The sequence below is a fragment of the Rhizobium sp. GCM10022189 genome, assembly GCF_042656325.1.
GTDB lineage: Bacteria > Pseudomonadota > Alphaproteobacteria > Rhizobiales > Rhizobiaceae > Rhizobium.
Window position 1 is genome coordinate 518263 of sequence record NZ_JBHSOR010000002.1, and the last position, 56973, is coordinate 575235.

Sequence of the window (56973 nt, forward strand, 5' to 3'; positions counted from 1 at the left end):
CCTACGATCGCCAGTCTGCATTTGGAAAGCTCGACAAGGCGCTCGACGAAGCCGGACGCCGCAACTGGCTCGTCGTCGACATGAAGAGCGACTGGAAGAAAATCTTCGCCTTAGAATAGTCGAACCTACGGAGACGCGGCTCGCGCTCTGCGGATCAGAAATGAAATACCGCGCCAATCATCGGCCCGTGTTCCACGATATCTTCCGTAAGGCTGTCGTCGCTGTAGTTCACGCCCAGCGCTCTGTAGCCGGCCATCGCAGAAATCCTGTCGCTGAACTTGTAGCCGATGCCGGCCATGACATCCCAATCGATGTCGGCACCGCCCGCTCCGATCAGGCCCCAGCCCGTCAGATACACCTCCGGAGTGATCGAGTATACGCCCCTGATCCCGGCCATGGCATCGACCCACGTCGCATCGTCCCGTCTTGACACGCCTCCCAGGGGGCCGCCGCTGAAGGAAATGGTGGTCTCGACGGACCAAAGCTTCGCTCCCCCGATGACGTCAAGGCGGCCCTGAGGGCTTTCGAGAACGGAGTAGCCGACGCCGAGCATTGCGGCGAAGGTCTCGGATTTCAGGTCGACCGCATCTGCCAGCACGCCGCGCGGTGTCGCCGAATCCGTCGTGATCCTTGCATAGGTGATGTCGGTCACTACGCTGAACTTTCCATAGCGGGCTTCGCCGGCGCCCATGAAACCGAAATCGATGTCCTTAAGGATGTCTCCAAAGCTCTGGTGCGTCTCGACCGTGGGCAGGCCGAACACGGCCGTTTCGCCGTCGATCCCGGCGGCCCAGATATATGGCGCGAACGAAAATTCCCACTTGTCGGCATTGGCGGGCTCAGGTTGTGGCGCCATTGCCGGCGCCAGGTCTGCGGCCTCTGACATCACAGGAGCGGAAAGCATCATTGCCGACAACAGCAGCGTGGTGGTTCGCATCAGTGGATTTCCTTTCATGGCGCAGGCGATCGACCGAGATTGTAGGTCGAAACCGATTGGACATGATTCTGCTTCGCAAGGAAGTACGTTACCGTAAACGGCATCGTAAATGTGCGCATTCCGATCCTCTTCCTGAAGTGCGGGCGGCGGTGATAACCGTCACACCGCGACTGTTCCAACTGTCGCCGATGACCGGTCCTCATCACCTGCGGAATCTCGCTCCGCCACCTCCGTGGAAACCGCCGAATTCGCGGCCACCGAATTGCGGCCGGTTGAACTCGCCGATGTCGCCGCGGCCAAAATCACGGCCGAGTTCGCGCATGTTGCCGGCCTCGCGCCCTGCCCTGTCGATCGCGAGATGGTCGGGTGCATACCCGCTCGCATTGCTACCCCGCGGGATGCGTTCCGAGACGTTGTTCTGGATCCGCTTTGCAGTATCCGGATGCGCGGTCGCAAAATTCTGTCCCTGCTGCTTGAGGCCCTCCGCATTCGGCCGATTGATGTCCTGCCAGCCATTGTCCGTGTGCTTCTGCCACTGACCATCGTCCTTGCGATAGACATTACCGTCGCGGCCAGCGTAGATGTCGCCGCCCTGCCTTCCGGCTACGAAGCCGCGATTTCCGGCTGAAGTGTGCCAGTTCACCGCTCCGCCGTTGGCGGTCTGGCCGCCCGACATGCGGGCGAAGTCGCCGCCGTGGCGCACGCCGGCCGTCCCCCATCTTCCGTAGATGTTCGAGCCGCCGCGGGCGAAGGCTGCGTTGCCCGTGCGTGGATTGTAGGCCGTGATGAACCCTGCCTGACCGTTCGGTCCCGCGATCGCACCACCTCGGATGTACGTTCCGGTCGCAGGATTGTAGGCGGCTCCCCCGGCGATCCCCCGGTACGGGCCATAGGCGTAGCCATATCGTCCGAACGTTCCGTAGGCCGGATTGTAGAAGGCACCCACGCCATAAGTGACCGGGCGCGGATAATAGGGCCAGTAGCCGCCGGCCCAGCCGAAGTCCCAATAGGGCCGATAAGCCCAGCCCGTGCCGTAGACGAAGGTGTCCCAGGCGAGATAGGCTCCGAGATAGCCCATGGTATAGCCGAACCAGACGGCGTCCGGTTCCGTCTGATAGACACGGACGTAGGTAGCGTTATAGACGGGCGAAGACGGCGGGATCTTGTAGATTTCGTCCGGCACGGCCTTGGCCACGGTCCAGGGACCGTTCGGAGAATTGGCGGTGAACCAGACGCCGTCCTTCAGCATGAAATAGGCGTCGCCGACCTTGATCACCTCTTCGTTCGAATTGACGGCATAGGTGAGGCTGGTGCCGTCGATAGGCTCGAATTTCGGTTCGCCGCTATAGGCGACATCGGCCGTGACGCTGCCGTCGACGGAAACTCGCGCTACTTGCGGGATGCTGGCCTTCAGACGTGCCTCGGCGCTCTCCGACGTGCCAGGCACCGACGCCCTCACCTGATAATAGGGTGCGTCTTCCGGTATGTTCTGAAAGTCGGCTGGCAATGTCGGCGTCGCGAACGTCCAGGGGCCGTCGAGGCTCTTGGAGGAAAACCAGCGGCCGGAAAGCAGGATGTACCAATGCCGGTCCGCATCGCGATAGAAGACGTCGCTCGTCGTGTTCGATGCCCATTTCAGGCCCGTGCCGGGCACGGTCTCCAGCTTCGGCTGACCGTCGAACAGCAGCATTTCGGTCGGCACGTCGGAATGGACGACCTTCGGCAGCTTGTCGTCGGCGAAAGGCGCAGGCGGCATCGCCGCCTTGGCATCCTTCCAGTTGTCGTCGTCGGGCAGCTTGGCGAACGTGTCCGGCAAGGTGGCCACTTGGCTCCAGACTCCATCCAACGTCTTGGCGGTCAACCAGCTCTTGTCATCCCTCAGGTAATAGGCTGCATCCGGATCGGTGGTCTTGAAGACATCCCAGTTTGTGTTGACGATGAATTGCAGTCCCTCCACACCCTTCATCGGCGACAAGACTTCCTTGCCGTCGGTCTGCACGAGAATGGCGGGATCGGTACTCACGACGATCAGGGGCGGATCGGACTTGATGCCGTTCACATCGTTCAGGCGCTTGTAGTCGGCAAGGCTCGCGGTCAGCCGCTCCTGGGAGACGGTGATCGGATCGGTCGGCATGAGCTTGCCGACGTCGAGCGCTAGATTGGCGAGTTCCTTGCGCCCAAGCGTCGAGAAATCGATCTGCGTCGCCTGCACATCAGTGATGAGGACGTTATCGCCGTCATCGTCGGCTACAGTCTTCCCCTGGACGCCGATGACACCATAGATTGGCTTGGAGCCGTCCTTCGCCGTGAGCTCCGCAGCAATCAGCGCGTCAATCTCGGTGAAGTTCCGCCAGTCGGTGATCTGCGGCTGGAAAAGAGTCAAGGTTGCGCCGCTATTCGTCGTAAAACTACGCGGCCATGACGGCTTTTCGGACTCGGTGCGGCTGATATACCTGCCGCTAACGAAGCCATTCCGGCCCGAAAATTTGACGGCGCACCAGGCCCCGCTCGCGTCGCATTCCCCGAGATCGACCTCGCTCCCTTCCTTCAGCGTCGCGACGCTTCCATAACTGCTTCCCGGTCCGGACCGGAGCGTCACGGTAGCTGTGACCGATGCAGGGCTGGCAGAAACCACCGTAGCAGCCATCGACGTCGAGACGACCAACGCCACGAGCCTTTTCATTCCGTCCTCCGTCGTCGCTCCAAACCTTTCATCATCGGAGCCTTGCAGAGACAGGTGTCGGAACAAGTACGTTACGGTAAATGGGCTCCGCCGAGCGTAAATTTACGCTAGCGGGCGCTCGCGAGGCTGCCCGTGGTATCGAGGTTAGCGCCCGCCTTTGCCAGCCCGTCTTCCAGCGAGGCGGCGATGGCCGGCTGGTATCGTCGTGACGCCATCATTTCGTGAAACATTCGGATGAACTCAGGATCGTGTTGCGCCATGACCGCAAGCCGCGACGCCGCCTGGTTCGAGTCGAGTTGGGCAAGGGCGGCGATTTTCAGCACCTTGATCACATAGTCTCCGCCATGCACCTGCTCGGCCAATAGCGAAGCCTCCGACCAGTCGGATCGACGGTAAGCGTCCAGAGCAAGAACAACGACGGCATCTCCGGGTGCTTTATCCACGTTTCGCTGTGCGTCCCGCGCTAGCGAGACGCTGGCATCGAAATAGCCGGCCGAAAAAAGGACTGCGGCTAGCTTGGCGCTGATTTCCGGATTATTCGGATTAATGGACATTGCCCTGTTGCCGGTATCGATCGCGGCTTTGATCCACCCGGCTGCGAATTGCGCCGTCATCAGAGCGACCTGCGCCCGGTCGGAGCGCGGTGCAAGCGACACGGAGCGGCTAGCAAGCTCATACGACCTGGTCAAAGTCCCCTGGTCGACCGCACCAACCTTTTCTGCCAGCAAGATTCTGGCGAGAGTCGCTCCTGCGTCCGCGTCGCCCGGATGATTCGCCGTCGTCCGCTCCAAACAGTCAGCGGACTTCGAAATGGCGATTGCGTCTCCATCGTCGAGCGCGCGCTCCGCACGTAGCACGCAGACGTTTCCGAGCGAGGGCGAGGCGCTCTCCTGGATCTCAGCTTCATTGACCACGCTGCCGCTGGAGGCGAAACGCCTAGCCAGGGAGGCGGCAAGCGCCATGCTGACCGCCGTGGAACTCCTGCCGGCCGCGTCCTCCCTCTCGACTCCGGACCGGAGCACCTCTCCCGTCGCCATCTTCGCAATCTGCCACCACACGCTCCGGTCGTCGCCATCGCCATAGTACTTCATCTCGATCCGATAGGCGTTGGTATCGTAGGCGCGGCGGGCTGAAAATTGAGTGCTGTTCGTTGACGAAGCTCCCATCACAGTCAGCGTCCGAAACTGGGTCAATGCCGTCAGCAGCATGCTGCGCGTGGCATCAGCCTCCCCGCTCCAGGCGGGATCTGCCGCCGTCATCTCGACCGAGGCTGTTGGACGCATGGTCAAGGGCACATTGTATTCGAACAATGCCCATACGGCAGCCGTCGCGGCGAAACAGACTACCGCTATTGCCATCCACGCCCGTCGCCCCGCAACCGGGAAAGTTCTTCCGGTCGATGGCGCGACGGGATCGCCATTCGCCGCCCGTTCGTCGATCCCTGCAGGCTCCGTCCCCACTTCACCGCCCATTTCGCAATCGGGCGACGAAGATACCGAAAAAACGGTGACATAGCGCCCTTTCGGCAAGTCGATCACGATGCCGCCCGGAGCGCGATACGCTTCGTAGTATTGGCCAAGCGCGGTGCGAAGGCGGCCCACCTCGATGCGCACTATAGGATCGAGAGAGCCGTCGAAATTGCTGGGCCGCCCGAGCACGTCGATTGCGATAGAGTAGGCTTTGACACCTTGTGAGTGTCCACGGAATCCTTGTTCGGAAATATATCGCAGAATCGCCCTCGCCCGCTCCGTCGCGTGGAATCGCGGATCGGATAGCAGCCGGTCCAACTCGGCTCTGGCGTCCACCTCTGAAACTTCGCAAGCCCTCGTGTCGCGTTCTTCAGCGTCCATGGCCGCCCCGCACGTGCTGATCTGTCTAAAGTAGAACGGACGCATTTATCGCCTAGAAAACAATAAGTTGCAATATGGGGCGTCGACAAAACCAAGGCGTGACTGATTTTTCGCCAAATTCAACGGAATCCCGGATCACTCCGGCATATTCGAGCCGTGCTCGACACAGTACCGTATGACCTCGGATTCGATTTCCTCGCAGATGGTCCTGTACTCGTCGATCATTGGCGACCTGCCGGTGGCAGTTTCCTTGAGAAGCCGGTCGAGGGTGGCGCAGGCTTCGTCGTAAGCTTCAAACAACTCTCCGAAGGAGGAAGGCTTGGCCGCAAGAATCTGAAGCCGGCCCCGGACAGCGGGCAGCTTCAACATCAGCCGCCAGATGCCTCGTTCCCTCGTACCCGTCTGGGCTCTTCCGCTGCCGTACCCCTTGTTCATCAGACCATCCCGGCCACCTGTCGGCATCAATCACGTAAGTATGCGCCCATACCGGCTTTCGGAAAGTACGTTACAGTAACAGCGATCCCTAAATGCCTTTGGCGTCGTCGTTACGCTCAACGTTTGCGGGTGCTTGGCCTCCTCGAGAGAGACTCATCGCAATCGAGGCAATCAGCAAGGGATGCATTGTGCAGGAGCTAGGCATCGCTCGCCGTCATGGCAGTCTGGTGCGGTCTAAACTCTTGATCGCAACCGCCGCATAGGCCGTGGAAGTGTAAACCTCCTGAGTGGAGCCGCACCACCCCTGGGGGATGGACGGCGACGGGCCTTCCCTCGCAAACATCTGGTGCCTGGTTGTCGGCAGTACCGTCTGCTGGTTCTTGATCGCAAAGCCGCGATCGGCGAAGCGGCCGATTTACGCCAAGTTACGGTAACGTACTTATGCACCGGCGCCATTCGGGCAAGGAATTGGCGGTTCTTCCAAGGTGCCCCGGGGGGTGCAAGGCTGAAAGTGGATCGTAGAACCGACGTTCTCTGCCTGTGCGAAGGCAATGGCGGAGGGGTTAGCACGCCATCGCAAGCCTGCGTCTCCTGTGTCCCTCAGATGCGAAGGTGACATCATGAGCGTGCTCGATATGTTCGCGTGGATTGTCCTGGTCGTGCTCGTTCTGAGCACTGTCGCGGTTGTCGTTTTCCTGGCCATGCTGCCAGGCATGATCGCCACGCAGCGCCATCATCCCTGGGCACAGGCTATCGCCGTGGCCGGTTGGATAACGCTGTTTCTCGGCTTTGCCCTCTGGCCAATCGTATTGATCTGGGCCTATGTCGACGTGCCGCGCGTCACCAGCCGGGAGAGTGCGCTATGATCGTCGTACTTCTGAACGTCTATCTCGTCATTCTCTTTTGCCTGGTCAAGTTCCGCATTGTACCCTTCAACCTATTCTGGAAGGTGTCGCCGGTCCTGGTCCTGCTCCTGCTGTTGATCGGCCTCTTCATTCCGATGAACTGGGGAGCGCCGCAAGGAAAGGCGCTGGTGGTCCGCAATTCGGTTGCCATCGTTCCCGATGTTTCGGGCGAGGTGACGGAAGTCGCGGCAACAGCGAACACGCCGCTGAAAGCAAGCGATGTTCTGTTCAAGATCGATCCATTGCCATTCAAGGCAAAGGTCGATGCGCTGCAAGCGCAACTCGACCTCAATCAACTGCGCCTGTCCGAAACCACGAGACTGCAAACAAGCGGGGCCGGCCGCGCGTTCGATGTCGAGCAGCGCCAATCGGAAGTCGAGCAGCTTCAGGCACAACTGGCCGGTGCGAAGTGGGACCTGGAAAAAACAGTGGTGCGTGCTCCTGCCGATGGTTACGTCACCAATCTGGCTCTTCGCCAGGGCGCTCGCGTCAGCAGCCTGCCGCTATCTCCGGTGATGGCCTTTATAGACACGTCGGAAACTATCATTGGCATCGAGGTGCCGCAGATCGATGCGCGCTATATCCAACCCGGCCAGCCGGTCGAGGCGACCTTCAAGTTCATGCCTGGCAAGGTTTACTCCGGAAGGGTCGAAAGTGTTTTACAGGCAGTGGCGACCGGGCAAGCGAGGGTGTCGGGGACGGCGGTCACGCCCGAGGCGATTCAGAGTGTTCCATTTGTTGTCAGGATCGCACTCGACGATGCCGCGTTTGCATCCAAGCTTCCGGCTGGGAGCACCGGCACCGCCGCCATTTTCACGGATCATGTCAGAGCAGCGCATCTGATCCGTAAGGTGCTGCTCCGGCAGGTCGCGATCATGAACTACGTCAATCCATTCTGATCCACGTAATTCCGCCCAACGGCCGGGAGTCCGCGATGCTCCAGACCGCAACGGCCCGATGTCGATTGCAGCGATGAAGGCCCATTCCTCCACGGTCGCGGCCATTCAGAAATATTGCCGCGACCGCACATCTTCCACGCAAGAGATCGTTGAAATCGTAGACGCTAGATGATCTATAATTCCTGGAATTCGATGCCACCGCCGTCGTTGCCTTCTTCCGCGGCCTGATCGATCTAAGGGAATTATCGCGCATGTACGATCAGAGATGGGAGCGTTCCGTCAGGGTTGAACTCCAATCTCATGGCACAAGGATCATCAGCACGACGAGAGAGGCGGCGGACTGCCTGATTGATTTATGGCCCAAGGATCACAGCAAGGAGTTCGACGAAGCGCTGCGCATCTGCCTCGATGTGTATGAAGGAAACGAGACACCCTCTGCTGCGCGGAAGGCGTTCATCGCAGCAGCGATCCGGGCAGCGGTTCCTGTGGAGTATTAGAGCAGATGGACCTTAAATCGACCGAAAGACTCCTGACTGACGGCGTGACACGCTGGTGTACTCCGGGGTCGCGGACATCTTCATAGCAGGTGAAATCGGTGGAAGACCAACCGTTGCTCGTCTCGACGCTGCCGCCAAGCCGAGCTCATAAGCGCCTCGCACTGGTCATCGTCATGCTGATGGTCGCGGTTTACATTGGAACGGCACCGCTCCTGCATTTACGCCTTTCCGGCCTCCCAATATTCGTCCCCCTGCTGGACGTCGCATTGTTCATCATAGATCTTGCCACGGCAGCCCTGCTCTACGCGCATGTTTCCATTCTCGGTTCGCGCTCGCTTCTGGCCTTGGCAAGCGGATACATGTTCACGGCGCTCATCATCGTTCCGCACGCTTTGACCTTTCCAGGCGCCTTCAGCCCTACTGGCCTGCTGGGGGCAGAAATCCAGACGAGCAACTACCTACAAATATTTTGGCGCGCCGGATTGCCTTCTGCGGCCATCGCCTACGCTCTGCTGAAGAACCGCGAAGCCAGGGGCCAGTTGGCTGACCGCAAGACGCCGGGCCGCATCTTTGCCAGCATCGGCATCGTCGCGTTGATCGTGTGCAGCCTGACGTGGCTTACGACCGGCGGCGTCGCCCTACTGCCCGACATCATGATAGACGCGGAACATCGAAGATGGGCGGTGGATGCTCCAGTCATCATCCCGATCGAAATCGCCGCGCTCGTGCTCGTTTGGAAACGACGGGAATCCGTGCTCGATCTCTGGCTCCTTGTCGTATTATGCGCGTGGTTGATCGCAAGCCTCCTTGTCAGCTCCACCACCTACCGCTTCAGCTTCGTCTGGTACGAAAGCCGTTTTTATGGACTGCTGGCTTCCTCGTTCGTGCTGTTGGGGCTGCTGACGGAGATGACAACCCTCTATGGTCGGCTTGCCGTGTCGCTGCTAACGCGGCGCCACGAGCGCGAAACCCGGCTCATGCAGGTCGATGCGACGTTGGCCGTGGTCTCGCATGAGATCAACCAGCCGCTGGCAGCCATCGCCATGAACGGCAGCGCCGGCCTGCACGAACTGGCCAAGGAGAAACCTGATCAGGATGTCCTTTCGGAGATCCTCAAGGATATCGCCAGAGATGGCCACCGCGCCGGCGGGATCATCGACGGCATCCGTGGCATGTTCAACCGCGACGGCCAGGCAATGGAGGAACTTGATCTCAACCAGCTCGTCAACGACACGCTCGTCTTCGTCAGCCGAGACCTGCACGAACGCGGGATTGCCATCGAACTCCTGCTTCACCCGCAGCCTGCAATCCTCAGGGGCAACCGGACGCAGCTCCAGCAGGTCCTGCTGAACCTGATGTCGAACGCCATGGAGGCGATCGAATCCAGTCCGGGGCGTTTGCGGCAATTGCGTATCGTGACCGGCCGTAGCGGGAATGACATCATGCTGAAGGTCGAAGATTCCGGCCCTGGAATCGATCCTGACGTGAGTGACATGATCTTCGAGCCGTTCGTCACCACCAAGGCCAAGGGAACGGGACTAGGCCTGTCGATCTGCCGGACGATCGTGGAACGGCACGGAGGGCGAATCCAGGCCATGCGCAACGATTACGGAGGAGCAACCGTCCTGACCTCCGTTCCGGCATCTCCGGGAAAGGGCCGGTCGGCATCATGAATCCCATCGTTTTCCTGATCGATGACGATCCGTCGATCCTGTCGGCATTGTCCCGACTTTTGGCCGTCAGGGGATTCGAGACACGTGCGTTTTCGTCCCCGACCGAGTTCCTTGCCGCTCATGACCCGGATGTGCCGGGCTGCGCTGTCGTGGACGTCTCCATGCCGGGCCTGAATGGACTGGATCTGCAGATCGCGCTGAAGGACTCGGAGGGAAGGTCCCGCCCTGTCGTCTTCATTACCGGGCGCGGTGACATCCCCACCAGCGTGCGCGCCATGAAGGAAGGAGCCGTCGACTTCCTGACGAAGCCGATCGACGAAGACGCGCTGTTCACCGCCATCAGTTCGGCAATCGGCAAGGACCTCTCATCGCGCAATGCCAGATTGGAGCTCGATGACGCCACCAGCCGCTATCGGCTGCTGACGGCGCGTGAGCGCGAAGTCCTTTCCTACGTCATCGCAGGCCTGCTCAACAAGCAGATCGCCGCGGACATCGGCATTGCCGAAAAGACCGTCAAGCTCCATCGAGGACGCGTCATGGCAAAGATGAAGGTGCGTTCGCTTGCCGAACTCGTTCGCCTGGCGGATCGCCTCGGCCTGCAGCCGTCGCAGCGTCCCTAGCGGCTGGGGCGACTGCGGGATGCCCTTCCCACGTCACCTCATCCTGCTCCCGGAGCGCCGGTCGACTGGACCAAAGACCAGCTACAAAAGAACACGTAACAGCCATAACATCGCGCGGAGATCGAGGAGTAAATTGTTTGAAGGTCGCGATCGTCGATGATGACCAGCATTTCGGAAGGGCGCTCGCGCGCGTTCTCGCCGCAGAGCAGTGTGAGACATCGTTATTTGGCTCCGGCGCCGATTTCCTGCGATCCCTGCATGCCCAGGTTCCCGATTGCCTGCTGCTCGATGTGCGCATGCCGGGCATGGACGGATTCAGTGTGCAGGAAACCCTCAAGGCGGGTGGGTTTGCCATACCCATCATTGCCATCAGCAGCGCCGCTTCCGACGTCGCGAAGCGGATGGCGGACGGCGGCGCCGTGACTTGCCTGGCAAAGCCAGTCGACGTCGGTTTGCTGATGGATGCCGTTCGGCAGGCCATCGCCATCGCATCGCCAACCGCGACCCCTTCCTAATCCACCTCCTGCAGCTCCGATCCCGGATGAACATCCTTTCAGTAGGTGGACCAAGGTCCAACTAGGCTGTTGCATCTCCGTGATTCATGAATGATCCGGCGGTGGGACCTCCGTTCCGCCTGAGCGAAATGCTGAACAGACGCGGAAAACGAGGTTTGCCTATGGACGCGGACAAGATCTTGGGAGATTCGGTCGCCGATGGTCTCATCAAGGTTTCCGGAGCACGCGCGGAACTGGAGCGCCTGCTTTCCGACCCCCGGCTCCGGTGTACCGATCCCCAGAGGCGCTTCCTGCGCTTCGTTTCTGAAGAGTTGTTCCGCGGTCGGCATGCGGAGTTAACGCCGCATGCGATAGCCGTGCGGATATTCAACAGGACGCCGAGCTTTGACCCGGCAACAGATCCAATCGTACGCATTGAGGCCGCGCGCCTCAGAATGTCCTTGTCGCGTTTCTACGAACTCCACGGCCGGAGCCACGAGATACAAATCGACCTGCCTTCGGGAAGCTACTTTCCCCGCTTCACGAAGGTCGCGGTGGAATAGTCGAGCCTGGTAGGTTCCGGACAGGACGCACCGGAATCCGCCATCAGTTCACCTTCCTGGCCGGCGGCGGCGTCCAGGAGCCATCCAGTGCCGCGCGCTGCGGCGAATAGAGCCGCAGGGCGAGATTGAACTCGTCCTTCGGAGCCGGCAGCCAGTTGGCTTCCTTGTCAGATCCGGGGCTTTCGTTCTGGATATAGATGTCCAGCGAGCCGTCGCCGTTGAATGTGAGCTTGTCGCGGTCGCCGAGCGCAAATCGGTTCAGCGCGTTAGGAGCCTGGAAGCCATCCTTGTCGTAAAGGGTGATCGACCAGAACGCATTAGCGGGCGGGAGCTTGCCCTTGTCGAGGTGCAGCACATAGCGGTTGGCGCCGCTGTAAGGTTTGCCGTCGCCGTCCACGAAGGAGGCCGGATAGACCGCATCTTCGGGCAGGTTCACGCAGGCCAATGAGGGTGCCCATGCCGCGCAATTTATAGGCGGTTCCATAGGTGCCGACCGTGCTGGTCTGATAGAACCAGCCGTTGACGTGAAGGCCGATGCCGGCGCCACTCTTTCCGGATTGTTCGAGGTCCGCCAGCGCATCCTTGGCGGCGGCGTTGATCGTCTTGACAAGTGCCGGATCGAGCTTCGCAGCATCGAAGGGCTTGCCCGGTTCGAGCCCGATCTGTCGCACGCGAAACAGGATCGGATAATCGTTGGGATGTGGCGGATATTTCGCCATCAGTTTGGCAAGCTGGCCAAGCATGGCGACGCCATCGAGCTTATTGACTTGAACCAGCGGCGGCGTCTTGTTGTCGATGGCCGGATCGGTTGACACCTTCGCGGGCGGCGCGTAACTCTTGCCCCAACGGCTGAGGGGCGTCAGCTTGTAGCCATCCTGAACCGTGTGAACCGCGTCGTAGTCCGAGGGACCGTTGGTCTGCGTGCGGCCGAGAATCCAGATGGTCGATGTCGGCGCTTCGATCTTGGTCACGCCGGTCGGCAGCTTTCCCTTCCAGCCTGGCGCCACGAGGGCGAAATTCCCCGCTTTGGCACCGGTCGTGCGCAAGCCCACGACACTGAAGACGTCAGTCCACATGTCGAGCATCGGCAACAGATAGTAGCGTCCGCCTGTATCGGGAACCGACAGGATGATCGGCTCCCCGCGCGAGGTCGAGCCAGACGGGCGAATAGAGCGTATCGAAATTGTAGCGCACGACGTCCCTGTCCTCGGCGCGAGGGTAGGTGCGCGCATGCGCGAACTGGTTGACCGGAGCCCGCAGCGGGATCGTGTTCGCATCCGGCACGTTCGTCGACTGATGCATAGACACATCCATGGTCACAATCGGATAGGCATAGACATAGGCATCCCGGGCTATCTCGTAGGCTTCTTGGTCGGAGACGCCCTGGCCTGACGCAGCCAGACTGAACGTTGAGATCATTGTCATGGTTATTGATAAGAGCAACGGTTTGAACATGACTTCTCCTCGGCAACGATAGGCGCCGTATCGGGGCGCGCAGTAGCCGCCAAGACAAGTACGTTGCGGTAACCAGAGCAGGCGTTTTACGGTAACAACGACCACCGTCCCTCGCGCTTGAAACTGAATCCGCCAATCAACGGCATTTGAACGAATGCTTTCCTGCGCCTTTAACGCCTGTGCCGCTACGACACACCAACAGGTCGAGTCGAGTTGGCAGGGCACTATGAATTCGAAAGCGGAGGCACTATCGGCGGCAAAGCGTCGGATCACGGAGCTGCAGAAGCAGATAGCGGCACGGATACTTGAGATGGCCGCAGAGGTCGAAACGCTCACAAAAGTGACGACGGGATACGAAGCACGCGAATTCTTGCGCGTCACATGCAACATGCCTGCGTCCGAGTTGTCGACGTACGTCCGCTTCGGCAGCACCTTGCGTGGCCGCGAGGAGCTGCTCGAGAGGCACCGAATTTCATTCCCCGTGCTCAAAGCACTTGTCGGAGCTGACGAAGAGACCAGGTCTGAAGTGCTCGAAAGAATGGAAGTCGGCGCAAGGATCGATCTCAAAAGTATTTCGACCATCCGCAAGCATGTGCGGGAGGCAAAGCTGACGCCTGAAGCAGTCATGGCCGACCAGGGGCGGAAAATCGCGACGGCGGCGGCGCGCAAGCGAGTTCAGGATTCATCGGCGATCTTCCTAGATCGCCTTCATTTTTTCGTATCACGCATCATCGATCAGCGGGACCCTGCCGAACTCGCGGCGGACGACGTCCGCTACGAGGCCAGTGAGCTGCGGATTGGGTTCGAAAATCTGTTTGGTTCGGACCATCATGCTCCCGAGGAACTCACACCGCGTTCGGCGGCATACGAATTGTCGGTGGCCTACCGCGCATTGATACATCTCGAAGACGGCACGCTCCCTTTGGCGGGCGGCGTCGGCGAAATTGATCCGGGGCAGCCGCATCCTTGGCTGCGGTCACTCAATTCGCTGACAGGGCGAGCGCTGGCAGGGAATAGAGAGGATAAGGCAATCCTTCGAGAACTTCCTCAGGGTGACAGGCTGACGGTCGTCGAGATCTGCGCAGGAGCCGGCGGGATGTCGATAGGTCTTGAGCGCGCTGGCTTCGAACACGTTGCGCTCGTCGAATACGACAATCACGCTGCCGCCACGCTCCGTCGCAACGGCAGGGACTGGACAGTCATCAAGGAAGACGTGCGAACGATGGATTTCAGACTCTATCGTCAGCTCGATATCGATCTCGTGAGCGGGGGCCCGCCATGCCAGCCGTACTCGTCCGATGGCTACGGACTGGGGAAGGAAGACCCGCGCGACCTGCTGCCGGAATGCGTTCGTATCGTCGATGAAATTCGGCCGAAAGCATTTTTGTTTGAGAACGTGGATGGGCTGCTCCAGGCAAGACATTCCGATCACGTCGCGGACGTCCTCCGCGGGTTCAAGCGTGCTGGCTACGATGTCGACATTCATCGCATCCAAGCTAAAGACTACGGGCTGGCGCAGGAACGAAGCCGCGTCCTATTCATCGGAATCCGAAAAGATCTCGCACTGTCATTCCGCATGCCGCCGAAATTCCCGCAGCGACGCACCAATATTGGCGATGTCCTCGTTGACCTGATGGCGGCGAACGGCTGGGAAGGAGCCTATCAATGGGCCCGAGAGCGCCGGGAAAACAACGATGTCGCGTCGACCATCGTCACACGTCGTGGCAAGCCTCGCGCCAAGGAGGCAGCCCGCTGGGCCTCCAAGGGCGTTGATATCGCAGGCCTACCGGACACTGCTCCAACAAAAGAGCAGGCGTCGAAGCCGGGTTTCAAGCCCGCCCTGACTGCAAGAATGCGCGCCCGGTTGCAAGGATTTCCGGACGATTGGGTATTCGTCGGGGGCAAACAGGCGACTGCCGATCAGATTGGCAACGCGGTGCCTCCGCGGATGGCGCAGGCGCTGGGCCTTGCGATTCGCGCGGCGCTCAAGGCCAAGCATTGGGATTGGGAGGCGATGCTCTGGCCGGAGTCTCAGAAAGAAAGGATCTTCGTTGCAGCCCCTTCCCTGGAACCTGGGGAGATAGACGCGCGCAACCTCGTGTCGAACGGCTGAGCGCTAGAATGGTCAGCCGAGGACATGGAGATTGGATCGCCCTCCGATGATAACTGCTCACGCGGGAGGAGAGCCTTTGAGTTGCCTCAGGAACGCAGATCGACATCCACGTGGGACGCTTCCTAAACCCAGGATGTTTGCTTCACACACTGAAGGCATTCCGCCCGCAATAGCCGCCATCTAACGGCAAAGCCCGCAGGATAGTGCTCTGCGCCCTCAAGGCTGGGGGCACGGTGGTCACGCCGCGATCGATGCCTGGCCACTGGTCAGCAGCTTTAGCAGATGCTGAGCGCCTGCTGTGGAGGATGCTGGATTCTGTCCTGTGATGAGACGACCGTCGGTAATCGCGAAGCTCTCCCAGTTTCCTCTCTTTTCGTAGAGGCCGCCGAGCCGCTTGAGTTCGTCCTCCACGAGGAAGGGAACGACGTTGGTGAGCTGAACTTCTTCCTCCTCTGTATTAGTGAAGCCCGTCACACGCTTGCCCTTCACGATAGGAGCGCCTTTGTAAGTCACCCGATGCAGAACCCCAGGTGCATGACACACCGCAGCGACAGGCTTTCCGGCATTGTAGAAGTCCTCGATCAGCTTGATCGAATCCTGATCTTCTGCCAGATCCCACATCGGGCCGTGGCCGCCTGGATAGAATATGGCGTCGAAGTCCTCCGACCGCATGTCCTTTAGCAGCTTTGTGTGGGCAAAGGCTTTTTGCGCATCGGGATCCTTCTTGAAGCGGGCCATCGCAGGTGTCTGGTTCTCCGCGAGATCGCTCTTTGGATCGACAGGTGGCTGTCCTCCTTTGGGTGACGCAAGAGTAAGTTCGATGCCGGCGTCACGGAAAACGTAGTAAGGAGCCGCGCCCTCCTCGAGCCAGAAGCCGGTCTTGCGCCCCGTATTGCCGAGGGTGTCATGAGAGGTGAAAACCATTAGTATCTTCATCGGAGTATCTCCTTCCAGGTTATGCAGCCGAAAGAGACCGCGGCGGGGACTATGCTCTCGATGGTTGGATGGCGCAGTTGGACGTTAGTATCGGCGATACCAAAGTATCGAAGTGCAGCTCACTGCCAGAGATGATTACGATCCGAATGGTGAGGATCCGAGTTCGGAAACTTCCGATAGGCAAGCGACGCTTGGCGTACTGAAGCTGACAGATCCGATCTTCGCTTTGATGACAGGCGGCTTCGAATTCGTCCATTGGACCAAGGCGTCTCTATGCCGGCCGCCATCGGCTGCTGCCCGGAGCCACGCTTTGGGCAATACCATAGTATGATGTGCTTGGTGCCAGTTTGCGGTAAGCTCACCTTCACACGGTCGGGGCATCGGGCAAGATGAAGGACGTGATGCATCAGTGCCGGGGCGTTTTGGTATAGATCGACAACGTCCGTCGGTTCGGACGGGACTGACCAGATTTTGACGGGAAAATGAACGGGGGCAGTTTGAAGTGTCATCGGTCTCTCCGCTGGGTGGTCGCATACGGATTGTTCGGCGTGCCACGTTCCGGAGCGTCGATCGCCTTTGCTATGGCAGCTATTTCGATCACTGGTAATGCAGCGGGCGGCGCTACAGCCCTCGCTGCTATGACCGCTGCACAACTGGCAGGGGCCATACCCGTTGCCCGGCTGGGACGCGGATCAAACTCGATCACGTATTTCAAAATCCTCATTGTCATCAGGACCATGGCCCTGTTTGGCTGCGCCGTAGCGTGCAGCGCGAGTGCGCCCTACTGGGTTTTCATTGTTGCGGCAGTAGCGTCCGGCGTGGTGCAAGGTGCAGCCTTCGGTCACTTGCGTAACGCAGCGAACTACTTGGTCGCACCGACCCAAATGACCAGATTCCTTTCATTCGGAGCCTTCGCAACCGAACTTACTTTTCTAGTCACGCCGATTTTGGCGGCGGCGTTGGGGACCGTCTCCGCATCATTGGCGATAGCCGCTATCGCGGCTCTAGGTGCGCTTCCTGCCCTCATCTTGCCGTCAGCACCGACCGCCGACGCGAGGGTCGAGGAGGCGGAGAAGAGAAGAGCGATATCTCCAGATGTCCTTATTTGGTTAGCGTGCGCTTGCGCCAGTTCTGCCGCAATCAGTGCGATCGAGGTTGGCGCGGTATTGCTTGCTATGGGATTTGGGCTTCAAGCGGGGTATGGAGCAGTGTTCACTGGAACCTTGTGTGCGGCTTCCCTGATTGGCGCCATTGGAAATAGCTTCCTTAACCGAGCTTTTTCGAGGCACCAGGTCGCCGGAATGCTGACGGCAATCCTCATTGGTATCGCGCTCGTACTTCAAAATTCCTTTGGGTTGTCGATCATCGGCTGCGCGTTGGTGGGACTATTTGCCCCGTCACTCGGTATTCACTACTCTCTGCAGATCAATAGATTGGCAAGGCCCGAAATGAGGGCCGAAACCTTCTCGGTGCTGAAGGTATCCACCTCGGTTGGGACGATATTGGCGTCATCGATGCTTGGCTGGACATCTGTCTCTCTAACACTGACCGCAGCGATATGGTTGCTCCTTTTTGTGCTGGGAATGATTTCAGTGCAGGACTTGATCGTCGGGCGGCGCATGTCCGCCGCGCGCCCGCAGAGCGTACCAGATTAGCCAAGACGCCAATGCCCGGCGAGCGCGGGCAAAGAAGGTAACGGGACGTCCGGATGTCCATTTCACTCAATGAGGAGGCAACCCCGATTGAGCCCGATGCGGCGGTGATCCTGGACCACCTGCCGGGTCTGGTCTGGACGACAGACGAAACGGGCGCAATCTCATACTGCAACTCCCGTTTTGGAGAATATGCTGGTATAGATTTCGGCTTGAGCCGCCCATCACACTGGGTGAGTGTTTTGCATCCGGATGATGCAGTCTTCGCGGTCGGGTACTGGCAAAACGTGCGGCGGACCGAAGGGCACAGGGTGATCAATGCCCGCTTGCGACGAAAAGATGGAGATTTCAGTTGGTTCGAGCTTGCTGGGTCGCCGCTAGCGGATGATGGAAAGATCTGTTGGCTCGCGACAGAACGCCACGAGAGCGCTAACGACCGAACCCAAGAGGAAATTGAAGGCGGGTTCCGGCGCTTCCTAAATTCCTTGTCGCTTTCAGCGCTGCTGATCACCCCTGATTTGGAACTAGAGTTTGCCAATCAAGCAGCGCTGCGTTGGTATGGCTTTCTGCCTGAGAGGACGGAGCAAGAGGCTTCGGCCGACATGGAGCCGAGGAAACTCGACGATATCCTGCTTCCGCTCAAGGCATACATGGAAGGAGAGCAGACACCGGTCTTCTCGTACCAAGCACAGCATGCCGACGGCACACTGCGGTGGCTTGAGGCGCAAGTCGTGCCGATTGTCGGGAAGTCAGGCGAACTTACGAGCTACTGCCTACTTCAGAACGACGTTCAGGACTCCCGCGATGCCGCCTACCTGCTCGGGAAGGAAATGGAGATGCTCGATATGGTGGCTCGGGGGACGCCATCAGCAAGCGTCCTCCAAAAGCTCTGCAATGTCGTCGAAGATCTGATCCCGGATCTCTTTTGCTGTTTTCTCGAGCTGTCGCTCGATCGCAAATTCTTTCGAATGGGCGCGGCTCCGCGCTTGCCAAGCGAATTCCGAGAGATCTTCGACCAAAAGAGCGTGGCGTTGGACAAGAATGCGTGCTCATTCGCAGCACTCACAAAAAAGGCTGTTGAAATCCAAAACCTCCTCGAAAGCGATTATCGCCACACGTCGATGGGCCAGTTCATGTTAGCGAACAGGCTCAATTACTGCCACGCAATTCCTATTCTCTCGCCCTATGGGAACACGGCGGGGATCTTTGCCATCCTTCGTCATCAACATACCGAACTTCAACCTCGCGAACGGCAGATTGTCGACCGAGCAGCGCATATCGCAGGGATTTCCATAGACAGGACCCGCCATGAAGAAGCGTTAGTAAAGCGTGAGACCCAGTTCAAGCGGAGCCAGGCACAGCTCGTCGCAGCGCAGCGGATCAGTTCGACAGGTAGCTTCACATCGGACATCCAGCGGGACGAGAATATCTGGTCTGAGGAATTTTATCGAATATTCGATCTCGATCCTGAGGTCGAGCCAAGCATCGATGCGGTCAGGGAGCGGATCCATCCGGAAGACCTGGAACTTTTCGACGTCGAGATGCGAAAGGGGCTGGCCGGCGAAGACGCCGATTTTGTCTTTCGGATCATCAGGACGGACGGTTCCGTCAGGTTCATTCGCGGTCTCGCCAGAGTAACGGATTACATCGGTGATCACCCGGTTTTCATGGGGACTGTACAGGACATCACCGAGACGAAACGCGCGGAAGATGCTATCCGGCGGGGTGAGGAAGCTCTATTGAAAGCGCGAGAAGAACTTGCCTACATTTCACGCGCGATGACTATAAGTGCCTTGACGACATCCATTGCGCACGAGGTGAGCCAACCGTTATCGGGTATTCTCGCCAATGCCAACGCCTGTGTTCGCCTACTCGCGCTCGATCCACCGGACATCGCCTCCGCGACAGACACCGCGCGGAGAACGATCCGGGACACCATGCGTGCAACCGAAGTCGTCAAGCGCCTTCGGGCCATGTTTAACCGTCAGTCTCCGACTATGGAGGAGATAGATCTCAATGAAATAGCTCGAGAGGTGATCGCGTTATCAGCGCGCGACATGCGGGAGAAATCTATCGTCCTCGATGCCAGCCTGGTGCCTGGACTGTCGTCCGTCAGGGGCGATCGTATCCAGCTCCAGCAGGTCATTTTGAACTTGGTACTGAACGGGATCGAAGCTATGGCAGAAACCGAGGGACGGCCCCGCCGTCTGTTCGTGCGGACATCGCTAGCTGAGGACATGCTCACATTGTCAATCTCGGATGCGGGAGTCGGCAGCGCGGCTGACTCTACGGACAAGATGTTTGAACCGTTTTTCACAACGAAACTTAACGGAATGGGGATCGGACTTTCCATCAGCCGATCGATCGTCGAAACCCATGGAGGCCGCATGTGGGCGATGCCTAATGACGGGCCAGGCATGACGGTGGCCTTTTCGATACCGAGAACGCCTTCCTTAGCCCAGAGCGTTCAACTGTCCCAGTAAGCCATATGCCGCGATCTGGTCTTCGCCTGACACCACGACATCTGTGCAGTCCGAGACAACGACATCGCCCTGAAGGACCTCTGCGACAGCATCCTCCCTTTCCGGATGGAACGGCTGTCAGTTATTCTGTACGCAAAACTGGCAGCGTTCACCTATTCGCTCCAATCTATTCTCTCAATCCTGGATATGCCGATCGTCCAAGATATGAGCCCGACTGTCGAAACGGCTGCCGCTACGAGGAATGCTGCCTGATACGTACCTGTGAGATCAACGATTACACCCGTGATCACAGGGGCCACAATCCCCGCAATGTTCCCAATGCAGTTTTGAAGACCGATCCACTTCGCCGTGCCAGCGGGTCCCGCAAGGGTTTGGCCGATCGCATAGAGGTTGAAACCTCCCATGCCTTGGCCGATTGAGGATATGAGCAGCCCTGCTATGGCGAGGCTCGGGTTGCCGGTGGCGCACAAAAGCATACACATTATAGCGATCGCGCAAGCGCTACCGATGAAGAATTTGCGAACTCGATTGGAGCTCGCACCGAAACTCATCCACCGGTCCGCTATCCAGCCGCAAGTCAGAGAGAAGAAAGCCGCGGCAATATAAACAACCCCTCCCATTCGAGCCATTTCGGCCAAGGTAAAACCTTGCACCTTCACTAGATAGAGAGGTAGCCAAGTAAGGATGGTATAGAACGTGTAGTTGTTCGAAAAATGCCCAATGGCCGCGCCCCACAATTCACGTCTTCGGAGCATCTTCCGAAAACTCGGCTGCTCCACCGATCTAACCTCGAGGAGCTTTGCAGCGGCCCACGACCGGGTCACAGCCAGCCAGGGAACGAGCCAGAGCAGTGACACCAGCCCAAACAAAACGAAAAGCATACGCCATCCGTATTGGGCCATCACCAAACCTCCGACGAAGGTCCCAACGGCAGGTCCCAAGATGATACCGGTGCTGACCAGAGCGTTCGCAAAACCGAGCTTCTCAACGGGAAGGTTCTGCGCGAGCAGCTTGGAAGTCGCCGGAAAGCTTGCGCTTTCTCCGAGCCCCAATACCACGCGTAAAACCAACAGGCTGAAGAAGCCCCCGGCTAGCCCGGTAAGAACAGTAGCGACCGACCAGACTAGCAACCCGCCGACGAGAGCCCGATACGCACCGAACTTCGTCACGAACCAAGCTGCAATAAGTTGGAATGGCACATAGATCCAAAAGAACGCAGAGATGAGGACGCCGAACTCCGTATTCGTGATCCGCAGCTCATCCTTGATAAGCGGCGCGGCTGTGGCGAGGTTTCCTCGGTCGACGTAGTTGATGAACATCGCGAGCGCGAGCAGGATGCCTATCGTGCTAACGAAAGAGGTCGTTTGCTCCGGCCTGGACGCAGCCACGTCGGCCGTCCGTCCGAACAGGTTGATCTTTCGATCCCAGAATTTCATCGCTCGTCACCCGATGATGTGGACGCCTCCTGAGGGAGGACTGGAATGTGGAAGCTGAATGAAGTTCCAACTCCCTTTCTCGAATCTACCCAAAGTTGGCCGCCAAGGCTTGCAAGTATTGATCGGCAGATCGACAGACCTACGCCCAGGCCATTCGCTTTGGTGGTGAAAAAGGGCTCGAACAGCCTATCAATAATCTGGTCGTCAATGCCGGGACCGGTATCCTTGACGTCGAGCCGCACTCCGCCGTCAACATGGACGCTGGTTTGAATAGTTATATTCCTTGGACCGTCATATCCGGTCAGAGCCTCTGCGGAGTTCATGAGAAGGTTCAATATCACTTGCTGCAATTGCACGCGGTCAGCTCGAACGAGCTGTAGACCGTCGAAATAATCGGTGGCTATGCTCGCGCCCGCCTTCAGGATCTCACTGCTCGTCAAGGAGACGACCTCCTTGGCCAGTTCGTTGAGATCGACGAGCTCGATGGCAGGCGCCTGCTTCTGGAACATTGCACGCAGACGGGCGATGACGTCGGATGCGCGGTTCGCATCCCGCATCGTCCGTTTTATGGTCTCCCTTGCTCCTACTAGATCTGGCGGATCCGATGAGAGGAATCTCATCCCTGTACTTGCGTTGGTGATTATCCCGGAGAGGGGCTGATTGACTTCATGCGCGATCGATGCAGTCATGGCATTGAGTGTCGTCACCCTCGCGACATGCGCAAGGTTGGTTGTAACTTCACGAAGAGCCTCTTCGTTCGCAACCTTCTCCGTGACATCTCGAATAGAGCCCACAAAATCCAGGTTTTCATTACGAACCGATCTGCCAATGGTTTGAACATGTTTGACCCGGCCATCCGGCATCTGTAGCCGGTAGTCGCTATCGAAATCATTGCCCCTCTCGATGGCTTGCTCCAGCAGTTTTGTAACCCGAGGGCGATCCCCTGGATGCACTCGCGTCAATACCAGTTCGGGAGATGCCTTCATGTCGGGTTCGTACTCGAGGATTTGGTAGAGCTCCCGCGACCAGAAAAACTCGCGAGTTGCCTCGCTCCACCCGAAGCTCCCGGTATTACTAACAGTTTGTCCCTGAAGGAGGAAAGTCTCGCTACGCTGTAGATCTCTGTATAGCCGCGCGTTTTCCAGCGAGATTGCTGCCTGCGATGAGAGCAGATCCAGTACGCTCAAGCGTTCCTTCGTAAAGGCTCCAGGCGTGAGGTTATTCTCCAAGTAGAGCACACCTACGTATCGGCCTTGGCCACCGATGTGCATGCAAAGGATGGATCGACAACGGTTTTCGCGAACGTACGCATCATTCGAGTGGACACTATCGAGACAAGCGTCCTCGAGGATGACGGGGCGCCCTGTTCGTATCGCATACTGCAGGACGGTTTGTGGCAGGAGTCCGCCATCAACCGTCGCTTCGATGGTGTCGACCTGTATCGCACCTCCGACGACACGCGCCTCCGCGACGGGAAGCGGCACGTTATCCTTAAGAAGCATGAGCAATCCATGCTCTGCCCCGGCATGCGCTATCACCAGGCGCATAACCCGATCAATCAGCTCGGGAAGCCTTATTTCGCGGGAAATTGCTTGAGATGCCCTGACGATCGCGGCGACATCTAACTGCGTATCCAGTGAGAGCGTCTGCGACAAGGGGCTGGCACGAGCGTCACCAGAATGGTACTCCCCTAGTCTTTGAAGTATACGGTTTGCCCCCCACTTGCGGTACGCCACTTTCGCTCTGTTGATATAGAGGTCGTGTATCTCCTCAAGTCCTCTGCCGCGGTACGATCGAGCCGCCACTTCACATGCGAGCGCTTCGATTTGAAGGAAACCATTGGCTTGCGCCGATCTTATGGCCTTCTCGTATAAAGTGTCCGCCTCGATCTGACGACCTTCAATCCGAGCGATCTCGGCCTCAACCAGCGCAGCCCGGCACATGAGGTTTTTCGGCGATTTTTTTGCGAATGCTTCCAGTCTGTCTGCGTGCTCCCGCACACGATCCCTGTGATCTACAAAACGAGGAGCTTCCTTGCTGGCGTCGGCGAGGAGCGCTGCATAGGCAATGGCAGAGTAAAAGTGAAACTCGGCGCCCTCTATGTTAGGCCAAGGGGAGACGAGTATCGTCTCGCACTTGCGCGCCGCCTCGATTGCCAATTCGTACTCGCCCAGAAAGACGTGGCCCTGTAGGCGTCTACTCCAGTAGATGTCCTGAACCGTCCTTGGGTGGTCTCCTCGGATCAAAGATTGCTCGACCTCCTCAACGTCGACGCCGATCTCTTCAAGGCCGTCGAGGTAGCCCCCGAACCTCATCATCGAGCCAACTAGCCTAAGCTGCCCTACGACGAACGCGAGCGCGATCTTGAAGTCGAAAGCGATGGAATTCAGTGAATCGGTTGCCATCTGGTAGACGGCGGGAAGACTCTCTCCGGAAGAGATCGCGTTTCCGATGAGATTGCTTCGGCAATAGGCTTCGTAAAGCAGGTCGCCGTTCCGTCGTGCGGTTTCGAGTGCTGCTTCTATATAGGACCTACCAACCGAGAGGTGCTCTGACCACGAGCTAATACCGGTTCCATAGTTGAAATACACTCGGGCCTTGAAGGTCGACAAACCTTTGCCGACGAGCGCAAGCGAAAGCTCTCCAAAACGGCGGCCCGCGACAACGTCGCCGAATTCGGTGATAAGCTGTCGACCAAACAGCACGTAGCCCAGGACCGAGGCCGCATTGTTGCCGTGCTCGATGCTGAACTGGACGATCAGGATTATGAGCAATTGATGGAGAGTGGGGTTTTCGTATAAGGCTGAGAGGATCATCCTGTTCAAGACAGCCAAAGTAGCGTCGGCGTCCGCCGAGCTCGTCATCGGCAAATCAACCAAGTCCTCCACCATCCTACCTTCCAAGAGCTTCCAAACCCGGCTGTAGGCAGTGGCGACATCATCGCGTGAAGGGGGAAGGCATACGTCGAGTCCTGCTTCGGCGAGAAATTCGATGCCCAATTTCACGGCTCGGTCTGGAAGCGCCATAAAAACGTAGAGGTCGATCCGCTGACAGGCGACGGCCGCACGGGAAGTAATGTCGGAGGCGCGTCGGTGTAGGTCGAGAAGACGCCTCTCAGCGTCCGACGTGTGGCCACATACGAATTCACTCTGTGCAAGAGCCAGATCGCACTCGAACAACATTTGAGGCTCGGCGAACCCGGAACCGGACGCCAATAGCTCCTCTGCTCGTCGGAGGTATGTTAGTGCGTCCTCATATGCACCCGCGGCTTTCGACGCCATCCCAGCTTCGAAGTTCAGGCGTCCGATATGAAGGTGATCGGCGGGGGTCTCGATCGTCCTGAACCCGCGATTGAACTGATCGACAACCTCGAAGATTCCGACGTCCAAATCCTGTAGGGTTCGAGCGCGCTCAAGAATACGTCCTATCCGCTCGTGTCGTCGGGCCTTCTCTTCCGGCGGAAGCATGGAATAGGCCGCATCTCGCACCTTGTCGTGTACGAACGCGTAGTTATCGTCGAAGCAGGCTATGAACCCCGATCTAGCACACCGATTGAGCAGTCCCTGCATTTCCTCGACGGCCATTTCGGTCGCTTCGGCGAGCAGTCGGCTGCTGCTCGCCATAGAAAAGCAAGCGAGCCAGCGAAGGACATCCAGGACCGGACGAGGGAGCTTGGCAAGATCAGCGACCATCATATCAACCACGTTGTCGCTATGCTCTCTCGCGTTGACGCCGCCCTCGTCCCAGGTCCAACGCCCAAGTGCCCCGTCGGCTCTTAAGACTCCCTCATTTTCGAGGGAGTAAAGCAATCTCGTCGCGAACAGCGCATTCCCGCCCGTCTTCGCATGGATTGTTTTCGCCAATCGTTGCGCTTCGCTCGGCGAGCACTTCATGGCGTCGCTGATCATTTCACCGAGGTCTTCGCGGGTGAGCGCCGGAATCTCTATCTCGGTGACATCGACCCCCTCCCCGCGTAAAGTAGTTGGTAGGCGCACCAACCGATGATCGTCAGCAAGGTCGCGGCTTCTACATGTTCCCACGACAAGGACGTGCCCGCCGGCCCTTTCTGTTAGGAGAAGTTGCTCGACTAGATCCAAACTGGCCCTGTCGGCCCATTGCAGATCGTCCAGGACTAGAACGAGCGGGCGCTTGGGAAGCGCAAATAACCGAATAAAATCGCGCAATGCAGCCTGGATGCGTCTTCTCGATTCCCTGGCTGGCAGCTCCACGTCGACCGAAGTAGAGCCCAGCGCTATCTCCAGGTCAGGAACAACATGTGTCAAAAGCGCAGCGTTGGCGCCTAAGGCATGCCTAAACCTCTTGGCCCATTCCTCCGACTCCGATGCACCCGTACTCAGAACCATTCGGGTCAGAGATTGAAGTGCAGGGACCATGCAAGCGAGCGGACTGTCGCGAAGGTGAGGCTCGTACTTAGCCGTTGCGATCAGAATTTCTTGTACGTCCAGGCCCGACAAATGCTCCCGGACGAGGTGCGTCTTACCCGTTCCCGGTTCACCGCCAATTAGCACCAGGCGCGATGAACCGTTTTGGAGGAAACCCCGCAGCGCAGCTTGGAAAGCGTCGACTTCGCGACGTCGTCCGTAGAATTTCGTAGGGATGGTGAGGCGTGCGGAAAGATCATGCTCCGCTAGAGGAAAAGGCGATATCTTGCCTTGAGTTTCCCATTGAGCCAGGCATCTTCTGAGATCATTTTCGACCCCAGAGGCCGTCTGATACCGATCATACGGCGATTTTGCGAGAAGCTTCATGATAACTGACGCAACAGCATCCGGGATTTCCGGGCGCAGGGTAGATGGCGATGCAGGCGCGCGTGCTATATGGCAATGCAGAAGTTCAAGAGGATCGTCTGTGTTGAAGGGGAGCGAGCCTGCCAGAATCTGGTAGAGCGTGACTCCGAGCGAATAGAGATCGCTTCGGGCATCGACCGGCCAATTCACCCGCCCCGTATGCTCGGGCGACATGTAGGCTAGAGTACCAGATGACTGAGACCCAGTTGGGCTTATGTTCTGACTGGGGAGCTCCGTCGAGGAACCGAAGCCGGACAGACGAACGCTCCCATCTTCGCAAACGAAGACATTCTGTGGTTTAATGTCCTTATGTATGAGCCCTCGTTCGTGAACTAGGGACAGGATGGCCGCCAGGTTCGCCGCAATCTCCAGGAATTCACGGACCCGGAGCAACCGACCGGGTCGTTGGCTCACGAGCAAGTCAAGAGGCATCCCACCGGGATCTTCAAGAATTAGAACTTCTTGGCCTTGATAGTGGACAAATTCCAAGGGGCGAACCGCCCAATGTTCGAGAAGTCTGTCGGCCATCGAGTGCTCGCGGCGGAGCGCGTGTTCCGCGTCCCGCCCCCCTGGCGCCGAAACTGCGAGCACCCTTCTTCGAGAACGTCGCTCGATACCGCGATAAAGAACGTGCTGCTCGCTCTCCCTAACCGGACGCAGTTCGTAGCCTGAGACCGACTCGCCTGCGCCTTCAACCATCATCGGCGGCTCTCATATTGCCCTCGATCTATTCTTCCACCTTTCGTCATCTGCTTCCGGGACAATAATCGTGAGCGGGATTTCGGTCGAGGCCTGCCTGCCTATCTCATGCTTGAATCGAAGCGCGCCGCAACTCTCGCGGCTTTCGGCACTGCTTCGCCCAGTGAACAACATTGCCGCTACTTAGGCAGTTGTGCACTTGTACTTAAGTATCGATTTAAGTGGACGCACAGCATGATCACTGCTCCGCCACGCGGAATTCAGACAATAAACAGGAGGCATCATGGTGATGGGCTAAACAAGACCGCGAACTTTGCCATCAGAACCTTCATTATTTCTCGGCACTCCGGTTCTTGCTGATTTGGCATCGGGATTAGCTAAGGGCTGATCGGTAGTCACGCCGCGGTTAAGGCGTGGCCACTTGTCAGCAGCTTTACCAGGTGTTGCGCGCCGGCTGTCGAGGATGCTGGGTTTTGTCCCGTGATAAGGCGACCGTGGCGAGTGACCTAAACCGACCTCAAGTTAAGCACCTTACCCGGCGACCAAGAAATCCCAGTTGACGACCACCGTTTCCTGCACCCAGAGCCGCCTCGTGCAGCTCTTTCGCCTTTTTCAGAAGAAGGAGGCCTTCTCAAGCGGATCCAAGCAGCGCTCGGGATGATAGCTCTCGCCGTAAACCTTCAGGAGAGCGCCGAGCGCGGCACGCTGCTGTTTGGCCTCGGCGTCACGCATCCGAGGCGGGGCCTGAGGCGCCCCAAACTGCTTCATAAAGCTGTGTCGTGAAGCGGGTGTCACCTTTTGTACCCGGAAGTCGTGCTGTGACCTCCTGGACTGTCCAAACGTTTGCGTCCGGATCGGAAAATGTGAAATACGATGCATAGCTCTTCCGATCAGGATTGGGTCCGAAAACAATCCCCTTGCCGTTCGAATGGTGGAATATCCCACCAACGTCGTGGAAAGGCTCGCTGGTAGCGACGCCTCGGCATAGCAGATCGGTCCTAGCAGCCTCGATGTCGGAGACCACGAGATGCATTCCCTGAGCGGAACCGGGAGGCGCTAGTGCTATGTTTGTTCCGAACATGATCGAGCAACCGGACCCAGGCGGGCTCATCTGAACGATGCGATAGTCGTCTCCAACGGAGTGATCAATGTCGACTTGCCAGCCAATGCTCTCGTAGAATTTCCGAGCGCGGTCGGAGTCCGACACAGGTATCACGAGGAGTTCTAGGTTCATCCTTACTGGAGCGTTCTTTGGCGCGGCTTGCGTGACTTTCGTTTCAAGTTCAAGATGGTTCATGTCCGGCTCCTGAGTTTAAGTCGCCGTCGATCAACCGGCGACGTGACAGAGGTTAACCATCATCTTGTTCCGGAACCATTGGACCATAGTGTCGCCGATACTATGGTGTGTCGGCGCCCCCTATGGCTCCCGTTTTTCGATGCTCAACTTTCCGTGGAGTCATCAAGCTCCAGTATCGCCGCTGCCTGCAGGGCCGCCGGATCGTTCTTGGCATGCAGATAATTGAGGAGCGAAGTCAACGACGGATCGGTCATCTCCGCAGGCATAAGTATCCCAGTGGAGTGCATTTCATCACGGCCGACAGCACCGTTGGCGTCGTGGTCCAGCCGCTGCTTCATGTCCACCTTGGGACGCCCGTTGTCATCGACGGCAACTCCAGGCATTAGGATTTGATCGAAGTTCTCAAGTTCCTGCCCGGTCAGCTTGTTGTCCCCGTTGCGATCGAACTTGGTGAACACCTTGTTGAGCACCTGGGTAAGCGGTGAAGTGTCAGTCGCAGTCGTCATGAAATCCCCAATTCGTAACATCTACTTGTAAATCGCGCTTTTCCAGCGCGTAGGTAGCTTTTGGCGCGGCAAGCTTGAGCGTACCTGAAGAGTTTCGCTTCCCAATACTGTGCCAGGTCAGCGGACTGCATGGAATGACCCATCTCAACATCTTGCTCTGAGGATCTCCTGAAGCCGCTCCCGGCTCGGAGCTCCTGACTGGAGCCACCGAATGATGTCCCGTGCCACTGCCTCCGCTTCCTCGCTCTTTCTGTTCCAGCGTCGAGCTTCGCAGTATTCCTTCAGTACGTCTGCTGCTCTCGACACCTCCTCCGGCATGAGCGGGCGAAGGCATCGCCTGTCTATTGGGCCTGGCATGATTGTATTTCCCTCGACAGGTCAAACGGATCCTACAGAGCGGCGCTCGCTCCAGAACCGACGGAAGCAGAGGGCACCCAGACACGCGTCGGTGTCGGCCGCTCGCTGATGGAAATCAGAACCCCGACGATCGCCACCATGGCAATTGCGATCACAACAAGCGGAAAGCCTGAGCTACGAGGTTCCTGGTCGCGATAGATCATCGTCTGCTCCCGATTTTTGGCTGTGGCTGATCCGCAGCCGCCGGCTTCGACCGAGACTATGTCGGCGGACCGTCAGGAAGGCATTTGCACCTTCGTATAGGCGATACGTTCGTATAGGCGATACCATCGTGCAGTAGCGCGCCCCAGGGGCCGGTCTCAATGTTCCCGGGTACGGATCGACAACGGATCTCGATACGGAAGGCAGCGCAAACACTCCCGGAATCCGGAGCGTGAGTGCAGCCTTTACCCAGCAACCACCATCGGAGACTGGCGCAATGTCCAAAGGCGTACCCGCAAATTTCACACGCCGATCGTTAGGCAGCGTCGCACTCGCTATTACCGCGGCGGGTGTGCTCGGCGAGAAGATGGCGGAAGCCTCTCAGGCGCCCACGCGTGCGGAGGCACCGCCGGCTCCTGCCGGAGCCATACTCGAAGCAAACAAGACCATCGAGGCAGGTGACCTGCTAGTTTCTTATGCCGACGTCGGACCAGCGTCCGGATCACCAGTCTTGCTGCTGCACGGCTGGCCGTACGACATCAACAGCTTCGCGGAGGTCGCACCTCTCCTTGCCAGCCAAGGCCACCGCGTCATCGTGCCCTTCCTCCGAGGCTACGGCGGCACGCGTTTCCTATCAGGCGCGACGAAACGCAATGGCCAGCAGGCGGCGATTGCAGTTGATACGATCAAGCTCATGGACGCCATGGGAATCAAGCAGGCTACAATCGCTGGCTTCGACTGGGGAGCGAGGACAGCCGGCATAGTCGCCGCCCTCTGGCCGGAACGCTGTAAGGCCCTCGTATCGGTCAGCGGCTATCTAATCGGAAACCAGACCGCCGGAAAGGCCCCCCTGCCGCCGCCCGCCGAACTCCAGTGGTGGTACCAATTCTATCTCGCCACAGATCGCGGTCGCGACGGCTATGAGAAATATACGAACGACTTCGCCAAGCTCATCTGGAAGCTCGCCTCCCCAAAGTGGAAATTCGACGAAGAAACGTTCTCGCGAAGTGCCACGGCGTTCGCCAACCCAGACCATGTCGCGATTGTCGTCCATAACTATCGATGGCGTCTCGGACTGGCCGAAGGCGAGAAGCGGTTCGACGAGTTGGAAAGCAAGCTGGCAGTCGGCCCCGAAATACACGTGCCCACGATTACCATGGAAGGTGACGCCAACGAGGCACCCCACCCAGATGCAAAGACTTATGCAGCGAAGTTCAAGGCGAAATATGAGCACCGCCTGATCACAGGTGGGATCGGTCACAACCTCCCACAAGAAGCCCCGGAATCTTTCGCCCGCGCCGTGATTGATGTGGACGGCTGGGTGTAGCTCCGCATTAGCGCAGGCCCCGGCCTTTTTCAGGGAGCACAGAACATCCGACAGGTTTCACGCACGTCTGTCCGGGCTCGACGCTGGTCCAATGGTGACCCATCAAAATACACCCTATCGAATCCTTCGATGAAATCGATCAAAAAATGGCGGCTGGTGCGGCACCCGCTGGTCGTGTGATGGTGGAAGGCACTTTCAGATAGCACAGCCTTTCTGCGCGATTGGACGGCGAGGAGCGTTCGTAGCTGGAAGGATCTTTAGTAAGGCGACACCACCAGCTCAAACCCGGCAGGATCTATGATTGAAATTGGTATCGATAGTTTCGCAATGCTTTTGACCGACCCTGCCACCGGGCGATTGCAGTCAGCCATTGACCGCATGGAGAGTGTGCTTGCGGAAATAGAGCTCGCGGATCAAGTCGGGCTCGATATCTTCGGAATGGGCGAACACCATCGTGAGAACGCGCTTGATTCAGCCCCGGCTGTCATCCTTGCCGCCGCCGCCGCACGCACAAAATCCATCAGACTGACTAGCGCCGTAGCAGTCCTCAGTGCCGCCGACCCCGTGCGGCTCTTCCAGGAGTTCGCCACACTGGATCTGATATCCGGCGGAAGAGCCGAAATCGTGGTCGGTCGCGGCTCATCAGTCGAGGCCTATCCTCTGTTCGGATTCGACCTGCGGGACTACGACGCACTGTTCGCCGAGAAGCTGGACCTCTTGCTGAGGATCAGGGAGCAACCCAGTGTCAAATGGCAGGGCCGCTTTCGTCCAGCGATCAATGGCGAGGGTGTCTTTCCCCGTCCACACCAGCCCAAACTACCAATCTGGCTGGGCGTGGGTGGCACACCTGGATCGTTCGTCCGCGCGGGGACACTCGGATTGCCGTTGATGGTCGCCATAGCGTTTCCTGCCTCTGGTCGATCTTTATCGTCGCGCATGGGATGCCGCCGGCCATCCCCCGAAGGACCAAATGGTCGGTGTACATGCCCTGGGCTTCATCGGAGAAACCGACGCGGCTGCCAGGGAAGCGTTTTTCCCGGGCTGGTTCCAGATGTTCACGGACGCTGGACGGGAACGGGGCTGGCCGCCGCCGACAAAGGCGCAATTTGACCACATGTGCAGTCCGGGTGGCGCGTTCCTGGTTGGCAGTCCGCAAACGGTTGCGGCCAAGATTTTGCATATTAACAACACCTTGCGCGGAGTTTCTCGCATCACCTTCCAGATGAGTACCGCTGCACTGGAAACCGAGGCGATGCGCCGCTCTATCGAACTTCTCGGCACTGATGTCGCGCCTCTTGTTCGCGGACAAGGTTAAGTGCGTCATTGAACGACGCAAGGTTCAAGGAAGATAACTGGCCTTGTTATGTAAGCGGTGTTTTCCTCCCACATTGACTAAGCGCGAAAGATCGTACCGATTATCATCGCTGCTTGATTGATGGCATGAATGCACCGACCGGGACGAGCCTTTGTGCGTTGATGAAGGAGCTGTTCCACCCCATCCCGGTCGTAAAGCTGCAAGCAAGCGGGGCCTGCAAGCAACCGATTCATAAGCACAGTGGTGCCGTCGTGGCTAAGCAACAGCGCCAGCGCGTTTTCAGGGCTGCGCCTTCACCGGAAGTCGGAATGGCGCGCCTAGACGGTTGAAGGCGTTCATAGCTGCAATCGTGATTGTAAGGTCTACCAAATCTTTAGGCTCGAAAACTGCCGAGACAGCAGCATAGGCTCGGTCAGAAGCATGTGTCTCGCTGACAAGCGTCACCTCCTCGGCCCAGGCCAGCGCCGCGCGGTACTGTTCGGAGAAAAGATACGGCACCTCTTCCCATACCGGGACCAGAGCGACCTTGTCGGCTGCCATGGTCTTCAGCAGATCGCGGGTGTGCAGGTCGATACAATGTGCGCAGCCGTTGATCTGCGATACGCGCAGGAACACGAGATGGATAAGTTCCTCAGGCAAATTCGTGTTGTGTGTGACGTAGTGATGGACGCCGAAAAGGGCCTTGGCTCCAGCGGGTGCTACCTCGTACCAGTTGAGGCGCGTTGTCTCATTCATGATGGTCTCCTGTGAGTTGCGCCAACAGCCGGCGCTGCTCGAGTGACGACGCGGCGATGGGAGGCGTGACATCTCGACCTGATTTTATTTTGGCATGTGCCATGTCACACTTGCACGAACTCGCTCGTCCACGAGTCAAGCGAGCGAGTGCGAGGAAAGTGGCATGTGGCACAACGGCAGGAACGCAACGAATCGGTCTCATGACATCCGCGAGGGGGTGATGGCCAATGAAGCGAGCGCTGATGTGCCGCTTAGCGACCAAAGAACCGTAGAATTCGAACTGGATCGCAAACGCTTGCTGCGTCTGAGCTACCGGATGCTAGGGTCGATCACGGAGGCGGAAGATGTCGTGCAGGATGCGTGGTTGCGTTGGGTACGCGTTGAAGACGAAGTCCGTACTCCGACCGCCTATCTCACTCGCATCGTCACCCGACTATGCCTTGATCGGATGAAGTCGGCGCGAGCGCGCCGCGAGATCTATGTCGGCCCATGGCTACCAGAGCCTTTGGTCGAGCCTCTTGATGCGCAAGAAGCCATTGCTGACGATGTCACTGTGACGCTGATGTTAGCGTTGGAGCGACTTTCGCCGCTAGAACGAGCGGCCTTCCTGCTCCACGAAGTGTTCGACGTGGCGCTGACCGAGGTCGCGGTCGTGCTTCATCGTGAACCTGCCACCGTTCGGCAACTTGCTTCTCGCGCACGCAAGAATGTTCAGAATGCACGACCACGATACAGCGTCGGGGCGGCAGAGGCTGATGGAATTGCGCGCGCTTTTTTTGCGGCTTCGCGTGACGGCGATGTCACCGCGCTTTCGGCGTTGCTTGCGCGCGATGTCGAGATACATAGCGACGGCGGCGGCAAGGTGCTGGCGTTCCGAGAAGTCATCCGCGGCTTGGAACGTGCACTGCGGCTCTTCGTTTCCGCTCAGCGAAAGGCCGCGACTCCGCCCACCTTGCTGCGAACCGCAACTATTGACGGCCTGCCCGGGTATGTAAGCCTTGATTCAAATGGTGGGCTGCAAACAACAGCTCTCGGCATTCGCGACGGTAAGATTTTCGCGATCTATATCGTCAAAAACCCGAATAAGCTGACGCATATTGACGTTTAAGATCGCCGCTGCGGCCTTCGAGCGTCCGTCCGCACAGCATTCATCTAAGCGGTATTCTCAGGCCACGGTCTTGGTTTCTGGCTGGTCGGCGAAGGCCCAAGGCAACAGGTCGTCGAGCTGACTATTCGGGTGGCCATTGACGATTTTGGTGATGACGTCGGCCAGATAGGCAAGTGGCTCAACGTCATTGAGCTTGGCCGTTTCGATGAGCGAGGCGATCGTTGCCCAGTGTTCGGCCCCGGCGTCGGAGCCTGCGAACAAGGCATTCTTCCGATTGAGGGCGATCGGCCTGATGGAACGCTCGACAGTGTTGGAGTCGATCTCGATGCGACCGTCATCGATGAAACGGGTCAACCCGTCCCAGCGTGAGAGCGTATAGCGGATGGCTTCGGCGAGCTTGGTCTTCTGGCTGATGAGGGAGAGTTGTTTGGTCAGCCAAGGCGCAAGACTGTCGATGATCGGACGGCTCGTTTCCTGTCGGACGGCGCGGCGTTCCTCATGGGTGATGCCGCGGATATCGTCCTCGATTTTGTAGAGTTCGGCGATACGCCTGAGCGCTTCGCTGGCAATGGGTGCAGGACCGGCGGCCGACAGCTCATAGAAGCGCCGGCGCACATGGCTCCAGCAGAACGCCAGAGACACGCTGTTGCCGGCGGCGAGCGCGCGATAGCCCACGTACCCGTCCACCTGCAGGACACCGACGAATCCATCAAGATGCGCCATCGGGCGTTCGCTCTTGCGATCGGGCGCATAGACATAAATGACGCCGGGCGGATCGGCTCCCTGCCATGGCCTGTCGTCGCGAGCATAGGCCCAAAGCTGCCCAGTCTTCGTCTTTCCCCGACCCGGGTCGAGCACTGGAGCGGTCGTCTCGTCGGCGAAGAGCTTGGACGAGGCCTTCAGATGCTCGAGCAGCCTTTGGTGAACCGGGCGCAGATGCCAGGCGGCTCGACCGACCCAGTCAGCGAGTGTTGAACGGTCGAGATCGATCCCCTGTCGCTTGTAAATTTGCGCTTGCCTGTAGAGCGGTAAGTGGTCGGCATATTTAGAGACAAGCACCTGGGCAACGGTCGCCTCGGTCGGAATGCCACCCTCGATCAGCCGCGTGGGAGCTGGAGCCTGGACGACGACTTCCTCACAGGCGCGGCAAGCGTATTTGGGGCGGCGCGTCACCAGAACGCGGAACTGGGCCGGCACGATGTCGAGCTTCTCGCTGACGTCCTCGCCGATCCGGTGCAGGCCGTTGCCGCAGCAGGGGCAGTCATGGCTCTCGATGTCGATGACCACATCGATGCGCGGCAGATGGGCAGGAAGTGAGCCGCGGTTTATCCGCCGTTTTGCGACCCGCTCCCGGTGCAGATCACTGGATGCATGCTCCTTCTCCTCCAGACCGTCCGTCTCGACCTGTTCGGCTTCTTCGAGCCCAAGGAGAAGCTGATCCTCCGGAAGCGTCTCGGCTCTGCGGCCGAAGCGGTGGCGCTGCAATTCCTTGATGATCTGGCGCAGCCGGGCATTCTCCGCCTCGCGCGAAAGCACCATGGCTCTGAGCGCGTTCAGGTCGTCCGGAAGCTCGTCGGCCGTCATCGTCATGGAGCGACAACAGCATAAACCGGCGACCAAAACGAGGGCGTGGGTGAGCCTGATTCAATTGGTCGCATTGGCTATCCAGCCTTCTCCGGGGCGCGCGTCTCGATGGGCGCATGAACGCGCTTCCAATCCAGCCCCTCGAACAATGCCGAGAACTGAGCGGCCGTCAGGCGCATCGCACCATCCTGCATCTTGGGCCAATGGAACTCTCCATCCTCAAGGCGTTTGGACACAAGGCACACCCCGCTGCCATCCCAGAAAACCAGCTTGATCCGGTCCGCGCGCTTGGCCCGGAACACGTAGATCGTGCCGGAGAACGGGTCAGCACCCATCTCGGCCTTTACCAGCGCAGCTAGGCCCTCCGCGCCTTTGCGGAAATCGACAGGCCGGGTGGCGACCATGACCTTTACCACTCCCGACGGCCCGATCACGACTGTGCCTTCACGGCTTGAATGACGGCGGCAATCGTGGCCGCGTCCGCTCCGGATGCGATCCTGACGAGCGTCCCGCCGATCTCCAATTCGATTGCGCCGCTGCTCGACTTCTTTCTCGATGCACGGGCCGGTTCAGGCTCTTTCGCCACAGGCTTCGTCGGCACATCCAGGATCGCCGGCGCAAACATTGGAACATCCTCGACATCAGGTACAGTGTCCAGCGGCTTCCGGGCGAGCCGACGCCAGGTGAACAATTGCTGCGGGGTCAATCCATGACGCCGCGCCACGGAGCAGACCGTCACTCCCGGCTCATAACTCTCCGCGACGATCTGCGCCTTACGCTCGTCGCCCCACTCGCGCCGCCGGCCGCTGCCTGTGAAAACCTCGAACCGCCGCACCGGCTCTTCATCGCTGGATGTAAGCGTAAGCTGTGAAATCGACATATGTCCAAGCCCTTGTTCGGGGCTCAACATCGTCAATCACGCACTGATCCGGAAGGTGCGGTCAAAACACCGCTTACCTTGTTATCAATCGCTGCTGCCGAAAATGAGGTTTTGATAGGCGGCGAGCATCTCCGGATCCTCGACGGAGCCATGATGATGGAGTTGTCTCCAGGCGCCATCCATCCGAACGAACCAGCGGGTTGTTCGGAAGGCGACATCGAGACTGTCGCTGGCAGTTCTACACGTACCCCGCTCCCGACCGACGAACAGATGCCACTCGCGTCCACCTTGGCTGGTGAAATCATGGAACGTCACATTTACGGTGGCGGGGCCACCGAACAGCTTAGCATAACCCTCAGCGATCTCGTTCCACCCACGACGAATTCCGCCGATAGGGTTGTCCATGCTAGGAGCCGCCCCAGGGAACCAGACCGCTTCCAAGCCCACGATATCGGCCGAATTGAATGCCCTGTAGAATTCGATCAGCGCATCCAGGGCGCTATCATCCCCCGCCCTCTGTTCAACACCCGTAATTTCTTCAAAACGTTCGTTCATGTCTAAACCTCTCTCCGGAATCTTGGCGCGCTACGCCAACCCACTGCGTCGATCGGCCGACTTGACGGACGTGGGAACGCGCCACAGAGAAATTCGGGTTGCCAAGCCAGCGAAGGCAGCATGCGCGGCGGCGGTGGCGTAATCCATTGTACGATGGTGTTGGCGCAAACCCAACGCCGCTTAACCCCGACAAGACTCAGCCGATACCATTGTACAATGGACTTCTCGCCAGAACGGCGCATCCTCGCCAGGCGGTCGGAGCAGGCGCATTGCGCTGCCCGCGCCGCAAATTGAGAGTTATGATATACATACTTCGATTGGACGACGAGCCTGCTGTCTTCTCTGGGGACGAAGCACATGTATCGGATGATCTCGGCAATGACGAACGCAGCGCTTCCCGACAGCCGGGATGTCGAGCGACCAACAGTCGTAGTTATCGACGACGACATATCAGTCAGGGAATCCCTCGAGCTCCTAATACTATCTGCGGGATGGCGGCCACTGCTCTTTGAATCCGCCCAAGCCTACCTTGCAACACCGCTTTCGTCAGCTCCCTGCTGTCTCGTACTGGATGTCAATATGCCTGGCCTGAACGGCCTCGATTTGCAGACCATGATCAATATGGGCGGCAATCGCATGCCTATCATTTTCGTCTCCGGCTTTGGTGATGTCCCGATGACTGTGAAGGCGCTCAAGGGGGGCGCGATGGATTTCCTTACCAAACCCATCGACACGATGGCGCTTCTGGAGGCGATCCGATCGGCACTGGCGCGGAGCGAAGAAATGTTGCGCAACGACGAGGAGCTTCGACGGCTGCAGCGCTCGTACGAAACGCTGACCAAGCGGGAACGCGAGGTGATGATACGCGTGGTCAAGGGTCTCTTGAACAAGCAGGTCGCCTTCGACCTCGACATAAGCGAGATTACCGTGAAGGCGCATCGCGGCCAAGTGATGCGTAAAATGGACGCGCGCACCCTACCGGAACTGGTGAACATGGCTGCAAAGCTCCGCCTCGGAGAAAGTGTCGAGACAGACTGAAACGTTCAGCAGACCAATTATCGCGGCAGCCGATTTTCCTCGCACTTCGACTCTTTCGGATGGATAGTGAACTATCATCGCGACAAAAGAGCGGTGTGTGCATGCGAACCGACCGACGACATGTTCGAAAGCAGTCAAGCTCGGCGCTCGATCACCATCAACGCTGCTTCGTATAGGTTTCGGGTGAGGTCGCAGGCGCCCATCCTGGGCGCAAGCCTCGCCGACTGGCCCGCCCACAGGTTCGTGAAGTCGTTCCGGGACGCCTTTTCCGCATGGGCGCGCACGGCAGACAGTGCGGCACCTGCGGTTGGAAACGCTGGCACGGCCTCTGAAATGGGACCGAGTTCCTGCATGAGGCGGTTGACGATACCTCTGGCGGGACGACCGGTGAAGACGTTCGTGATCGCGGTACTATCGTCATCTGCCTTGGCGAGCGCTTGCGCATGTACCGCCGGGATCTTCGCCTCCGGGCAGAAGAGATAGGCCGTGCCGACCTGGACGGCGGAAGCGCCCAGCATCATGGCTGCGGCGACGCCCCGCCCGTCGGCGATACCGCCGGCAGCAATCACAGGAACCGCTACGGCATCGACAACTTGCGGAACGAGCGCCATCGTTCCGACCTGTGTGGACATGTCCTGCGTGAGGAAGTTGCCACGATGCCCTCCGGCCTCCGAACCCATCGCGATCACGGCGTCGGCCCCGTTCGCCTCCAGCCACACGGCTTCGGCCACAGTCGTTGCCGAAGACACCACTTTCGCCCCGGCTCCCTTCACGCGGTCTACGAGCGGCTTTGTGGGCAATCCGAAATGGAAGCTCACCACCTCCGGCCTGTGCTCTTCGACAACCTGGCAGAAAGCTTCATCGAATGGCGCACGACCCGCGCCTGAAACAGGAGCAGCAGGGTCGAGATCGAACTCGACATAGTAGGGCGCCAGCAACGCCCTCCATCGCATCTGAGCGACCGCGTCGACCGGAGGCGTTTGATGCGCGAAGAAGTTTATATTCAGCGGCGCCTTGCTCAAGCCACGTATGTTGCGGATCGCTGCTTCCAATTGATCGACGGTCAACTGCGCACTCGGCAGCGAGCCTAGTCCGCCAGCCTGCCCTGCGGCGACCACCATCTCGATTGTCGTGGCTCCCGCCATGGGCGCCTGGATGATCGGAAGCTCAATACCGAAAAGATCGAGAATGCGTCGGTCTAGCCAGTGCGTCATATCAGATACCATCCCATTCGTGTGGCTCGACCACTCGTTAGATCGTTGCACGTGGCGGGTCTATTGCACCTGATGATCTGGCACCCGATCCAAAGGTATCGGGGACACCTTCGTACAATAGTTAGAAGCGTTGAACCGCGAGATGGTGTTGTCAGGGCGGGTGGCGACGATCGTTCCCACCCCCAACAGCAGAGACATGACTTTGAAGATCCTAGCGAACCTGCCGCGCGTCGGCGGGTGGAGGATCGTGCGTGGTCTAACAATGGAGGTGCTAATGAGCACGCGTAAAACAATCTTGATCACCGGCGCGTCGCAGGGGATCGGGGCAGGACTGGTCAGATCGTTCCTCGAACGAGGCTACAATGTCGTCGGCACATCGCGCCGTGTCACGGAAGCATCGCTGCCGGACGCTCCGGAACACCTGGAACTGGTCGATGGCGATGTGGGAGATCCAGTAACCGCCGAACGGGTGGCGCACCGCGCGATCGAACGCTTCGGATCGATCGACGCGCTGGTGAACAACGCGGGCATTTTCTTCACCAAGCCGTTCCTCGAATACACGATCGACGACCTTCGGCAGCTTACCGCGACGAATGTTGAAGGATTCATACACTTCACCAAACACGCGATCCGGCAGATGCTCCGCCAGGGATCCGGCGGAAGCGTCGTCACGATTACGACTTCGCTGACAGACCACCCGATTGCCGGTGTGACCGCGTCCTTCGCCATGATCACCAAGGGCGGCCTGAATGCGGTCACGAAGAGCCTCGCGATGGAATTCGCCAAGGACAACATCCGGGTGAACGCCGTCGCTCCCGGCATCGTCGACACGCCGATGCATGAAAAGGATCCGAAGGATTTTCTGAAGTCTCTCTCGCCGATGGGTACGATCACCGCCGTCCAGGAGATCGTCAACGGTGTCGTCTATCTGACGGAATCTACCAACATTACCGGGGAGGTGCTGCACGTCGACAACGGCGCACATTTGGGGAAATGGTAGTCCCTGGCGCTGACGCACGATTGCGGGATCTTGATATCAAGCTCCCTCCCCCGCCGACACCTTTCGGCGCCTATGTCGAGGCGGTCCAGGTCGGCCCGCTTCTCTTCCTCAGTGGCATGCTCCCGGTGATTGGACACGAAGCGATCTACCATGGGCGCGTCGGCGAGGGTCTTTCGGTTCCTCAAGGATACGACGCCGCCCGTGCTGCCTGCCTCAGTGGGCTCGCCGCGGCGAAAGCGCACCTGGGGTCGCTGAACAAGATCAGCCGTATCGTCAAACTCGGCGTCTACATCGCATCGCCGGGCGATTTCCAGGAGCACCCGAAGGTGGCCGACGGAGCATCCGAGCTTCTGCGGGACGTCTTTGGCGCGTCGTCGGTTCCGCCCCGCATCGTCCTTGGCGTCTCCAGCATTCCGTTGGGAATGCCGGTCGAAATCGAACTCGTGCTCGAAATCGAATCCTAGCGACATCGTTCCAACAACCTGAATGGAGGTATTCATGAAACCCATCTCGAGGAGCGCAATGATCGCGTCATCGAAGTTCCTGACTGCTGCCGCAGTGCTCATGCTTCCCGCGCTCGCTCTTTCCGGGCAGACCATGGTCGCGGAAAAGACCGATCGCCCCGCTGACGCCAAGTCACAGCCTGCGAGCGAGAAACCGCAGATCCGGATCGAGAGGCGCACACCCGCATACTGGCGCGTCACCTTCGACAATCCGCCCTTCAACATATTCGGGCCGGAGACCATTCCACAGATGGAGAAGGTCGTCGCGGAGATCGAAGCGGACCCGAACCTGAGGGTCGTTGTCTTCGACAGCGCTGTGCCGGGCTTCTTCCTCACCCATTACAACTTTACGCCGCCGCTCTCCGAATCCACAAGCTTGCCTTATGGGAAGACCGGCCTCCATCCCCTCCCGGACATGCTCGTTCGTATCAGCAAGGCGCCCGTTGTCTCTATCGCGCTGATCCGCGGGCGAGCCACGGGCGTCGGCAGCGAATTGGCGCTCGCCAGCGATATGCGGTTTACCAGCAAGCAGAATGCAATCCTTTCTCAATGGGAGGTCGGAGCCGGTTTCGTCCCGGGCGGCGGCCCAATGGCACGCCTTCCGCGTCTAATGGGCCGCGGCCGTGCACTCGAGGTGCTGCTCGGGTCCGATGACATCAACGGCGAGCTTGCCGAGGAGTACGGCTACGTCAACCGTTCGTTCGACGACGAGAAGCTCGACCCCTTCGTCGATGCGCTCGCCGCGAGGATTTCTGGTTTCGACCGCCAGGCGATCGCCGATACAAAACGCCTCGTCGATTTCGCCAGCCTCCCCAGCGATCCGGAAATCGGAGCGGGCTGGGACGCGTTCATCCAGTCCGTCCAGCGCCCCGTGGCGCAGAAGAACATCGGCCGCCTGATGGAAATGGGGCTTCAGACGAACCCCGACATCGAAGCGCGGCTCGGGCACTACACGCAGACTTTGGCCGACAAGTAGGCCGGAGCCGCGCCCGCGCGTCGGAACGGCAGGTCGCGCGGGCGCACATCCTGCCAATCGTCCACTCAGATAAATCGCGTCCCAGCCGCGGAGATTTTCCGCACCGACAACCAACCAGCGATGGAGAAGTCACATGCACAGCATCGAAAACCAGATCGTCGATTCCAGCTTCTCGGCAATCATCAACGCGCCGATCGAACAGGTGGATATACCGAAGTGGTGCTTCACCCTGCCCGAGAAGGAATACCAAGGATGCTCTCCCGCACACATCGCCGCAGGCTTCACGACGGCGCCCGACGGAACTCGCATGTCGATTAATGTCGAGACGATCGGCGGGAGCCTGATGGTCCAGCATTACCTCGAAACCCTCGGCGAGAAGGATCATCTCATTCTTGATTCCGATTCCGACGTGTTCACGCCAAATGGCCGCGTGACGATCCACGTCACCTGGGAGCTCAGCGTCAAGAAACTCGACGCGGGTCGATGCGAGTTCACCAACCGCGTCAGGTCCTATGCGACGGACGAGATGATGGCCTCGCTCGACCGCCAGGGAATCCCGTTCGAGATCTTCCGGACGCAGCGGCAACCGATGTCGATCGCACACAACAAAGGCGAAACACCCCTGTTTGCGGCAAGCATCGAGCGGGCGGCGCTGAAGAACGCCGCCTCCACGAAAGCGGCCTGATCACCGGAGGAATACCCATGACACAACTGTCTTTCGACCGGAACAATACTGGTCTGCTCGTGGTCGATCCATACAACGACTTCATTTCCGAAGGCGGCAAGATCTGGCCGAGGATCAAGGAAGTGGCCGAGGCGAACAACTGCGTGCCGCACATGCTCCAGGTGCTCAATGCGGCACGCGAGGCGAAGCTTCGTGTCTTCTACGCAATGCATCACAGGTATCGCGCAGGCGATTACGAAAATTGGAAGTTCATCGCTCCTATCCAGCGCGCGGCTTGGCATCGCAAGAGCTTCGAGTTCGGCACCTGGGGCGGAGAATTTCGCGCTGAGTTCGTGCCACAACCGGGCGAGGTCGTGGCCTCCGAACACTGGTGCTCCAGCGGTTTCGCCAACACCGATCTCGATCTCGAGCTGAAGCGGCATGGAATCCAGAGGCTGATCGTGATCGGGCTCGTCGCGCATACCTGCATCGAGGCGACAGTCCGCTACGCCGCCGAACTCGGATACGACGTGACCGTCGTCAAGGACGCGGTAGCCGATTACTCGCCGGAGATGATGCATGCCGCTCTGGAGGTCAACCTCCCCAGCTATGCCAGCGCTATCGTCGAGACCACTGAAGCCATCGAAGCGATCGCCCTCACACAAGCGGCGTAAGCTCGCATCTCAGCCGCCACCAGTATCCGGCGGGCGTTCACGCGCGCGCCGGATCTCTCTTGAAACTAAAAAGTAATACTTTTCGTTTCGAAGGGTTGGCAGGCCCTTCACCTGCACCTATGTGAGTTCGACAGCCAATTGCCGCCGACTATGTCGATGCTCCCATGCAGCAAAGAGAGGCGGTCATGGCTCCCAATTCGAAAGGATCCACATGACACTCTCCGGCGACCTCCTCATCGGCGGCGCAAACGTGCGTGGCGCGGCTGCGACGTTCACCGCGACAAACCCTGCCGACGGCAGCTCGATGGAACCGACTTTCGCAGGCGCGACGAAGGAGCAGGCGGAGATGGCCGCGGCTTTGGCGTGGGCCGCGTTCCCGGTCTACAAGGAGACGACGCTCGAAGATCGGGCGCGCTTTCTGGAAGCCATCGCTGATGGCATCATCGCACTCGGCGACGATCTCATCCTGCGAGCGTCGGACGAAACTGGTCTGCCGCGCGCTCGAATCGAAGGCGAGCGCGCCAGAACTGTCGGACAGTTGCGCCTGTTCGCGAAAGAGGTCCGCGACGGCAAGTTTCAGGAGCTTCGCTTCGACCCGGCCGACGCTGAGCGCAAGCCTGTTGCCAAACCGGACCTACGACTGAGAAACGTTGCTCTCGGTCCGGTCGCCGTATTCGGAGCATCGAACTTCCCGCTCGCATTCTCTGTCGCTGGCGGCGACACAGCCTCGGCTCTCGCCGCCGGCTGCCCGGTTGTCGTCAAAGCCCACTCCGCCCACCCCGGAACGTCCGCGCTCGTTGGCAAAGCAGTCGTGGACGCCGTCGCGGCATGCGGTCTTCCACGTGGGACGTTTGCCCTTTTGTTCGATGCAGGGTTCGAAGTGGGACAGACCCTCGTCGCCGATCCCCGGATCCGTGCCGTCGGATTTACCGGTTCGCGCCGGGGCGGCACCGCGCTGATGAAGATCGCCTCGGAGCGGAAGCAGCCCATACCAGTCTACGCAGAGATGAGCAGTATCAATCCGGTCATCCTTTATCCGAATGCGCTTCGCAATCGCGCACCCGAGATCGGAAGATCGTTCGCATCCGCTCTAACCCTGGGTGCAGGCCAGTTCTGCACCAATCCGGGCCTTATCATCGCCGTCGACGGTGCGGGGCTCGATGCGTTCATCGAAAGTGCCAGTGCAGCGATTTCAGAAACGGAGGCCCAGACCATGCTGACGGGCGGGATCTGCGACGCCTATCGCAAGGGCGTGGCAAGGCTGTCGTCGTCATCGTCCGTCTCGAAGGTCGCTGCGGGGAGGAACGGAACTTCCTATCAGGCCGCGGCCGCGCTCTTCGAAACGACTGCCGCAGCATTCCTCCGCGATCCGGAGCTTCAGGAGGAAGTCTTCGGCGCCTCGGGACTGATCGTTCGCTGCGAGGACGAAACGGAGCTACTTGAAGTGATCGAATCCTTGGAAGGTCAGTTGACGATCGCCCTGCACGTGGATGCTGAGGACATCGCTGACGCCTCGATGATCATCCCGCAGTTGGAGCTTCTCGCGGGTCGACTTCTCGTAAACGGCTTCGGAACCGGCGTCGAGGTATCCCCGGCGATGGTCCATGGGGGGCCGTATCCGGCCACGTCAGACGGTAGATCGACCTCAGTCGGGACACTGGCGATTTATCGCTTCCTGCGACCTGTTTCCTACCAGGACTTCCCGGCGGAGCTGCTTCCGGAGTCACTTAGAAGGTCGTAAGCGCGCTCGGGTGGTGACGAAGAAGTCGGGCAGGCTTGGACCGCCTTCCCGACCAACCCTCATCTCCGAAGATCAGAGCTCGGCTGCCTTGGCCGCCATTGTTGCCTTCGCCCACCACACAAGCTCGTCGAGCGCCATCTTGGCCGACGGCAGGAGATTTGCCTCGATATCCTCGATTGGCTTGTTTCCACCCATCGGGAATACCGCGAAGAAATCGCTTCCGCCAATGTGAACGGCAGCGTGCGTGGAGACCATCTGCAGTTCCACACCAATACCCCTGAGATGCTCGAGGGCCCGCGAGCCGCCAGTGCTCCCATAGGCGATGGCGGTGAAGGGCTTGCGGTTCCATTCCGTATAGGCCTGATCGAGCGCGTTCTTCAGCACCCCGGTGATCGAGCGATTGTATTCTGCAACGACGAAGATGTAGCCGTCATACTGCCCGACGATCTTCTGCCAGCGAACCGCTTCTGGATCCTGGCTAGGGGCCCATGCGTTGGATGCCACCTCATGGAAGAACGGCAGCGGATGGTCACGCAGATCGACCACCTCCACATCCATGTCGTCGCGTGCCTGAGCCTGCTTTAGCATCCACTGCGCTGGTTTATCTCCGAAACGGGTCGGACGGGTCGAGCCGATGATGACGGCGATTTTTGGTTTGGAAGCCATGCGATCCTCATTTTTGCTGGTTTCTGTCTATGCCCCTCGTTCGAGGGTTAGTCGTCGTTCAGGACATCGGCGTACGCGTAGAGCCCTGGCGAACCTCCGGTCATTAGGAAGAGGACGTTTGATCCCGACCTGATGGCGCCGCTGTCGAAATCGGAAAGCATGCCGGCGAATGCCTTGCCTCCATAGACGGGATCGACAAGAAGGCCTTCCGTGCTGCCGAGCAATCTGACAGCCTCGACCATCTCCTGTGTCGGAATGCCGTAGCCGCCTCCGAGCTGCGTGCCGCTGATGCTGAGATCGCCAGGCCCCACCTGCTCCTTCCTGGACATAAGCTGGAGAACAGAATTGACCTTGTCGACTGTGGCGGGAAGGCAGGCATCAACGGGTGACAGGACGGTGTGAGCCAGTACTCGGGAGGGATCGCGGCCTGCGACCACCATTCCCGCAGCAAGCCCCGCATGCATTCCACCGCTGCCATTGGGGATTACCACCTGGTCGAACTCCACTCCCAACTCGGCAGACTGCATCGCGATCTCGAATGCGCAATCCACATAGCCCAAGCACCCAACTGGCGTTGAACCACCGAGGGTGGCCAGAAAGGCCTTGCGCCCGGAGGCGGCGAGCTCGGACGCCCGGCGCGAGGCGAACACACCCGCGTCATCTCCCCGCTTCAGGACGTGCAAGCGAGCCCCGAACAAGCGATCCAGCAGGACGTTCCCGTTCTTCTGATAGATCGCCGTATCCCGAGGAACCATCTGTGCGAGAACCAGCTCGCATGCCAGCCCGGATCGCGCACACGCCGCAGCGGCGAGCCGGGCGAAGTTCGATTGGACTCCTCCGATCGCCACTAGGGTGTCGCAGCCCTCGGCTGCGGCCTGCCCTACAAGGAATTCTAGCTTGCGCAGCTTGTTGCCGCCTCCCCCCAACCCCATGACGTCGTCCCGCTTCGCCCATATTGTGATACCCTTTGCACGCGCACCGAGGACACTCTCGAGGCGGTCGAGGCGCTGAATTGGCGTCGTCCGCTCAATCAGGCGCGTGCGCGGGAAACGGCTTAGGAGCGGTGTTTTAGTCATCGGACTGTCTCCACGAAGGTTGATGTGCGGCACGACTGCCTCAGTCGGTTCTGCTTGCAGTCAGTTCTCCGGTGATAAACTGAGCCCGCCCCATGCCGAACGACCAGTCCTCGTCCGAATTCTCCACGATAGAGACCATGACATCGGACGGATCGATACCGCATTCGATGCGAAACGACCGGGCAAGCGTTTCGTATAGGATGAGCTTCGTCGTGCGTGAGCGGACGCGGCTGATGATTTCGACAAGAACGAATCTTTCGGATCTATCAAACCCGAGACCGGTATCAAGGACTTGGAGATGCGATTGGTCGTACTGCTCCAATATCTGATATCGATCTCGGCGCGGAACGCCGAGCGCTTCGACCACGACATCGTGGGCTACGTCGAGCAGCGTTTGAAGTTCATCGACGCTGCGCCCTTTGAAGACGTGGATCTTCACCAATGGCATCGGTCATCTCCTTCTTCGGTGCGGTGCTTCGTCATGACGTGGATTCGCATCCCGATGGCGTGCAGCTCGCACCGGAATTCCGAGAGTTGAGGTCACCCATGTTACGACCTCCGCCACCTTCGGAAGGCGTGAAGGCAGACTTCGTCTGTGATACATTTGAGCATGATGCCAGCGCACCTATTATCGTGGCGAGGACGACTGCCTGCCGTCCTGCCGACACCCAAGATTTGAGTGCGATCGGCAACTTAAACCCCGGCATGGGACGCTCCGGGCATGGCATTCTGCGGGATCGCTGCGGGGCGATATCGGGGCGCAGGAATGCTCCGCGACAGGTTTGGTATCAACTTCTGCCTCGCCGCCTCATATGCATTCCAGTCATCCGCGTCCGGAACGGATGGAAGCGTCACCAGCTCCCCCAAATCCAAGCCCGCGAGAGCAGCGTCCACCGTGTCGTCGGCTTTCATGACTATATTCTCAGGAAGATGCTTGAGCGATCCGCCGGAAGCCTCCCAGAACGGAGTCTCCACAGCCCCCGGAAGAACGGCCTGAACGCGAATGTTCTTCTCGGCAAGTTCCTTGTGAAGCGAGAACGTCAGCGCGAGAACGAACGCTTTGGTGGCACCGTAGACGCCGTTGAGAATTTCGGGGGCGAGAGCAAGCGCCGATGCGACGTTGATGATCGTGCCCTTCTCGCGCGCCACAAAGGACGGAGCGGCGGCATAGACAAGCCGGGTCAATGCCGTGACGTTGATCCTGATCATGCGCTCCATGTCGTCAACATCAGAGACAAGGAGCGGCTGCACCGCGCCAACGCCTGCATTGTTGACGAGCACCGCGATTGATGGATCGCTGTGAAGTAACCTCTCGATCTTGAGAAGGTCCTCCTTGGCGCCGAGATCGGCTCGCAGGGTCGTAACGCGACGCCCAGTCCCCCGGGTGATTTCTCCGGCAACCTTCGTGAGCGCATCTTGGCTGCGCGCCACGAGGACGAGATCGTAGCCTCGTCTGGCGAACCTGTCGGCGTAGATCGCGCCGATGCCTGAGGATGCACCTGTAATCAGGGCTGTCCCTTTGGAGGATTGGGTCATCTAGCGTCTCCCTGCTGAGCGTCCGTGAGCGTGCTGCCCATCTGACTGTTGGCCGTTAATCGTCATAGGGATCGGCCGGAACCCACCCGGAATCCATTGGACGAAGGTATCGGCGATACCTTGGAAGGGTTTTCGCGATCGATCACACGCCGGAACCAACACCATCGGACAATGGACGCGACCGGTGCGCGAGAGCATCGTCACGCCGTCTGCGGATGGTCCGCAGGTTCACCTAGAGGGAGAAGGCGAATGACCATCCAGGAGCGCAGCACTCAGTCTGCCACCGCTGTGAACGACATCGACATGAAGCTTGAGGTCATTGTGATACCTGTTTCCGACGTTGATCGCTCGAAGTCCTTCTACACGGCCCTTGGCTGGAGACTCGATGCCGACGTCTCTGGCGCAGATGGTTTCCGGGTCGTCCAGGTTACGCCTCCGGGATCGCCCTGCTCCGTCATCTTCGGCAGGAAAGTTACTGCGGCCGTCCCGGGATCGGCACAGGGCCTGCACCTCATCGTCGCCGACATCGAGATGGCCCATGCGGCGCTCGCCGCTCGCGGGGCGGAAATGAGCGGTGTTTTCCATGACTCAGGTGGTGTGTTTCACCACAAGGGTACAGACGGGCGGCTCCCCGGCCCCCATCCCTCTCGCGCCAGCTATGGCTCGTTTGCGTCCTTCATGGATCCGGACGGCAACGGGTGGCTGCTCCAAGAAGTGACCGCGAGACTTCCCGGCCGCATCGAAGCCACAGGTGCAGCCTTCAGCTCCGCCGCCGATCTTGCGACCGCGCTTCGTCGTGCCGCCGAAGCCCATGGCGAACATGAGAAACGCATGGGTGGGAAACACGACGATGCATGGCCGGACTGGTACGCCGAATATATCGTGAGCGAGCAGTCGGGCGGTCCTCTCCCGACTCGATGAGCATTGTGCGTGGCGGCGCTGAATGAGGCCAAGGTGGGACTAGCGGCGTCGCGGGCTCGCTGATTTTCCGCCGATACCGATACCATTGCACTATAGATGGGTAGCAGCAGGGTGAGGCATGATCCGGTGGCGACATTGTCCTCGCAAAAGCACGGAGCGACTGTCGGACGGCTACCGGCTACGACAAGCAATTCGGATGTTCCAGCTCACGAAGGGAAATTGTGACGAACCAGAATCCGGACAATACCCATGCAGACAATCCTGCGCTGCCGCCGCATGCTTCAGCCCAGATCGCCGCGATGACAGGTCGCGATCGGCTTCGTCGGTGCGTGGACGACATCCTGACAATCACGGCTCTTCCTACTACATGGATCGGAAAAGGCCTTGATGACATTGGCAAGAGACTCCTGGATGTCGTCGGCCCTCTGTTGAACGTCGATTTCCTGGTTCTGAGAATTGCCGCGCGCCAAGGCGAACGGAGCACCAACATCACTTGGTTCGGGAGACTCGCTGGATTGGACGACGCGAGTGGTTTCCGACATGACCTGATAGCCATGCTTGGCGATGTGACTTCCACGTTATCTGCCACTACGTTGCAATGGGGCACATCGACGTTCTCCTGTGTTCTCCAGGAACTCAACGCAAACATCGCCAATGGCGCGCTCGTTGCCGGCACCCGTGAATCCTTCTTCCCTGATGAAGAGGACAGGGTCATCCTGCGCGTTGCAGCAATCCAGGCAGCCGTCGCAATCGGACAGGCTTTCAAACTTCGGGATGACAATCAGGCGGCAATCATTCGCGAGCGCAACAGGATCGTCGATGCGATTCCACTGATGGCATGGTTCGCCCTACCGGACGGTCGCGCCGATCACCTCAACACGCGCTTCCTGGGGTTTCTCGGATACACGAGGGAACAGGCTATTGGCTGGAACTGGATGACGGCCCTTCACCCGGACGATGCAACGACGTTGAAGGACACATTGCTCGCACTTCTCAGGTCGGGGCGCGCTGGAGAAGCTGAGGCCCGCCTGCGCGGCTGCGATGGCGACTACAAGTGGTTCCTGTTCCGTGCAAATCCGTCATATGCCGAAGATGGGTCGCTGGCGGGTTGGTACGGCACGAATACCGACATCGACGACAGGAAACGAACAGAGGAAGAATTGCGCAAGAGCGCTGCGTTTCTCGCGCAGGGCCAGGAACTGACCCAGACGGGCAGCGTCTGGTGGAGACCGTCGACTGACGAGATCCAGTGGTCGGACCAGGCTTACCGGGTTGCCGGCCTGCCCGTCACGCAGAAGCCGACGGTGACCATGATGCTCGACCGTTGCCACCCCGAAGACCTAGCTCAAGTCCGAGAGCTCATTTCCCGCGCGGCGCACGATGGCATGAATGTCGACCTCGAGCACCGCCTCTTGATGCCAAACGGGGAAATCAAATACGTGCACGTGGTCCTTCAGAACATCGGCTTGAATGCCGCTGACCCAGAATTCATAGGCGCCGTGACAGACATCACCGCGCGAACGATCGCGGAGAGGACGCTCCGACGAAGTGAAGTGCTCCTTGCGGAAGGACAAAGGATCAGCTTGACCGGGACCTTTTCCTGGAAGGTCGACACCGACGAACTGACATTCTCGGACGAGCTGAACCGGATCTTCGGCTTCGATCAGAACACTGTAATCGATTTCGACAAGATAGCTGCACGCGTCTACGAGGAGGATCTTGGCCTTCTGGCGAAGAAGATGGCTGAGGTGCGCTCGGGAGGCGACAACCCTGACTACGACATCAGGCTGTTCGTCGATGGTCGTATGAAGTATGTCAGGGTCGTGGGACGCATAGTCCAACACCTCGACGGCACGACGGAGTGCATTGGAGCAGTGCAGGATGTCTCAGCGCAGCGGCTGGCGGAGCAGGCCCGGGACAAGCTGCGCTCCGACCTGGCTCAGCTTGCTCGAGCGATGAGCCTGAGCACCATGGTCGCATCCATTGCGCACGAGGTGAACCAGCCCTTGGCCGGAATCATCACGAACGCCAGTACATCTTTGCTAATGCTGTCGCAGACCCCGCCAGATGTGAGCGGTGCAATGGAAACAGCACGACGGACGATCCGCGATGGCAACCGGGCGGCGGATGTGATCGTCCGGCTGCGAAATCTGTTCAGGCGAGGCGTTGCGACGGTCGAGCCGCTCGACCTCAACGTGGCGGCCCGGGAAGTGATCGCGCTCTTGACAAACGACATGCAACGAGGCCGCATCAGCCTGCATTCGGAACTTTCCGATAGCCTGCCCCTTATCGTTGGAGATCGCGTGCAGCTCCAGCAGGTCATAATGAACCTCCTCCGAAATTCCATCGAGGCCATGGCGGACATATCGCCTTCGTCCCGAAGCATCCTCGTTCGAACAGAGGCGGAGGACGATGGAGGCGTGAAACTGACAGTTTCCGACACTGGGTGCGGATTGGCAACTCTGGAAACAGATCGCCTGTTTGACGCCTTCCGCACAACGAAACCCGATGGCATGGGAATCGGTTTGTCGGTAAGCCGCTCCATAGTCGAAGCGCATGGAGGTAAAATCTGGGCGACCTCGGGTTCCGCAGGCGGCGCCATATTTGGCTTTTCGATAAGGGCTCGGAGAACGCAGGACAGCCCCTGCTCGAAGGCGGATCGATAATGACGAGCGCGCGCGCGCTGGTATCTGTCGTTGATGATGATGAGTCGGTCAGAGAGTCTCTTCCCGACCTGATCCGGATGTTCGGATACGACGTCCGCGCATTCTCCTCTGCCGATGAGTTCCTGGATTCCGAATGGGTGTCAAGAACGAACTGCCTGATACTCGACGTCGCCATGCCTGGCATGTCCGGTCCCGAGCTTGAGGAAGAGTTGATCCGTCGCGGTGACCGAATTCCCGTGGTCTTCATAACAGCCCACAAGGATGAGAACGATCGAATTCCACTCATGCAGAACGGCGCGGTTGCCTGCCTGTTCAAGCCGTTCAGCGATGTCGCGCTCCAGGAAACGCTGGATCGGGTTTTTGCCTAGGAGAGTGTGAGCTCGGGTGCAATCTCAGCAAAGTCCGGCAGCATCCGACACCATAGGACAATGTACGACAAGTTGCGGAACCCATACAGTGCACGAGAAGGGTAGCTCAGCCCTTGAAAGGACATGCATGCAGACGGAACTCGGTCGGGTTCTCGATACGCTGCCTGGGATGGTGTTCAGCGCTCTTCCGGACGGACGCATCGATTTTGTGAACAAGGACATGGCCGACTTTTCGGGCGTCCCGATGACCGAGGCAGACTCGTGGGAATGGCCGGTGCACGCGGAACCTGCGCAGGCGTCGATGATCCTGCAACGCTTTCGTTCGATGCTATCTCTGGGTGAGCCATTCGAGATGGAGATTCCAACCCTGCGCGCTGACGGCGAGCGCCGCCTTCTGAGGGTTCAGTGCAATCCCATGCTCACAGACGGCAATGTCCAGAAATGGTATGGGCTTGCCTCCGAATCTAGGCTTGGAAGCAGCGATAGCCGTTCCGAGCACGAAACTGACTTTCAGCGCATCGTGGATAGCATTCCTGTTCCAGTCGCGGTCACCACACCGACCGGAGACGTTGAAGCATTGAACAATCCCGCTCTCGAATACTTCGGCATGACGCTGGAGAAACTGAAGAACTGGAAGGCGATCGAAGTCGTTCACCCCGAGGACCTGCAGCAAACCATCGCCGATCAGCTCGAGGCTCACAGGACAGCGACCTTCTACAATGTCGAAAGCCGGCATCTCCGCTCGGACGGCGTATATCGGTGGCACAATGTGCTTGGCTTGCCATTCAAGGATCGCGACGGAAATATTCTGCGTTGGTTTCATCTTCTCGTCGACATTGATGACCGCAAAAAGGCTGAATTGGCGCTCGCCGCGCGCGAGCGCGAAGCGCAACTCGTATTGGAAAGCATCCCGGCCGGGATCGGCGTCCTCGCTCCAGATGGAGAGGTCGAGGCGGTCAACGGACCGCTGCTTCGGTACTACGGCCGCACGCTCGATGAGCTGCGCGAATGGGGCAGCACAGATGTCGTTCATCCGGACGACATGCCCCGGATGATCGCAGCCGTGTCGGATGCCGTCGCATCCGGATCTCCGTATGATACAGAAGTGCGTCTGAGGCGCGCCGACGGAACATATCGGTGGTTCCAAGTCACCGGACATCCCCTGAAGTCGGAGGATGACAGGATCATCCGGTGGTACGCCCTTCACATGGACATTGATGATAGGAAGCGGGCAGAAGACGCGCTGGCGGAACGTGAGCGCGAGTCACGATTTGTCATCGACGGCATAGCTGGAATGATTGCGATCTTTTCGCCGGACGCCAAACTGATTGGCGGCAACCAGCAGATAATCGACTATTTCCAGCGTCCTATCGAGGAGCTCGACAACTGGGCAACGAACGGGATCACCCATCCCGACGATCTGCAGATCTGCATCGACAGTTTCATGGGAGCCATCGCGACCGGAGAGCCCTATGACTACGAGACCCGCTTCCTGCGACACGATGGAACGTGGCGTTGGTTTCAGCTTCGCGGGTTGCCATTGCGAAACACCGACGGTGAGATCGTGCGCTGGTATGGCCTGCTGACGGACATAGACGATCGAAAGCGGACGGAGGACAGCCTCCGCAGAAGCGAAGCCTTTCTCGCCGATGCCCAACGACTCAGCAAGACTGGAAGCTTCTCACTAAAGCTAGCCACAGACGAGGTCACCTGGTCGGCGGAAACCTACCGCATCTTCGAGGTCGATCCTTCCTCGAGGGTCACGGTGCGCACGATTCTGTCGCGGCTGGATCACGACAGTCTTGCAAGGGTGCAGCGCATCCTCGAACGCGCGCGCGAAGGAAATGGCGACTTCGACTACGACATCACGCTCGTGATGCCCGACAAGTCGATGAAGCACGTTCGCGTGCTGGCGCACAGCGAGCGAAACAAGGACGGCGAGCAGGAACTAACTGGCGCAGTGCAGGACGTAACTGAAAGCCGGCGGGCAGAAGAAACACTCAACGAGGTTCGGTCCGAGCTCGCCTATGTCACCCGCGCGACAAGCCTTGGCGTGCTGACCGCGTCGATCGCCCACGAGGTCAATCAGCCTCTTGCCGGAATCGTCACCAATGCGAATACGTGTCTTCGCGTGCTGGCTACGGAACCTCCCAACATGGAGGTCGCTAAAGACACGGCTCGCCGCATGATCCGCGATGCCAACCGGGCCGCCGACGTGATCGTCAGGCTGCGGGCGCTGTTCAGCAGAAAACCTCCGAGCATCGAACCGATCGATATGAACGAGATAGCAAGCGAAGTGATCGCGTTGGCACTCAGCGATCTCCAGCGGGCGCGCGTGTCGATCGCGACAGAATTCGGCCCCGACCTGCCACGCGTCGCAGGTGCGCGTGTCCAGCTCCAGCAGGTGATCATGAACCTGCTCCGAAACGCCATCGAGGCTCTGGCTGTGATCAACGACAGACCGAGGAAAATCACAATCAGGACGCAAGCAGACCCGAAAGGTGAGGTCCAGGTTTCAGTGAGTGACGACGGAGTCGGCTTCGGCTCGCAAGGGATGGGACGGATCTTCGACGCATTCTACACCACGAAGCCCGATGGCATGGGCATCGGGCTATCTGTCAGTCGATCCATAGTCGAAAATCACAATGGACGGCTGTGGGCAAACGCAAACAATGGCCTTGGCGCAACGGTTGCATTTGCCATTCCGATATATGAGGTCGCCAGCGAGTCTTGCGACCTTAAAGCTAAAGACAGGTCACAGTCGCCCTCGGGGACAGTTCGATGAGGAAACGATCGAAGCTCGTATCGGTGATCGATGACGACGAGTCTGTTCGAGAAGCTCTCCCAGACCTGCTCCGGTCGCTCGGCCTATCCGTCGAAGCGTTTCCTTCAGCGGAGGCGTTTCTCGGGTCGCAGGCACTGGGGGCCAGCGACGGCATCATCCTGGACGTGGCGATGCCGGGCATGACGGGACCGGAACTGCAAAGGGAACTACGAGACAGAAACCTGCAAGTTCCGATCATTTTTGTGACAGCGTTCGCTGACGACATGGTGCGCGAGCGCGTGATACGGGACGGGGCGGTGGAGTGCCTGTTCAAGCCGTTCAGTGAAGACGAGCTGCAGAATGCGCTTCGCCTCGCCTCGCTCGTGATCTGACGATTCAGCCTTGGTCCCTCGCGGTACCGCTATTGAGGGGACTGTTGTGGGTTTCGACGGAAAGCGATGTTCGGAGAGATCTCGACTTCGTCATTGTTGGATAACGAACAGCATCGTAAATACCAAAGTATCGGCGATACCATAGTGCAATGGTTCCCACGCCAGTTCAATGTGACCTTCCTCCCACTCAACCCAGGCAAACACTTAGGAGGATGCCCATGTCCGGTATACAGCCCGAAGTCACACGTCGAACTCTTCTTGCCGCCGCCACAGCCGTAGGCGCGGTGGGTATGCTGCCGGGAACGCTCACCGCTTCGACCACGAGTCCCGATATTAAACCGTTCAAGTTCTCGGCTACCGACGAGCAGCTTAGGGATCTTCAACGTCGTGTTGAAGCCACCCGCTGGCCCGACCGCGAGACGGTGTCCGACGATACGCAGGGTGTGCGGCTCGACACGATCCAGAAGGTCGCCAAATACTGGCGCGCCCATGACTGGCGCAAGGTCGAGGCCCGGCTCAATTCCTTCCCGCAGTTCATCACCGAGATCGACGGCCTCGACATTTATTTCATCCATGTGCGCTCGAAGCACGAGAAGGCGCTGCCCATCATCATCACACATGGCTGGCCGGGCTCGATCATCGAGCAAATGAAGATCATCAAGCCGCTCACCGATCCGACCGCCTTCGGCGGCACGGAGGCCGATGCCTTCCACGTCGTTATCCCTTCACTGCCGGGCTATGGCTTCTCGGGCAAGCCGAAACAGCCAGGCTGGAGTCCGCCGCGCATCGCCAAGGCCTGGGCCGTGCTGATGCAGCGTCTCGGTTACACGAAATACGTCGCCCAGGGCGGCGACTGGGGCAATGCCGTTTCCGAACTGATGGCGGTGCAGGAGCCTCCGGGTTTGCTCGGCATACACACCAATATGGCAGCGACTGTGCCGGCCGATATCGCCAAGGCGCTTTCGGCCGGAAGCCCGGCCCCGGCAGATCTGACGCCCGATGAAAAACGCGCCTATGAGCAGCTCGACGATTTCTACAAGAACGGCCTCGGTTATGCGATCGAGATGAACAACCGGCCGCAGACGCTTTACGGCATCGTCGACTCGCCGATCGGGCTCGCCTCCTGGATGCTCGACCACGATATCAGAAGCTACCGGATGATCGCCCGATCCTTCAACGGCGAAAAGGAAGGCCTGACGCCTGACGATGTCCTCGACAATGTCACGCTCTATTGGCTGACCAACACGGCGATCTCGTCTGCGCGGCTCTATTGGGACAATGCGCATTTCCCCTCCGGCGGCTTCTTCGATCCGCGCGGCATCAAGATCCCCGTCGCCGTCAGCGCCTTCCCGGACGAGATCTACCAAGCGCCGCAGAGCTGGGCTGAAAAGGCCTATCCGAAGCTCATCCACTACAACAGGCCGGAAAAGGGCGGGCATTTCGCCGCCTGGGAGCAGCCGGAGATCTTCACCGCCGAGCTGCGCACCTCATTTAAGTCGCTGCGCGACGAAACCTAGGGCCCATTTTCCGAATGGCTCTTGGTTCGTCGCCGCCGCGGTGCGGATTTTTTAGGCGGAGAAAATACGTTCAAAGATTCGTGACCAAGTTTGAGAGCTGGCGGCGAACGGACGACGTGAAATCAGGCGCCTACACCGATATGAAGCAATAGCGGCGAATTCCGAAGAAGCCGCTGCAGACATAGCCCTACGCAGGTTCTTCCGATCAAGGCGGCAATTCTGTTTCACCACCTTGATCGGCACCGCTGCCGTCC

At 59.0% G+C, this 56973-nt stretch carries 49 protein-coding genes and 2 pseudogenes (1 of these 51 only partly in view); 27 read left to right on the plus strand and 24 right to left on the minus strand.

All coding sequences use genetic code 11. The annotated features are described in order from the left end of the window. Positions 1–119, plus strand: partial view of an HAD family hydrolase gene (locus ACFPWW_RS02775; RefSeq protein ID WP_377310423.1) — the end only. 898 nt of this gene lie to the left of the window's left edge; the window shows 119 of its 1017 coding nt (coding positions 899–1017); its start codon lies beyond the left edge, outside the window; it ends in the stop codon at positions 117–119. 35 nt (positions 120–154) lie between these two features. Here the strand turns inward: ACFPWW_RS02775 and ACFPWW_RS02780 are convergent, their stop codons facing one another. The 4 genes from ACFPWW_RS02780 to ACFPWW_RS02795 form a co-directional block, all read right to left on the minus strand. Further along, positions 155–937 carry an outer membrane protein gene (locus tag ACFPWW_RS02780; protein WP_377310239.1) on the minus strand — a complete coding sequence of 261 codons (783 nt, stop codon included), beginning with the start codon at positions 935–937 and terminating at the stop codon, positions 155–157. A 202-nt stretch (positions 938–1139) separates the two neighbouring features. Next, entirely contained in the window at positions 1140–3620 is a 2481-nt protein-coding gene (locus ACFPWW_RS02785; RefSeq protein ID WP_377310241.1) for an SH3 domain-containing protein, read from the minus strand. Positions 3621–3727: 107 nt separating this feature from the next. Then, positions 3728–5470 carry a hypothetical protein gene (locus ACFPWW_RS02790; protein ID WP_377310243.1) on the minus strand — a complete coding sequence of 581 codons (1743 nt, stop codon included), beginning with the start codon at positions 5468–5470 and terminating at the stop codon, positions 3728–3730. A 135-nt stretch (positions 5471–5605) separates the two neighbouring features. After that, entirely contained in the window at positions 5606–5905 is a 300-nt protein-coding gene (locus ACFPWW_RS02795; protein ID WP_377310245.1) for a hypothetical protein, read from the minus strand. A gap of 620 nt (positions 5906–6525) precedes the next feature. Between ACFPWW_RS02795 and ACFPWW_RS02800 the strand changes: the two genes are divergently transcribed. From ACFPWW_RS02800 to ACFPWW_RS02830, 7 genes are all read left to right on the plus strand, one after another. Next, positions 6526–6771, plus strand: a complete 246-nt coding sequence (locus ACFPWW_RS02800) for a DUF3302 domain-containing protein (protein WP_377310247.1) — start codon at positions 6526–6528, stop codon at positions 6769–6771. After that, the gene (locus tag ACFPWW_RS02805; RefSeq protein ID WP_377310248.1) at positions 6768–7709 is read left to right on the plus strand and encodes an HlyD family secretion protein; all 942 of its coding nucleotides are present in this window, start codon (positions 6768–6770) and stop codon (positions 7707–7709) included. Before ACFPWW_RS02800 ends, ACFPWW_RS02805 begins: the two co-directional genes overlap by 4 nt. A 251-nt stretch (positions 7710–7960) precedes the next feature. Continuing rightward, positions 7961–8206 carry a DUF982 domain-containing protein gene (locus tag ACFPWW_RS02810; RefSeq protein ID WP_377310250.1) on the plus strand — a complete coding sequence of 82 codons (246 nt, stop codon included), beginning with the start codon at positions 7961–7963 and terminating at the stop codon, positions 8204–8206. Between the two features lie 98 nt (positions 8207–8304). After that, positions 8305–9879, plus strand: a complete 1575-nt coding sequence (locus tag ACFPWW_RS02815; RefSeq protein ID WP_377310251.1) for a sensor histidine kinase — start codon at positions 8305–8307, stop codon at positions 9877–9879. Further along, positions 9876–10499 carry a response regulator transcription factor gene (locus ACFPWW_RS02820; RefSeq protein WP_377310252.1) on the plus strand — a complete coding sequence of 208 codons (624 nt, stop codon included), beginning with the start codon at positions 9876–9878 and terminating at the stop codon, positions 10497–10499. Before ACFPWW_RS02815 ends, ACFPWW_RS02820 begins: the two co-directional genes overlap by 4 nt. A gap of 137 nt (positions 10500–10636) precedes the next feature. Beyond that, positions 10637–11014, plus strand: a complete 378-nt coding sequence (locus ACFPWW_RS02825) for a response regulator transcription factor (RefSeq protein WP_377310254.1) — start codon at positions 10637–10639, stop codon at positions 11012–11014. 161 nt (positions 11015–11175) lie between these two features. Next, positions 11176–11556, plus strand: a complete 381-nt coding sequence (locus tag ACFPWW_RS02830) for a hypothetical protein (protein WP_377310256.1) — start codon at positions 11176–11178, stop codon at positions 11554–11556. Between the two features lie 43 nt (positions 11557–11599). Here the strand turns inward: ACFPWW_RS02830 and ACFPWW_RS02835 are convergent, their stop codons facing one another. The 3 genes from ACFPWW_RS02835 to ACFPWW_RS02845 are packed head-to-tail and all read right to left on the minus strand — an operon-like array spanning position 11600 to position 13011. Beyond that, positions 11600–11992, minus strand: a complete 393-nt coding sequence (locus ACFPWW_RS02835; protein WP_377310258.1) for a DUF1214 domain-containing protein — start codon at positions 11990–11992, stop codon at positions 11600–11602. Beyond that, on the minus strand, positions 11874–12641 hold the full coding sequence (locus ACFPWW_RS02840) for a DUF1254 domain-containing protein (protein WP_377310425.1): 768 nt from the start codon (positions 12639–12641) through the stop codon (positions 11874–11876). Before ACFPWW_RS02840 ends, ACFPWW_RS02835 begins: the two co-directional genes overlap by 119 nt. Next, positions 12622–13011, minus strand: coding sequence for a DUF1254 domain-containing protein (locus ACFPWW_RS02845; protein WP_377310260.1), 390 nt, complete (start codon positions 13009–13011; stop codon positions 12622–12624). The genes ACFPWW_RS02840 and ACFPWW_RS02845 overlap by 20 nt, the downstream gene beginning before the upstream one ends. A 226-nt stretch (positions 13012–13237) precedes the next feature. Here ACFPWW_RS02845 and ACFPWW_RS02850 point away from each other — a divergent pair, with 226 nt between their 5' ends. Continuing rightward, entirely contained in the window at positions 13238–15124 is a 1887-nt protein-coding gene (locus ACFPWW_RS02850; RefSeq protein ID WP_377310262.1) for a DNA cytosine methyltransferase, read from the plus strand. 237 nt (positions 15125–15361) lie between these two features. Here ACFPWW_RS02850 and ACFPWW_RS02855 read toward each other — a convergent pair whose 3' ends face one another. After that, on the minus strand, positions 15362–16060 hold the full coding sequence (locus ACFPWW_RS02855; protein WP_377310263.1) for a type 1 glutamine amidotransferase domain-containing protein: 699 nt from the start codon (positions 16058–16060) through the stop codon (positions 15362–15364). A gap of 482 nt (positions 16061–16542) precedes the next feature. On the opposite strand from ACFPWW_RS02855, the gene ACFPWW_RS02860 reads away from it, so the two are divergent. Next, positions 16543–17715 carry an MFS transporter gene (locus ACFPWW_RS02860; protein ID WP_377310265.1) on the plus strand — a complete coding sequence of 391 codons (1173 nt, stop codon included), beginning with the start codon at positions 16543–16545 and terminating at the stop codon, positions 17713–17715. 53 nt (positions 17716–17768) lie between these two features. Beyond that, positions 17769–20195 (plus strand): PAS domain-containing sensor histidine kinase, encoded by a 2427-nt coding sequence (locus tag ACFPWW_RS02865; RefSeq protein WP_377310266.1) that lies wholly within the window; start codon positions 17769–17771, stop codon positions 20193–20195. Between the two features lie 152 nt (positions 20196–20347). Here ACFPWW_RS02865 and ACFPWW_RS02870 read toward each other — a convergent pair whose 3' ends face one another. The 6 genes and pseudogenes from ACFPWW_RS02870 to ACFPWW_RS02895 form a co-directional block, all read right to left on the minus strand. Then, positions 20348–21631: an MFS transporter gene (locus ACFPWW_RS02870; protein WP_377310268.1), complete on the minus strand. Its 1284-nt coding sequence runs from the start codon at positions 21629–21631 to the stop codon at positions 20348–20350. Continuing rightward, positions 21628–27141: a trifunctional serine/threonine-protein kinase/ATP-binding protein/sensor histidine kinase gene (locus ACFPWW_RS02875; RefSeq protein ID WP_377310270.1), complete on the minus strand. Its 5514-nt coding sequence runs from the start codon at positions 27139–27141 to the stop codon at positions 21628–21630. Before ACFPWW_RS02875 ends, ACFPWW_RS02870 begins: the two co-directional genes overlap by 4 nt. Positions 27142–27533: 392 nt before the next feature. Further along, positions 27534–27632: pseudogene (locus ACFPWW_RS02880) on the minus strand (type 1 glutamine amidotransferase domain-containing protein); the annotation flags it as partial. A 230-nt stretch (positions 27633–27862) separates the two neighbouring features. Continuing rightward, positions 27863–28435 (minus strand): glyoxalase, encoded by a 573-nt coding sequence (locus tag ACFPWW_RS02885; protein ID WP_377310271.1) that lies wholly within the window; start codon positions 28433–28435, stop codon positions 27863–27865. A gap of 143 nt (positions 28436–28578) precedes the next feature. Next, entirely contained in the window at positions 28579–28941 is a 363-nt protein-coding gene (locus tag ACFPWW_RS02890) for an EF-hand domain-containing protein (RefSeq protein WP_377310272.1), read from the minus strand. 389 nt (positions 28942–29330) lie between these two features. Then, positions 29331–29501: a hypothetical protein gene (locus ACFPWW_RS02895; protein ID WP_377310274.1), complete on the minus strand. Its 171-nt coding sequence runs from the start codon at positions 29499–29501 to the stop codon at positions 29331–29333. 275 nt (positions 29502–29776) lie between these two features. On the opposite strand from ACFPWW_RS02895, the gene ACFPWW_RS02900 reads away from it, so the two are divergent. Together ACFPWW_RS02900 and ACFPWW_RS02905 are read left to right on the plus strand one after the other, a co-directional pair. Then, on the plus strand, positions 29777–30826 hold the full coding sequence (locus ACFPWW_RS02900) for an alpha/beta fold hydrolase (RefSeq protein WP_377310275.1): 1050 nt from the start codon (positions 29777–29779) through the stop codon (positions 30824–30826). Between the two features lie 300 nt (positions 30827–31126). Then, a pseudogene (locus tag ACFPWW_RS02905) lies at positions 31127–32141 on the plus strand (LLM class flavin-dependent oxidoreductase). A 279-nt stretch (positions 32142–32420) separates the two neighbouring features. Here the strand turns inward: ACFPWW_RS02905 and ACFPWW_RS02910 are convergent. After that, on the minus strand, positions 32421–32876 hold the full coding sequence (locus ACFPWW_RS02910; RefSeq protein WP_095433221.1) for a carboxymuconolactone decarboxylase family protein: 456 nt from the start codon (positions 32874–32876) through the stop codon (positions 32421–32423). 220 nt (positions 32877–33096) lie between these two features. Between ACFPWW_RS02910 and ACFPWW_RS02915 the strand changes: the two genes are divergently transcribed. After that, positions 33097–33984 (plus strand): sigma-70 family RNA polymerase sigma factor, encoded by an 888-nt coding sequence (locus ACFPWW_RS02915; RefSeq protein ID WP_184327383.1) that lies wholly within the window; start codon positions 33097–33099, stop codon positions 33982–33984. A 57-nt stretch (positions 33985–34041) separates the two neighbouring features. On the opposite strand, the gene tnpC is transcribed toward ACFPWW_RS02915, so the two are convergent. The 4 genes from tnpC to ACFPWW_RS02935 form a co-directional block, all read right to left on the minus strand. After that, positions 34042–35574, minus strand: coding sequence for an IS66 family transposase (tnpC, locus tag ACFPWW_RS02920; protein WP_095433220.1), 1533 nt, complete (start codon positions 35572–35574; stop codon positions 34042–34044). Positions 35575–35645: 71 nt separating this feature from the next. Next, on the minus strand, positions 35646–36002 hold the full coding sequence (gene tnpB, locus ACFPWW_RS02925; RefSeq protein WP_377310278.1) for an IS66 family insertion sequence element accessory protein TnpB: 357 nt from the start codon (positions 36000–36002) through the stop codon (positions 35646–35648). Beyond that, positions 35999–36478 carry an IS66-like element accessory protein TnpA gene (tnpA, locus tag ACFPWW_RS02930; RefSeq protein ID WP_095433218.1) on the minus strand — a complete coding sequence of 160 codons (480 nt, stop codon included), beginning with the start codon at positions 36476–36478 and terminating at the stop codon, positions 35999–36001. The genes tnpB and tnpA overlap by 4 nt, the downstream gene beginning before the upstream one ends. A gap of 54 nt (positions 36479–36532) precedes the next feature. Continuing rightward, positions 36533–37003, minus strand: a complete 471-nt coding sequence (locus ACFPWW_RS02935) for a YybH family protein (protein ID WP_216759103.1) — start codon at positions 37001–37003, stop codon at positions 36533–36535. Between the two features lie 357 nt (positions 37004–37360). Between ACFPWW_RS02935 and ACFPWW_RS02940 the strand changes: the two genes are divergently transcribed. Then, positions 37361–38041 (plus strand): response regulator transcription factor, encoded by a 681-nt coding sequence (locus ACFPWW_RS02940; protein ID WP_216759104.1) that lies wholly within the window; start codon positions 37361–37363, stop codon positions 38039–38041. Positions 38042–38175: 134 nt separating this feature from the next. Here the strand turns inward: ACFPWW_RS02940 and ACFPWW_RS02945 are convergent, their stop codons facing one another. After that, positions 38176–39255 (minus strand): NAD(P)H-dependent flavin oxidoreductase, encoded by a 1080-nt coding sequence (locus ACFPWW_RS02945; protein WP_377310279.1) that lies wholly within the window; start codon positions 39253–39255, stop codon positions 38176–38178. Positions 39256–39529: 274 nt separating this feature from the next. Here ACFPWW_RS02945 and ACFPWW_RS02950 point away from each other — a divergent pair, with 274 nt between their 5' ends. The 6 genes from ACFPWW_RS02950 (at position 39530) to ACFPWW_RS02975 (ending at position 44813) form a co-directional block, all read left to right on the plus strand. Continuing rightward, positions 39530–40255 carry an SDR family NAD(P)-dependent oxidoreductase gene (locus ACFPWW_RS02950; protein ID WP_377310281.1) on the plus strand — a complete coding sequence of 242 codons (726 nt, stop codon included), beginning with the start codon at positions 39530–39532 and terminating at the stop codon, positions 40253–40255. Beyond that, positions 40249–40719 (plus strand): RidA family protein, encoded by a 471-nt coding sequence (locus ACFPWW_RS02955; RefSeq protein ID WP_377310283.1) that lies wholly within the window; start codon positions 40249–40251, stop codon positions 40717–40719. Before ACFPWW_RS02950 ends, ACFPWW_RS02955 begins: the two co-directional genes overlap by 7 nt. A gap of 34 nt (positions 40720–40753) precedes the next feature. After that, positions 40754–41734: an enoyl-CoA hydratase/isomerase family protein gene (locus ACFPWW_RS02960; protein ID WP_377310285.1), complete on the plus strand. Its 981-nt coding sequence runs from the start codon at positions 40754–40756 to the stop codon at positions 41732–41734. Between the two features lie 133 nt (positions 41735–41867). Continuing rightward, the gene (locus tag ACFPWW_RS02965; protein ID WP_016556131.1) at positions 41868–42419 is read left to right on the plus strand and encodes a hypothetical protein; all 552 of its coding nucleotides are present in this window, start codon (positions 41868–41870) and stop codon (positions 42417–42419) included. A gap of 17 nt (positions 42420–42436) precedes the next feature. Further along, complete coding sequence (locus ACFPWW_RS02970) at positions 42437–43072, plus strand: isochorismatase family cysteine hydrolase (RefSeq protein WP_216759109.1); 636 nt, start codon at positions 42437–42439, stop codon at positions 43070–43072. A gap of 211 nt (positions 43073–43283) precedes the next feature. Continuing rightward, positions 43284–44813: an aldehyde dehydrogenase (NADP(+)) gene (locus ACFPWW_RS02975; RefSeq protein WP_377310286.1), complete on the plus strand. Its 1530-nt coding sequence runs from the start codon at positions 43284–43286 to the stop codon at positions 44811–44813. Between the two features lie 72 nt (positions 44814–44885). Here the strand turns inward: ACFPWW_RS02975 and ACFPWW_RS02980 are convergent, their stop codons facing one another. The 4 genes from ACFPWW_RS02980 to ACFPWW_RS02995 form a co-directional block, all read right to left on the minus strand. Further along, on the minus strand, positions 44886–45479 hold the full coding sequence (locus tag ACFPWW_RS02980) for an NADPH-dependent FMN reductase (protein ID WP_377310288.1): 594 nt from the start codon (positions 45477–45479) through the stop codon (positions 44886–44888). A gap of 47 nt (positions 45480–45526) precedes the next feature. Continuing rightward, entirely contained in the window at positions 45527–46555 is a 1029-nt protein-coding gene (locus tag ACFPWW_RS02985; RefSeq protein ID WP_377310290.1) for a D-cysteine desulfhydrase family protein, read from the minus strand. Positions 46556–46595: 40 nt separating this feature from the next. Further along, positions 46596–47003, minus strand: a complete 408-nt coding sequence (locus ACFPWW_RS02990) for a tautomerase family protein (protein ID WP_377310291.1) — start codon at positions 47001–47003, stop codon at positions 46596–46598. A gap of 245 nt (positions 47004–47248) precedes the next feature. Continuing rightward, complete coding sequence (locus ACFPWW_RS02995) at positions 47249–48091, minus strand: SDR family NAD(P)-dependent oxidoreductase (RefSeq protein ID WP_216759114.1); 843 nt, start codon at positions 48089–48091, stop codon at positions 47249–47251. 249 nt (positions 48092–48340) lie between these two features. Here ACFPWW_RS02995 and ACFPWW_RS03000 point away from each other — a divergent pair, with 249 nt between their 5' ends. The 6 genes from ACFPWW_RS03000 to ACFPWW_RS03025 all read left to right on the plus strand — a co-directional run bounded on the left by ACFPWW_RS03000 (position 48341) and on the right by ACFPWW_RS03025 (position 56719). Further along, entirely contained in the window at positions 48341–49012 is a 672-nt protein-coding gene (locus ACFPWW_RS03000) for a VOC family protein (RefSeq protein ID WP_377310294.1), read from the plus strand. A gap of 221 nt (positions 49013–49233) precedes the next feature. After that, a complete protein-coding gene (locus ACFPWW_RS03005; protein WP_377310296.1) occupies positions 49234–51678 on the plus strand; it encodes a PAS domain-containing protein in 2445 nt (814 codons plus the stop codon). Next, a complete protein-coding gene (locus tag ACFPWW_RS03010) occupies positions 51678–52046 on the plus strand; it encodes a response regulator transcription factor (RefSeq protein ID WP_216759117.1) in 369 nt (122 codons plus the stop codon). The genes ACFPWW_RS03005 and ACFPWW_RS03010 overlap by 1 nt, the downstream gene beginning before the upstream one ends. Before the next feature lie 127 nt (positions 52047–52173). After that, complete coding sequence (locus tag ACFPWW_RS03015; protein ID WP_377310298.1) at positions 52174–54831, plus strand: PAS domain-containing protein; 2658 nt, start codon at positions 52174–52176, stop codon at positions 54829–54831. Further along, positions 54828–55202 (plus strand): response regulator transcription factor, encoded by a 375-nt coding sequence (locus tag ACFPWW_RS03020; protein WP_377310299.1) that lies wholly within the window; start codon positions 54828–54830, stop codon positions 55200–55202. The genes ACFPWW_RS03015 and ACFPWW_RS03020 overlap by 4 nt, the downstream gene beginning before the upstream one ends. A gap of 218 nt (positions 55203–55420) precedes the next feature. Continuing rightward, complete coding sequence (locus ACFPWW_RS03025; protein WP_377310300.1) at positions 55421–56719, plus strand: epoxide hydrolase family protein; 1299 nt, start codon at positions 55421–55423, stop codon at positions 56717–56719. The last annotated feature ends 254 nt before the right edge of the window (positions 56720–56973 follow it).

What these genes read in the sequence shown, in the direction of transcription:
- ACFPWW_RS02780 (WP_377310239.1), bottom strand. Translation starts at nt 937, where the DNA reads ATGCGAACCACCACGCTGCTGTTGTCGGCAATGATGCTTTCCGCTCCT.
- ACFPWW_RS02785 (WP_377310241.1), bottom strand. Translation starts at nt 3,620, where the DNA reads ATGAAAAGGCTCGTGGCGTTGGTCGTCTCGACGTCGATGGCTGCTACG.
- ACFPWW_RS02790 (WP_377310243.1), bottom strand. Translation starts at nt 5,470, where the DNA reads ATGGACGCTGAAGAACGCGACACGAGGGCTTGCGAAGTTTCAGAGGTG.
- ACFPWW_RS02795 (WP_377310245.1), bottom strand. Translation starts at nt 5,905, where the DNA reads ATGAACAAGGGGTACGGCAGCGGAAGAGCCCAGACGGGTACGAGGGAA.
- ACFPWW_RS02800 (WP_377310247.1), top strand. Translation starts at nt 6,526, where the DNA reads ATGAGCGTGCTCGATATGTTCGCGTGGATTGTCCTGGTCGTGCTCGTT.
- ACFPWW_RS02805 (WP_377310248.1), top strand. Translation starts at nt 6,768, where the DNA reads ATGATCGTCGTACTTCTGAACGTCTATCTCGTCATTCTCTTTTGCCTG.
- ACFPWW_RS02810 (WP_377310250.1), top strand. Translation starts at nt 7,961, where the DNA reads ATGTACGATCAGAGATGGGAGCGTTCCGTCAGGGTTGAACTCCAATCT.
- ACFPWW_RS02820 (WP_377310252.1), top strand. Translation starts at nt 9,876, where the DNA reads ATGAATCCCATCGTTTTCCTGATCGATGACGATCCGTCGATCCTGTCG.
- ACFPWW_RS02830 (WP_377310256.1), top strand. Translation starts at nt 11,176, where the DNA reads ATGGACGCGGACAAGATCTTGGGAGATTCGGTCGCCGATGGTCTCATC.
- ACFPWW_RS02840 (WP_377310425.1), bottom strand. Translation starts at nt 12,641, where the DNA reads ATGCTCGACATGTGGACTGACGTCTTCAGTGTCGTGGGCTTGCGCACG.
- ACFPWW_RS02845 (WP_377310260.1), bottom strand. Translation starts at nt 13,011, where the DNA reads ATGTTCAAACCGTTGCTCTTATCAATAACCATGACAATGATCTCAACG.
- ACFPWW_RS02850 (WP_377310262.1), top strand. Translation starts at nt 13,238, where the DNA reads ATGAATTCGAAAGCGGAGGCACTATCGGCGGCAAAGCGTCGGATCACG.
- ACFPWW_RS02855 (WP_377310263.1), bottom strand. Translation starts at nt 16,060, where the DNA reads ATGAAGATACTAATGGTTTTCACCTCTCATGACACCCTCGGCAATACG.
- ACFPWW_RS02860 (WP_377310265.1), top strand. Translation starts at nt 16,543, where the DNA reads ATGAACGGGGGCAGTTTGAAGTGTCATCGGTCTCTCCGCTGGGTGGTC.
- ACFPWW_RS02865 (WP_377310266.1), top strand. Translation starts at nt 17,769, where the DNA reads ATGTCCATTTCACTCAATGAGGAGGCAACCCCGATTGAGCCCGATGCG.
- ACFPWW_RS02870 (WP_377310268.1), bottom strand. Translation starts at nt 21,631, where the DNA reads ATGAAATTCTGGGATCGAAAGATCAACCTGTTCGGACGGACGGCCGAC.
- ACFPWW_RS02875 (WP_377310270.1), bottom strand. Translation starts at nt 27,141, where the DNA reads ATGATGGTTGAAGGCGCAGGCGAGTCGGTCTCAGGCTACGAACTGCGT.
- ACFPWW_RS02885 (WP_377310271.1), bottom strand. Translation starts at nt 28,435, where the DNA reads ATGAACCATCTTGAACTTGAAACGAAAGTCACGCAAGCCGCGCCAAAG.
- ACFPWW_RS02890 (WP_377310272.1), bottom strand. Translation starts at nt 28,941, where the DNA reads ATGACGACTGCGACTGACACTTCACCGCTTACCCAGGTGCTCAACAAG.
- ACFPWW_RS02895 (WP_377310274.1), bottom strand. Translation starts at nt 29,501, where the DNA reads ATGATCTATCGCGACCAGGAACCTCGTAGCTCAGGCTTTCCGCTTGTT.
- ACFPWW_RS02900 (WP_377310275.1), top strand. Translation starts at nt 29,777, where the DNA reads ATGTCCAAAGGCGTACCCGCAAATTTCACACGCCGATCGTTAGGCAGC.
- ACFPWW_RS02910 (WP_095433221.1), bottom strand. Translation starts at nt 32,876, where the DNA reads ATGAATGAGACAACGCGCCTCAACTGGTACGAGGTAGCACCCGCTGGA.
- ACFPWW_RS02915 (WP_184327383.1), top strand. Translation starts at nt 33,097, where the DNA reads ATGGCCAATGAAGCGAGCGCTGATGTGCCGCTTAGCGACCAAAGAACC.
- tnpC (WP_095433220.1), bottom strand. Translation starts at nt 35,574, where the DNA reads ATGACGATGACGGCCGACGAGCTTCCGGACGACCTGAACGCGCTCAGA.
- tnpA (WP_095433218.1), bottom strand. Translation starts at nt 36,478, where the DNA reads ATGTTGAGCCCCGAACAAGGGCTTGGACATATGTCGATTTCACAGCTT.
- ACFPWW_RS02935 (WP_216759103.1), bottom strand. Translation starts at nt 37,003, where the DNA reads ATGAACGAACGTTTTGAAGAAATTACGGGTGTTGAACAGAGGGCGGGG.
- ACFPWW_RS02940 (WP_216759104.1), top strand. Translation starts at nt 37,361, where the DNA reads ATGTATCGGATGATCTCGGCAATGACGAACGCAGCGCTTCCCGACAGC.
- ACFPWW_RS02945 (WP_377310279.1), bottom strand. Translation starts at nt 39,255, where the DNA reads ATGACGCACTGGCTAGACCGACGCATTCTCGATCTTTTCGGTATTGAG.
- ACFPWW_RS02950 (WP_377310281.1), top strand. Translation starts at nt 39,530, where the DNA reads ATGAGCACGCGTAAAACAATCTTGATCACCGGCGCGTCGCAGGGGATC.
- ACFPWW_RS02955 (WP_377310283.1), top strand. Translation starts at nt 40,249, where the DNA reads ATGGTAGTCCCTGGCGCTGACGCACGATTGCGGGATCTTGATATCAAG.
- ACFPWW_RS02960 (WP_377310285.1), top strand. Translation starts at nt 40,754, where the DNA reads ATGAAACCCATCTCGAGGAGCGCAATGATCGCGTCATCGAAGTTCCTG.
- ACFPWW_RS02965 (WP_016556131.1), top strand. Translation starts at nt 41,868, where the DNA reads ATGCACAGCATCGAAAACCAGATCGTCGATTCCAGCTTCTCGGCAATC.
- ACFPWW_RS02970 (WP_216759109.1), top strand. Translation starts at nt 42,437, where the DNA reads ATGACACAACTGTCTTTCGACCGGAACAATACTGGTCTGCTCGTGGTC.
- ACFPWW_RS02975 (WP_377310286.1), top strand. Translation starts at nt 43,284, where the DNA reads ATGACACTCTCCGGCGACCTCCTCATCGGCGGCGCAAACGTGCGTGGC.
- ACFPWW_RS02980 (WP_377310288.1), bottom strand. Translation starts at nt 45,479, where the DNA reads ATGGCTTCCAAACCAAAAATCGCCGTCATCATCGGCTCGACCCGTCCG.
- ACFPWW_RS02985 (WP_377310290.1), bottom strand. Translation starts at nt 46,555, where the DNA reads ATGACTAAAACACCGCTCCTAAGCCGTTTCCCGCGCACGCGCCTGATT.
- ACFPWW_RS02990 (WP_377310291.1), bottom strand. Translation starts at nt 47,003, where the DNA reads ATGCCATTGGTGAAGATCCACGTCTTCAAAGGGCGCAGCGTCGATGAA.
- ACFPWW_RS02995 (WP_216759114.1), bottom strand. Translation starts at nt 48,091, where the DNA reads ATGACCCAATCCTCCAAAGGGACAGCCCTGATTACAGGTGCATCCTCA.
- ACFPWW_RS03000 (WP_377310294.1), top strand. Translation starts at nt 48,341, where the DNA reads ATGACCATCCAGGAGCGCAGCACTCAGTCTGCCACCGCTGTGAACGAC.
- ACFPWW_RS03010 (WP_216759117.1), top strand. Translation starts at nt 51,678, where the DNA reads ATGACGAGCGCGCGCGCGCTGGTATCTGTCGTTGATGATGATGAGTCG.
- ACFPWW_RS03015 (WP_377310298.1), top strand. Translation starts at nt 52,174, where the DNA reads ATGCAGACGGAACTCGGTCGGGTTCTCGATACGCTGCCTGGGATGGTG.
- ACFPWW_RS03020 (WP_377310299.1), top strand. Translation starts at nt 54,828, where the DNA reads ATGAGGAAACGATCGAAGCTCGTATCGGTGATCGATGACGACGAGTCT.
- ACFPWW_RS03025 (WP_377310300.1), top strand. Translation starts at nt 55,421, where the DNA reads ATGTCCGGTATACAGCCCGAAGTCACACGTCGAACTCTTCTTGCCGCC.